This is a genomic window from Methylocystis sp. (assembly GCF_021731785.1).
Taxonomy (GTDB): domain Bacteria; phylum Pseudomonadota; class Alphaproteobacteria; order Rhizobiales; family Beijerinckiaceae; genus Methylocystis.
Genome location: NZ_JAKFWS010000050.1, coordinates 1 through 40,546, shown reverse-complemented (window position 1 = coordinate 40,546; position 40,546 = coordinate 1). Strand labels below are relative to the sequence as shown.

General features: G+C 62.9%; 37 protein-coding genes, 1 tRNA gene and 3 pseudogenes. 27 read left to right on the top strand and 14 right to left on the bottom strand.

Translation table 11 applies throughout. The features are described from left to right. Positions 1-635 (bottom strand): annotated as a pseudogene (locus QZ964_RS10370) (hypothetical protein); the annotation flags it as partial. Positions 636-1,095: 460 nt separating this feature from the next. On the opposite strand from QZ964_RS10370, the gene gltB reads away from it, so the two are divergent. The 4 genes from gltB to QZ964_RS10350 all read left to right on the top strand — a co-directional run bounded on the left by gltB (position 1,096) and on the right by QZ964_RS10350 (position 9,111). After that, on the top strand, positions 1,096-5,790 hold the full coding sequence (gene gltB, locus QZ964_RS10365) for a glutamate synthase large subunit (RefSeq protein WP_292531464.1): 4,695 nt from the start codon (positions 1,096-1,098) through the stop codon (positions 5,788-5,790). Between the two features lie 301 nt (positions 5,791-6,091). Then, on the top strand, positions 6,092-7,297 hold the full coding sequence (locus QZ964_RS10360; protein ID WP_292531463.1) for a diguanylate cyclase: 1,206 nt from the start codon (positions 6,092-6,094) through the stop codon (positions 7,295-7,297). Between the two features lie 180 nt (positions 7,298-7,477). Continuing rightward, positions 7,478-8,896: a glutamate synthase subunit beta gene (locus QZ964_RS10355; protein ID WP_292531465.1), complete on the top strand. Its 1,419-nt coding sequence runs from the start codon at positions 7,478-7,480 to the stop codon at positions 8,894-8,896. 5 nt (positions 8,897-8,901) lie between these two features. After that, positions 8,902-9,111, top strand: coding sequence for a hypothetical protein (locus tag QZ964_RS10350; protein WP_292531461.1), 210 nt, complete (start codon positions 8,902-8,904; stop codon positions 9,109-9,111). Positions 9,112-9,165: 54 nt separating this feature from the next. On the opposite strand, the gene QZ964_RS10345 is transcribed toward QZ964_RS10350, so the two are convergent. Both QZ964_RS10345 and QZ964_RS10340 read right to left on the bottom strand, forming a co-directional pair. Beyond that, positions 9,166-9,942: a L,D-transpeptidase gene (locus QZ964_RS10345; RefSeq protein WP_292531459.1), complete on the bottom strand. Its 777-nt coding sequence runs from the start codon at positions 9,940-9,942 to the stop codon at positions 9,166-9,168. Positions 9,943-10,024: 82 nt separating this feature from the next. Continuing rightward, positions 10,025-11,350: a DUF459 domain-containing protein gene (locus QZ964_RS10340; protein WP_292531457.1), complete on the bottom strand. Its 1,326-nt coding sequence runs from the start codon at positions 11,348-11,350 to the stop codon at positions 10,025-10,027. A 150-nt stretch (positions 11,351-11,500) separates the two neighbouring features. On the opposite strand from QZ964_RS10340, the gene QZ964_RS10335 reads away from it, so the two are divergent. From QZ964_RS10335 to QZ964_RS10320, 4 genes are all read left to right on the top strand, one after another. Next, entirely contained in the window at positions 11,501-11,974 is a 474-nt protein-coding gene (locus tag QZ964_RS10335; RefSeq protein ID WP_292531456.1) for a hypothetical protein, read from the top strand. Between the two features lie 27 nt (positions 11,975-12,001). Continuing rightward, on the top strand, positions 12,002-12,712 hold the full coding sequence (locus tag QZ964_RS10330; RefSeq protein WP_292531455.1) for a ribonuclease T2: 711 nt from the start codon (positions 12,002-12,004) through the stop codon (positions 12,710-12,712). A gap of 119 nt (positions 12,713-12,831) precedes the next feature. Further along, on the top strand, positions 12,832-13,677 hold the full coding sequence (locus QZ964_RS10325) for a 23S rRNA (adenine(2030)-N(6))-methyltransferase RlmJ (protein WP_292531454.1): 846 nt from the start codon (positions 12,832-12,834) through the stop codon (positions 13,675-13,677). Positions 13,678-13,749: 72 nt separating this feature from the next. Beyond that, complete coding sequence (locus tag QZ964_RS10320) at positions 13,750-14,346, top strand: glutathione S-transferase (RefSeq protein ID WP_292531453.1); 597 nt, start codon at positions 13,750-13,752, stop codon at positions 14,344-14,346. Between the two features lie 64 nt (positions 14,347-14,410). On the opposite strand, the pseudogene QZ964_RS10315 reads toward QZ964_RS10320, so the two are convergent. Then, a pseudogene (locus tag QZ964_RS10315) lies at positions 14,411-14,638 on the bottom strand (LysM peptidoglycan-binding domain-containing protein); the annotation flags it as partial. A 342-nt stretch (positions 14,639-14,980) separates the two neighbouring features. On the opposite strand from QZ964_RS10315, the gene coaD reads away from it, so the two are divergent. The 8 genes from coaD to QZ964_RS10275 all read left to right on the top strand — a co-directional run bounded on the left by coaD (position 14,981) and on the right by QZ964_RS10275 (position 20,846). After that, complete coding sequence (gene coaD / locus QZ964_RS10310; RefSeq protein ID WP_292531452.1) at positions 14,981-15,505, top strand: pantetheine-phosphate adenylyltransferase; 525 nt, start codon at positions 14,981-14,983, stop codon at positions 15,503-15,505. Positions 15,506-15,514: 9 nt separating this feature from the next. Then, on the top strand, positions 15,515-16,066 hold the full coding sequence (locus tag QZ964_RS10305; RefSeq protein WP_292531450.1) for a peptidylprolyl isomerase: 552 nt from the start codon (positions 15,515-15,517) through the stop codon (positions 16,064-16,066). 44 nt (positions 16,067-16,110) lie between these two features. Next, positions 16,111-16,566, top strand: coding sequence for a peptidylprolyl isomerase (locus tag QZ964_RS10300; protein ID WP_292531449.1), 456 nt, complete (start codon positions 16,111-16,113; stop codon positions 16,564-16,566). 66 nt (positions 16,567-16,632) lie between these two features. Next, complete coding sequence (gene queA, locus QZ964_RS10295) at positions 16,633-17,694, top strand: tRNA preQ1(34) S-adenosylmethionine ribosyltransferase-isomerase QueA (protein ID WP_292531448.1); 1,062 nt, start codon at positions 16,633-16,635, stop codon at positions 17,692-17,694. Beyond that, positions 17,691-18,023, top strand: coding sequence for a hypothetical protein (locus QZ964_RS10290; protein WP_292531447.1), 333 nt, complete (start codon positions 17,691-17,693; stop codon positions 18,021-18,023). Before queA ends, QZ964_RS10290 begins: the two co-directional genes overlap by 4 nt. After that, complete coding sequence (gene tgt, locus QZ964_RS10285; RefSeq protein WP_292531445.1) at positions 18,020-19,144, top strand: tRNA guanosine(34) transglycosylase Tgt; 1,125 nt, start codon at positions 18,020-18,022, stop codon at positions 19,142-19,144. Before QZ964_RS10290 ends, tgt begins: the two co-directional genes overlap by 4 nt. A gap of 217 nt (positions 19,145-19,361) precedes the next feature. Then, positions 19,362-19,646, top strand: a complete 285-nt coding sequence (locus QZ964_RS10280) for a HigA family addiction module antitoxin (RefSeq protein WP_292531444.1) — start codon at positions 19,362-19,364, stop codon at positions 19,644-19,646. 3 nt (positions 19,647-19,649) lie between these two features. Further along, positions 19,650-20,846, top strand: coding sequence for a DNA methyltransferase (locus tag QZ964_RS10275; protein WP_292531443.1), 1,197 nt, complete (start codon positions 19,650-19,652; stop codon positions 20,844-20,846). Between the two features lie 14 nt (positions 20,847-20,860). Here QZ964_RS10275 and recG read toward each other — a convergent pair whose 3' ends face one another. After that, entirely contained in the window at positions 20,861-22,963 is a 2,103-nt protein-coding gene (gene recG / locus QZ964_RS10270) for an ATP-dependent DNA helicase RecG (RefSeq protein ID WP_292531442.1), read from the bottom strand. Between the two features lie 34 nt (positions 22,964-22,997). Beyond that, a complete protein-coding gene (locus QZ964_RS10265; protein WP_292531441.1) occupies positions 22,998-23,642 on the bottom strand; it encodes a M15 family metallopeptidase in 645 nt (214 codons plus the stop codon). Positions 23,643-23,723: 81 nt separating this feature from the next. Between QZ964_RS10265 and QZ964_RS10260 the strand changes: the two genes are divergently transcribed. After that, positions 23,724-24,017 (top strand): peptide-binding protein, encoded by a 294-nt coding sequence (locus QZ964_RS10260; protein ID WP_292531440.1) that lies wholly within the window; start codon positions 23,724-23,726, stop codon positions 24,015-24,017. Positions 24,018-24,031: 14 nt separating this feature from the next. On the opposite strand, the gene QZ964_RS10255 is transcribed toward QZ964_RS10260, so the two are convergent. Together QZ964_RS10255 and QZ964_RS10250 are read right to left on the bottom strand one after the other, a co-directional pair. Then, positions 24,032-24,715, bottom strand: coding sequence for an orotate phosphoribosyltransferase (locus QZ964_RS10255; protein WP_292531439.1), 684 nt, complete (start codon positions 24,713-24,715; stop codon positions 24,032-24,034). 44 nt (positions 24,716-24,759) lie between these two features. Further along, positions 24,760-25,464: a glutathione binding-like protein gene (locus QZ964_RS10250; RefSeq protein WP_292531438.1), complete on the bottom strand. Its 705-nt coding sequence runs from the start codon at positions 25,462-25,464 to the stop codon at positions 24,760-24,762. A gap of 99 nt (positions 25,465-25,563) precedes the next feature. Here QZ964_RS10250 and QZ964_RS10245 point away from each other — a divergent pair, with 99 nt between their 5' ends. Continuing rightward, entirely contained in the window at positions 25,564-26,046 is a 483-nt protein-coding gene (locus QZ964_RS10245) for a DUF2165 family protein (protein WP_292531437.1), read from the top strand. 4 nt (positions 26,047-26,050) lie between these two features. Here the strand turns inward: QZ964_RS10245 and QZ964_RS10240 are convergent, their stop codons facing one another. After that, positions 26,051-26,218, bottom strand: coding sequence for a hypothetical protein (locus tag QZ964_RS10240; RefSeq protein WP_292531436.1), 168 nt, complete (start codon positions 26,216-26,218; stop codon positions 26,051-26,053). Between the two features lie 123 nt (positions 26,219-26,341). Beyond that, positions 26,342-27,310, bottom strand: a complete 969-nt coding sequence (locus QZ964_RS10235; protein ID WP_292531434.1) for a transglycosylase SLT domain-containing protein — start codon at positions 27,308-27,310, stop codon at positions 26,342-26,344. Positions 27,311-27,662: 352 nt separating this feature from the next. Between QZ964_RS10235 and QZ964_RS10230 the strand changes: the two genes are divergently transcribed. Both QZ964_RS10230 and QZ964_RS10225 read left to right on the top strand, forming a co-directional pair. Continuing rightward, positions 27,663-28,400 carry a hypothetical protein gene (locus QZ964_RS10230; protein ID WP_292531433.1) on the top strand — a complete coding sequence of 246 codons (738 nt, stop codon included), beginning with the start codon at positions 27,663-27,665 and terminating at the stop codon, positions 28,398-28,400. Between the two features lie 246 nt (positions 28,401-28,646). Next, the gene (locus tag QZ964_RS10225) at positions 28,647-31,004 is read left to right on the top strand and encodes a patatin-like phospholipase family protein (protein ID WP_292531432.1); all 2,358 of its coding nucleotides are present in this window, start codon (positions 28,647-28,649) and stop codon (positions 31,002-31,004) included. Positions 31,005-31,161: 157 nt separating this feature from the next. Here QZ964_RS10225 and QZ964_RS10220 read toward each other — a convergent pair. Next, positions 31,162-31,246: transfer RNA gene (locus QZ964_RS10220), tRNA-Leu, on the bottom strand. Positions 31,247-31,378: 132 nt separating this feature from the next. Here QZ964_RS10220 and QZ964_RS10215 point away from each other — a divergent pair. Both QZ964_RS10215 and QZ964_RS10210 read left to right on the top strand, forming a co-directional pair. Next, positions 31,379-31,957 (top strand): YqaA family protein, encoded by a 579-nt coding sequence (locus QZ964_RS10215; RefSeq protein WP_292531431.1) that lies wholly within the window; start codon positions 31,379-31,381, stop codon positions 31,955-31,957. A gap of 35 nt (positions 31,958-31,992) precedes the next feature. Further along, complete coding sequence (locus QZ964_RS10210; protein WP_292531430.1) at positions 31,993-32,487, top strand: disulfide bond formation protein B; 495 nt, start codon at positions 31,993-31,995, stop codon at positions 32,485-32,487. A gap of 26 nt (positions 32,488-32,513) precedes the next feature. Here QZ964_RS10210 and rlmN read toward each other — a convergent pair whose 3' ends face one another. Next, the gene (gene rlmN, locus QZ964_RS10205) at positions 32,514-33,695 is read right to left on the bottom strand and encodes a 23S rRNA (adenine(2503)-C(2))-methyltransferase RlmN (protein ID WP_292531428.1); all 1,182 of its coding nucleotides are present in this window, start codon (positions 33,693-33,695) and stop codon (positions 32,514-32,516) included. A gap of 264 nt (positions 33,696-33,959) precedes the next feature. Between rlmN and QZ964_RS10200 the strand changes: the two genes are divergently transcribed. The 5 genes from QZ964_RS10200 to QZ964_RS10180 all read left to right on the top strand — a co-directional run bounded on the left by QZ964_RS10200 (position 33,960) and on the right by QZ964_RS10180 (position 38,214). Beyond that, positions 33,960-34,448 carry a DUF2948 family protein gene (locus QZ964_RS10200; RefSeq protein ID WP_292531427.1) on the top strand — a complete coding sequence of 163 codons (489 nt, stop codon included), beginning with the start codon at positions 33,960-33,962 and terminating at the stop codon, positions 34,446-34,448. 27 nt (positions 34,449-34,475) lie between these two features. Next, positions 34,476-35,777, top strand: a complete 1,302-nt coding sequence (hisD, locus tag QZ964_RS10195) for a histidinol dehydrogenase (protein ID WP_292531426.1) — start codon at positions 34,476-34,478, stop codon at positions 35,775-35,777. 3 nt (positions 35,778-35,780) lie between these two features. Beyond that, positions 35,781-36,260 carry a UPF0262 family protein gene (locus tag QZ964_RS10190; RefSeq protein WP_292531425.1) on the top strand — a complete coding sequence of 160 codons (480 nt, stop codon included), beginning with the start codon at positions 35,781-35,783 and terminating at the stop codon, positions 36,258-36,260. 73 nt (positions 36,261-36,333) lie between these two features. Next, a complete protein-coding gene (locus tag QZ964_RS10185; RefSeq protein ID WP_292531424.1) occupies positions 36,334-37,758 on the top strand; it encodes a hypothetical protein in 1,425 nt (474 codons plus the stop codon). A gap of 15 nt (positions 37,759-37,773) precedes the next feature. Further along, positions 37,774-38,214, top strand: a complete 441-nt coding sequence (locus tag QZ964_RS10180) for a low molecular weight phosphatase family protein (protein ID WP_292531422.1) — start codon at positions 37,774-37,776, stop codon at positions 38,212-38,214. A gap of 135 nt (positions 38,215-38,349) precedes the next feature. Here QZ964_RS10180 and QZ964_RS10175 read toward each other — a convergent pair whose 3' ends face one another. Then, entirely contained in the window at positions 38,350-39,525 is a 1,176-nt protein-coding gene (locus QZ964_RS10175) for an amidase (protein ID WP_292531420.1), read from the bottom strand. Between the two features lie 844 nt (positions 39,526-40,369). After that, positions 40,370-40,546: pseudogene (locus QZ964_RS10170) on the bottom strand (IS630 family transposase); the annotation flags it as partial.

The window sequence follows — 40,546 nt, the reverse complement described above, 5'->3', positions numbered from 1 at the left end:
GGGGAGGCGGCGGCTGTGGGTTTCGCCGTCGACGTGATCGCGCGCGCATTCTCGCCGGACCCGGCGCCTTTTTGAGCCGATCGTGCGCGCTGCTGCGCGGATTTGTTCGCCGCGCCGCCTTCCGGACCTGCGCCGGGCGCCAGGCGCCCTTGTTCCGCATCCGGGTAGCGCTCATGGCCAAGATCGCGGCCGGCGGGGCCGGGACCGACCGGCCCGGGGCCGCCGGCTGCGGGAGGCGCATAAGGATCGCCGCCGGGCGGCCCGTAATTTCCGCCGTAGCGCGGCCCCCGGTCATTCATCGGCGGCGGTCCGAGCCGAACCGCGCGCAGGATGCGCCCCTCGTAGGGATCAATTATGAAGCGCATCGCGCCGTCATGGCCATTGACGCCGGTCGCGACGATCTGATCGCCCCGACGACCAAGCGGCCCGGCCAATTGATAGCCCGTGCGCCCGAGGATGGCGGCGACGGCGCGACGGGATGCGAAGGCCGGGGGGCCTTCTTCGGGGATTGGGCGGCGGAAGCTATTCGCGAAGGGATGGAAGAAAAATTGGGCGAAGGCGTGCTGCGGAACCGCCGTGCTCGCGGCCAAAGCCAAGGCGAACGGCAGGCCCACTTTCCAATCCAATGACCGCATTGATTCTTCCCTGTTCGTGCGTCTCGACCGCGCCGAGAGGCTCCGACAACATTGCGGCGAGCATTGGACCGCGGAAGGCGCCCAAAGCTCATGCGATTGCTTGTCACTTCGGCCCAAATCTGGCAGTAAGTTACCCCCGCAAATATGTCAGCGATGCTGACCTTAAAGCGGGGCTCGCCTTTGGAAACCGTTGTTTCATCTAAGGGGTCGGCGCTCGACAGAACGCCGGCGCCAACGAGGAACGAGAGGGCTTGCAGGGGTGGCGCGTCCCTTGCCTCGCGCGGAACGGCGCGACGAGGACGCGAGGATTCGCAATCGCCATTGCGGAACCTGCGTTTACGGCGAAGCGCATGACTCGGGCAGTGACGATTTCGGTCACGCCTGCGACAATTTTATGGTTCGATGACCGGGAGGGAGCGGCGCACGAAGAGGCGCGCGGTCCCGTCGAGGAGACGCCGAGATGACGAAAGCCGCCGAGCATGTCGCTGAAGCCGGAGCGCAGCCGCTCGGCCGCGATCCCGCTCTCCCGCCGGCGCAGGGACTATACGACCCCGCCAAGGAGCACGACTCCTGCGGCGTCGGCTTCGTCGCGAATATGCGCAACGAAAAGTCGCACGCGATTGTCGAAATGGGGTTGCGCATCCTGCTCAATCTCGACCATCGCGGCGCCGTCGGCGCCGATCCCAAGCTCGGCGACGGCTGCGGCATCCTCGTGCAAATCCCGCATGAATTCTTCAAGGCGGAATGCGCAAAGCTCGGCATCGAGCTTCCCTCCGCCGGCGACTATGCGATCGGCCAGTTTTTTCTGCCGCGCGATCCGGACACGCGCGCGCGGGCGCGCGGCATCATCGAAAAGTCGGTTGAAGCAGAAGGCCTCGTCGTCCTGGGCTGGCGCGATCTTCCGGTCAATTCGAGCGATCTCGGCGAGGCGGTGAAGGCCGTTGAGCCGCACCATGCGCAAATCTTCATCGGTCGGGGCTCCAACGTCGCCGACGCCGACGTTTTCGAACGGCGCATTTATCTTGCGCGCAAGGCGGCCTCGAACGAAATCTATACGCTCGGCAATGGCGGGCGCGAGTTCTATGCGGTGTCGGTTTCCTCGCGCACCATCGTCTACAAGGGCATGGTGCTCGTCTCGCAGCTCGGAGAATATTTCCTCGATCTCAAGGACGCGCGTTTCGTCTCGTCGCTGGCGCTGGTGCATCAGCGTTTCGCGACCAACACTTTTCCGTCCTGGCGGCTCGCGCATCCTTACCGCTTCGTCGCGCACAACGGCGAGATCAACACGCTGCGCGGCAATCTCAACTGGATGGCGGCGCGACAAGCGTCGGTCTCTTCGCCGCTCTTCGGCGACGGGATCAGCAAGCTGTGGCCGATCTCCTATGAGGGCCAGTCCGACACCGCCTGTTTCGACAATGCGCTCGAATTCCTGGTGCGCGGCGGCTATTCGCTCGCGCATGCGGTGATGATGCTGATTCCCGAGGCCTGGGCCGGCAATCCGTTGATGGACGCCGACCGCAAGGCGTTCTACGAGCATCACGCCGCGCTCATGGAGCCATGGGACGGTCCCGCCGCCATGGCCTTCACCGATGGCATGCAGATCGGCGCGACGCTCGACCGCAACGGCCTGCGGCCGGCGCGCTATCTCGTCACCGACGACGGTCTTGTCGTCATGGCGTCAGAAATGGGCGTGTTGCCGATTCCTGAAGAGAAGATCGTCGCCAAATGGCGCCTCCAGCCCGGCAAAATGCTGCTTGTCGATCTCGAGCAGGGGCGCATCATCTCCGACGATGAAATCAAGAAGGATCTGTCGAACTCTCACCCCTACAAGGAGTGGCTGGCGCGCACGCAAATTCAGCTTGAGGATTTGAAGCCCGTCGATACGCGTCCCGCGCGCTGGGACGTGTCGATGCTCGATCGCCAGCAGGCCTTCGGCTACACGCAGGAGGACCTCGACCTGCTGCTGTTCCCCATGGCCGTCACAGGCCAGGAGGCGGTCGGCTCGATGGGCACGGACACGCCAGTGTCGGCGCTCTCCGATAAGGAAAAGCTGCTCTACACCTATTTCAAGCAGAACTTCGCGCAGGTCACCAATCCGCCGATCGATCCGATCCGCGAAGAGCTGGTGATGAGCCTCGTGTCCTTCATCGGTCCGCGGCCCAACATCCTCGACCACGAAGGCTCGGCGAATAAGAAGCGCCTTGAAGTGCGCCAACCGATCCTGACGAGCGAAGACCTCGAAAAAATCCGCTGGATCGGCACCATCGAGGACAGTTTCGACACCAAGACGATTGACGTCACCTACGACGCCGCGAAAGGCGCCGAGGGCATGCACGCCGCGATCAAGCGGCTGTGTCAACGCGCCGAGGAGGCGGTCAGCGGCCGCTACAACATCATCATCCTCTCCGATCGCATGGTCGGGCCTGATCGCATCCCGATCCCGGCGCTGCTCGCGACCGCCGCCGTGCACCATCATCTGATCCGCAGAGGACTGCGGACGTCCGTCGGCCTCGTCGTCGAAACCGGCGAGGCGCGCGAGGTGCACCATTTCTGCTGTCTTGCGGGCTACGGCGCCGAAGCGATCAATCCTTACCTTGCGTTTGAGACGCTTATCGCTTCGGCGGCGGAGTTTCCCTCAGACGTCGATGGTCCGACGGCCGTCAAGCGCTTCATCAAGGCGATCGACAAGGGACTTCTCAAGGTGATGTCCAAGATGGGCATCTCCACCTATCAGTCCTATTGCGGCGCGCAGATCTTTGACGCCGTCGGTCTTGCGCAAAGCTTCGTCGACGAATTCTTCACCGGGACGACGACGCGCATTGAAGGCGTCGGCCTTGATGAAATTGCGCGCGAGACCGTGCGCCGCCATCGTCTCGCCTTCAGCGACGCGCCCGTCTACAAGGAGGCGCTCGACGTCGGCGGCGATTACGCCTTCCGCATCAGAGGCGAAGCGCACAGCTGGACGCCGCAGACCGTGTCGCTCCTGCAGCATGCGGTGCGCGGCAATGCGCATGACAAATATCGCGCCTTCGCCAAGCTCCTCAATGAACAGGACGAAAGGCTTCTCAATCTTCGCGGCCTCTTCCGGATAAAGGACGCCGAAGAGGACGGCCGCAAGCCAGTTCCGCTCGATGAGGTCGAGCCGGCAAGCGAAATCGTCAAGCGCTTCTCGACCGGCGCCATGTCGTTTGGTTCGATCTCGCGCGAGGCGCATACGACGCTCGCCATCGCCATGAATCGCATCGGCGGCAAGTCGAACACCGGCGAGGGCGGCGAAGAGTCGGACCGATTCAAGCCGCTGCCGAACGGCGACTCGATGCGCAGCGCCATCAAGCAGGTCGCCTCGGGGCGGTTCGGCGTGACGACCGAATATCTCGTCAACGCCGACATGATCCAGATCAAGATGGCGCAGGGCGCGAAGCCCGGCGAAGGCGGACAATTGCCGGGTGACAAGGTCGACGCGGTCATCGCTAAAGTGCGTCACTCGACGCCCGGCGTCGGGCTGATCTCGCCGCCGCCGCACCACGACATTTATTCGATCGAGGATTTGGCGCAGCTGATCTTCGATCTCAAGAACGCCAATCCGCGCGCCGCCGTGTCGGTGAAGCTCGTCTCGGAGGTGGGCGTCGGCACCGTCGCCGCGGGCGTCTCCAAGGGCCGCGCCGATCATGTGACGATCTCCGGCTTTGAGGGCGGCACCGGCGCATCGCCGCTGACGTCTATCAAGCACGCGGGTTCGCCGTGGGAGATCGGTCTCGCCGAAACCCATCAGACGCTGGTGCTGAACAATCTGCGTTCACGCATCGCCGTGCAGGTCGACGGCGGCTTGCGTACCGGCCGCGACGTGGTGATCGGAGCGTTGCTTGGCGCGGATGAATTCGGTTTCGCGACGGCGCCGCTGATTGCGGCGGGCTGCATCATGATGCGCAAGTGTCATCTCAACACTTGCCCTGTCGGCGTGGCGACTCAGGACCCTGTCTTGCGCAAGCGTTTCGTCGGCTTGCCGGAACATGTCATCAATTACTTCTTCTTCGTCGCCCAAGAAGCGCGCGAACTCATGGCCGCCATGGGCTATCGCAGCTTCGCCGAGATGACCGGGCAAATGCAAATGCTCGACAAGGACAAGGCGATCGCGCATTGGAAGGCGCGCGGGCTAGATTTCTCCAAGCTGTTCCTTAAGCCACGAGGAGAAGGCGCTGCAATTCGGCACAGCGCCGCGCAGGATCACGGACTGGATAAGGTCCTCGACAACACGCTCATCGCCCAGGCGCGCGCGGCGCTTGATCGCGGCGCGAAGGTCTCGATCGATACGTCGATCCGTAACGTCGATCGTGCCACGGGCGCGATGCTTTCCGGCGAAGTCGCCCGAATCTATGGCCATGCGGGACTGCCCGAGGACACGATCGACATTCGCGCCACTGGGACGGCGGGCCAGAGCTTTGGCGCGTTTCTCGCGCGCGGCGTGACGTTGCGCCTCGAAGGCGAAGCCAACGATTATGTGGGCAAGGGCCTCTCGGGCGGAAAACTTATCGTCCATCCGTCGCGCGCGGCCAAGCAGATCGACCCGGCGAACTCGATCATTGTCGGCAATACGGTGCTCTATGGCGCGGTCGCCGGCGAATGTTATTTCCGCGGCGTCGCCGGCGAACGCTTCGCCGTGCGCAACTCGGGCGCGATCGCGGTCGTTGAAGGCGTCGGCGATCACGGCTGCGAATATATGACGGGCGGCGTCGTGGTGGTCCTGGGCCAGACTGGCCGAAACTTCGCCGCTGGCATGTCGGGCGGCATCGCCTACGTCCTGGACGAGGAGGATGCTTTCTCGACGCGCTGCAACCTCGCGATGGTCGACCTTGAGCCGGTGCGGGACGAGGAGGCGGTCATGACCGAGACCTATCATCAGTCCGGCGACCTGGAAGGCCATGGCCGCGTCGACGTGATGAGCGACATGACGCGATTCGACGCCGAGCGTCTTCGCCAGCTCATCGCAAATCACCTGCGATATACCGGCTCCACTCGGGCTCGGGAAATTTTGGAAGATTGGCCAAGCTTCATGGTCAAGTTCCGGAAGGTCATGCCGGTCGAATATCGCCGCGCGCTCAACGAGTTGAGCGCGCGGAGGGGGAGGGCGCCACAGCTGAAGGCTGCGGGTGAGTGACTTCGGCGCAGTAATACGAACAGCGGTTGATGCGTTCGACGTGCCATCATACCCGGCAGGCCGAAGGCCTGACCGGGAATTTAGAGCCGATCATCCAGAAGCGCTGAGTTTGCGCTGGGTCTCCGGTCGCGCGCCGCACGCGTTTCGGGAGTGACGCGAGCGGCTCAGACGAAAATCGTATGAGACCGGCAGGACGGCACGCGACCGCCGCCTTGCGTTTGTCGGCAAGGATTGTAAAACAGGAGTTAAGCTAAGTTCGTTTAAACTCGGCGGTTTTCCCTAACGGCGGCTAGGAAGCCTGATGCGAGACGACTTAATAGTTTACAGCATGCCGCGCTGGGCGGCGATGCGCTGGCTTGTCAGCCCGACTCCGGGCGCGCCCGGCGATATCCAGCTGAAGTTGATCGGCGGTCTCTTCGGAACTCTTCCTGTGTTCGCCGCTGGCGTCATCAATACGATCGCAGTGGCGGCCGTGGTCGTTATTCGCCAGCCCTCGCTGCCGTTCATCATTTGGCTCATCCTCGAGGTCGTGATTTGTGGATTGCGACTGGCGCAGTTGCTGATCGCGCGCCGGGCCGCTTCGGAGCGGCGCGAGACACACACCGATCTCTATCTCTCGCTAGGCCTGTTGTGGAGCGCCAGCATCGGCTATGGCGGCTTTGTCAGCCTGACCAGCGGCGACTGGGTCGTCGCCACAGTCGCCTGTTCGTCGGCGACGGCGATGGTCGGCGGCGTCTGCTTCCGGACCTTCGGCGCACCGCGTCTTGCGACCGCGATGATGCTGCTCAGCCTCGGCCCATTTGCGCCGGCGGTCATCATCGCGGGCGAGCCACTGCTTTATGTGGTCTTGCTGCAAGTGCCGCTTTATCTCGCTGCAATGAGCGCCGCAGCCTTCACGCTCAACAAGATGTTGGTGGCGACGATGCGCGGCGAGTGGGAGAACGGACATCGCGCCGAGCACGACGCGCTCACCGGCCTGTCGAATCGCGTCGGACTTGCCGTCGCCGTCGAGGCTAGCCTTAAAAGCGCGCCCCCGCTCGGCGGCGATCTCGCGATCCTTTTTCTCGATCTCGACAACTTCAAGGCGGTCAATGACACCTACGGACACGCCGCAGGAGACAGCCTGCTCAAACTGGTTGCGGAGCGCCTCCGCCATTCCTTGCGCGCCACCGACATAGCTGCGCGGATTGGCGGAGACGAATTCGTCGTTCTCGCCAAAGGGTTGACCAGCGAGCAGGCGGCGGAACTGAGCGACCGCCTGACGAGCGCAATATCGGCGTCCTACGACCTCGGCGACGGCGTGTGCGCGACGATCGGCGTAAGCGTCGGCGTCGCCCTTGTTCCGGAACATGGGTCGGACGCCGAGGCTCTTCTCGCGGTCGCCGACGAAGCGCTTTACGAAGCGAAGGCTCAGCGGCAGGTGAAATTGCTGCATACACTTGTTAGGGAGGATTCGCTTCGCCGCGTTGCTCCCGCAGCTGGCGGTATGAGCCCCAGGACCCAATAGTTTGCGCGGCGGCGGTCGCGGCTTGACGGCGACCCCTCGAACGCGTTTAGAAAACATCCAAGATTGCGGCAGCTCAGGGCGCTTAGGCCAGAAAGCGATTTCGCTTTCGGGCAGAAGACTGCCGCGCCGATGAGAAATGCCGTTGCCTCCGCGGTCGAGGCGCGAAAGGTGCGCGAGAAGATGGGTAAGGTGACCGGGTTTCTGGAGATCGACCGGCATGACCGCAAATACAAGCCGGCGGCCGACCGCATTCGCCACTATCGCGAATTCGTCATTCCGTTGTCAGACGAAACGACGCGCAGCCAAGCGTCGCGCTGCATGGATTGCGGCATTCCGTTTTGTCACAACGGATGCCCGGTCAACAATCAGATTCCCGACTGGAACGACCTCGTCTACCACGGCGAGTGGCGGCGCGCGCTGGTCAATCTGCATTCGACGAACAACTTCCCTGAGTTCACCGGCCGCGTCTGCCCTGCGCCCTGCGAGGCGTCCTGCACGCTGAATCTCCAGGATCAACCGGTCACAATCAAGACCATCGAATGCGCAATCGTCGACCGCGGATTTGAGCAGGGCTGGGTCATTCCCGAACCGCCCAAGCGCAAGACAGGCAAGAAGATCGCAATCGTCGGCTCCGGGCCTGCGGGTCTCGCCGCGGCGCAGCAGCTCGCCCGCGCCGGCCATGACGCGCATGTTTACGAAAAGCATGCAAAGCCCGGCGGGCTGCTGCGATACGGCATTCCCGACTTCAAGATGGAAAAGCATCTCATCGAGCGCCGCGTTCAGCAGATGGAGGCGGAAGGCGTCACGTTTCGCTGCGGCGTTCATGTCGGCGTCGATCTGTCCGCCGACGATCTAGTCGCCGGCCATGACGCGGTGATCCTCGCCGGGGGCGCCGAACAGCCGCGCGACTTGTCGATCCCCGGCCGCGAATTGCGCGGCGTCCACTTCGCGATGGATTTTCTGCCGCAGCAGAACCGTCGAGTCTCGGGCGAGCCGCTCTCGACCAACGAGCCGATCCTCGCCACAGGCAAGCATGTCATCGTCATCGGCGGCGGCGACACCGGTTCCGACTGCATCGGCACATCAGTACGCCAGGGCGCGCTTTCGGTCACTCAGCTCGAAATCATGCCGCGCCCGCCGGAGAAGGAGCACAAGCTGCTGACCTGGCCCGACTGGCCGTTGAAGTTGCGCACCTCCTCTTCCCATGACGAGGGTTCGGCGCGCGAATTTTCGGTGCTGACGCGCGAATTCGAAGGCAAAGACGGCGCGGTGAAGGCGCTGCGCTGCGTGCGCGTCGACGGCAAAATGCAGGAGGAGCCGGGGAGCGACTTCAGGCTCAGGGCCGATCTCGTGCTGCTCGCGATGGGTTTTGTGTCGCCGGTGCGCGAAGGCCTGCTAGAAGGGCTCGGAATCGTTTTCGACTCCCGTGGCAATGTCGCGGCGGACACCCGCGCATACCAAGCGTCTCGCGAGAAAATCTTCGCTTGCGGCGACATGCGGCGCGGACAATCGCTCGTCGTTTGGGCTATTCGCGAAGGTCGCCAGTGCGCCCACTCGGTGGACGAATTCCTCATGGGTGAAACCAATCTGCCAAGGTGAGAGTAATGGTTAGCGAGAAACTGAATCTCTGGTATTGCGACACATTCGTCAGCACCCCCTGGCAGTTCTTCTTCCTTATCCTGCCGCTTTTTGGCGCATTTCTTCATGGGCGCGAGAAATACAAGCTCGCTTGGTCGTTGATCGGCATCTGGGTATTCGTCCAAGTGACCTTCTCGGCGCTCACAAACTTCGTGTTCAATTGCTCGCTCGAATAGGGCGCGCAAAAAAGGCCCCGCGAAACGGGGCCTTTCTCCCGACGTTGGGTTCGCCTACAGCACGACGACCGAAGCGCCTACCTTTACGCGGCTGAACAGATCGGTCACGTCGGCGTTCAGCATGCGGATGCAGCCCGAGGACACCGCTTGACCGATCGTCCAAGGCTCGTTGGAGCCGTGGATGCGGAACATCGTGTCGCGACCGCCCGAGTAGAGATACATCGCGCGCGCGCCCAGCGGATTGTCCTCGCCGCCGGACATGTGGCGGGGCAGATCAGGCCGGCGCTTCAACATTGCCGTCGGAGGCGTCCAGCCGGGCCACGCTTCCTTGCGGCCGATATGCGTCCGGCCTTTCCAGGTGAAGCCCTCGCGGCCGACGCCGACGCCGTAGCGCACGGCCTGTCCGTTCGGCAGCGACAAATAGAGATAGCGATTCTTGGTGTCGACGGTGATGGTGCCCGGACGCTCATTGGTCGGGTCCGGCACGATCTCGCGCGTCGTGGTCGGATATTCGCGAGCAAGCCGTGCGTCTTCCTGGCCGCCATAATAGGCCTGCGGGTCCTGCGAACCGGAATAGGCTTGCGGGTCCTGGGAGGCGTAATATGACCGCGGGTCCTGCCCGCCATCATAGTTCTGCTGACCTCGGCCGTAATCGGCCTGCTGCTCGCGCGCGTCATAATAGGCGGCGGCGTCCTGCGCGCCGTCCGCCTGACCGAACAGCGCCATGAAGGAGCGTTCCTGGGCGTGGGCGGCGGTCGACGAAAGTCCCGCAACGGCGGCGACGGCGGCGACCTTCAAGAAGCGGCGGGCAGCGAACTCACGGTGGGACATAACGGGGGCTCCACAATTTCCCTGTTGTGCAGAGACAATGCAGAACCACCGAAAAGCGTTCCGTGCGCGAACGCACAAATCGTTAGCGCGGCTCAGAAACGGGGTTCGTTGGTGGACGCCAGCTATAGTCGTCAGCGCGATTGTTGCGCGGACTTTGGTCGCCGCCCTCCACGAAAACATGTCGAGCGAGCGCCTGCTCGGGCGCGTCAGCCGCTTTGCCGGCGGTAGTTTTCCTGGCGAGCTCAGTCGCCGTTCCCCCACCAGTCAGCTGTTGACTGGGGCCGACCGCTGGCCGCTCAGGCAACGTCGGGGCCGTCGAAGGGCCGCCGACGGGAGAGCGGAATATGATCGGCTGGCCGTTCGCCGGAGCCGACGCCACCGGTTGCTGGGGCGCAGTCGCGGCCTTCGACGCCTCCGATGGCGACGCGGCCGGAGCGCCGGCGACCGGGGCTTGTTGCTGGCGCCGATAGGCGTCGTAATATTTCTTGATTTCCCCTTCGACGAAATGCGCGACGCTGCGCGCGCCAGCCTCGGTGAAATGCACGCCGTCGGCCGAGCGCAGCTTGACGATCTGGCCGTTGATGTCAGGCCCGAACGCGCTGTATTGCCCGTGTTCGTCGGTCAGCGCATCCCAGAGATCGACGTAGGGCACATCGGCGCGGGCCGCGCGGGCTTTGAAAATTTCGTTGAGCTGCGCCATGTCGGCCGACAGCCGCTCGTTTTTCATGACTGGCAGACCGACCCAAATGACCGGGATGTTCTTTTCCTTGAAGGCCGCGATCACCGCATCGACGCGCGCCGCGTAGATTTCTCGCCAGCGGGGCGACAGCGGCTCATATGATTCTTGACCTTGCTGAATCGCTTGACGGTCGTTGCTGCCGAGCATGACCACGGCGACATCGATCTTTTGCGCGTCGGCGGCGATCTCCTTCGCCGCCTTCGGCCAATCGAAGAAGTCATCGCGCACAAGTCCGCTGCTTTCCCGGCCCTTTCTCAGGATGGCCACGTCGGGGCGATCTGAAAATCCCTCCTTCAGGCCGTCGGCGAGAAGCAGGCCCAGCGTATCGCCCATCGTCAAGACGAAGAACGCGGGCTGGGTGACGGCGGCGCTCTGCGACTGGTCCGGCGTCGCGCCGTCGGTATGTTTCGCCGCGCGGCGCGGATTGTCGGTCTGGCCGTGCCAATAGGTCGGCGCGCGATTTTCTCGGTGCGGCATGATCCGCCGGACCCGCGGCTCGCCGCGATGCCCGGATGACCTATGCGGCGGGCCGCCAAAGAGTCCGCCGAAAAATTCGGTAAAGGGGTCCTGCGCAAAGGACGCGTCGGGCGCCGCAATCGTCATCAATGCGCCAACAAAGAGCGGAATGACGCGGCGCAGGGACTGCACGCTCATAGACATGGAGGGCATTATAGCGCGTCTTGAACGCCTTGACATCCTCGTCGCAATCCTTCGGTTAATTGCGAGGTTCACAACCTTGACTGACTGGCTGACAGCCTTGACGTCCGCCACGGTTTTGGCGTCAATCGTCAGTAATTGGCGGGACTGAGGAGAAGCGAGATGCGGCGCGGCAACCCTGGCTTGGGCGAGGTTTGGACGCGCGCCGCCAGCGCGCTTCTCGCGCTTGGCGCGGCGACAGCGGTCGCCCAGCCCGCGCGTGAAGAAAATCCGCCGGCGGAATACAGGATTTTGCCATACTCAGGGCTCGCGCCCGTTTGCGCCGATCCGATCATCCTTGCCCGAATTGTCTCGGATTTTGCTGCCAGAGAAGCTTGGTATTGGAATTCGCCGCTCGCCATCGTTTTTTTTGAAGGCGTCGGAGAGATGGGCGTCCGCAACAACGGACTAAGTTATATTCCCCGTCGCTATTGTCGCGGTCACGCGCTTTTCAACGATGGCGTCAGTCGCGAGGTCGTTTACAATATTGGAGAGGGCTTGGGCTTTATCGGCGCTGGACCTGGCGTAACATGGTGCGTCGTCGGGCTTGACCGCAATCACGCCTTCAGCCCCAATTGCCGAGCCGCAGGGCCGTAGGCGTCCATATTTGCAGAGTCGTTTGATATGAGAAGAGTTTTCGTTGGTTTCGCGATCGCCTTTCTTATCGCGGCGGCTTCTTCCGCCGGACTGGTTGGCGCAGACGCAAAGGATGGCGACTGCGCGGCGGAGGATTGCGGGAATCGCGGCGCGTCGACGACGAGCGCCGGCGCCCGCGACTTCGACTTTTACATTCTGGCGCTTAGCTGGTCGCCGGGCTTCTGCGAAAGCGTCGAAGGCGCGCGCGACCAATGCGAACCGGGAAGAGGGTTGGGGTTCGTCGTCCATGGACTCTGGCCGCAATTCGAGCGGGGAGCCTCTCCGAACGAATGTCCGGGCGCGCGCTCGCCATCGCGCGTGGCGCTGGAAAAGGCGGCAGGGCTATTTCCCGACGAACGGCTCGCGCGCTATGAGTGGCGAAAACACGGAACCTGCACCGGCAAAAGTCCAAGCGACTATTTTGCCGACGTGGCGCGCGCGAACGCCGCGGTGACCATCCCGCCACTCTTCGTCAAACCCGGACGCGACCAGACAGTTACGCCGATTGACGTGGAGCGCGCATTTTACGAAGCCAATCCGAGGTTGCGGCCAGGCATGATGGCGGTGTCGTGCCGTCGGGGGATCATGGACGGCGTGCGCGTCTGCCTGACCAAGGACCTGCGCGAATTTCGCGCCTGTCCGGAAGTCGCGCAGCGTGGCTGCCACATTCATGAAATCAGCGCGCCCGCGCCGCTCTAGAGCGCGCCGCGAAAAAGTGGAACCCGGTTTTTCGCATAAAGCGCGCTCTAAACTTCTGAGATCGATCACGTTATCTGCGTTTGGGCGAATCCGCCCAAACGCAGCGTGATCGAGCGCATATGAACTATCGCCACGGGTTTCACGCCGGCAATTTCGCCGACGTCTTCAAGCACGCGCTGCTCGTGCGCCTGCTGATTTACCTGAGGCGCAAGGAAACGCCCTTTCGCGTGATCGACACGCACGCAGGAGAGGGCGCCTATGACCTTTTTGCAGATGAAGCGCAACGCACCGGCGAGTGGCTCGGCGGCGTTGGCCGTCTCGCGGATCTCTCCGATGCGAGCGCCGAGGTTCGCGCGCTGCTCGCGCCCTATCTCGATTGTCTGGGGCCGCTTGGCGGAGCGGGGAGGCCCGCGTACTATCCTGGTTCGCCGGCGATCGCACAGAAATTGCTGCGTTCGCAGGACCGCGCGATTTTCTGCGAGTTGAGGCCTGACGCTTTCGCCGCGCTCCGCCGCCGGTTTGCGCGCGACACGCGCATCAGGTCGATTCAAATCGACGGCTATATGGGGCTTGGCGCTTATGCGCCGCCCAAGGAGCGGCGCGGTCTCATTCTGATCGATCCGCCGTTCGAGCGCGAGGACGAGTTCGACGCCGCTTTTGACGCCTTCACGCGAGCCTATGCGAAATGGAGCTCCGGCGTTTATGCGCTATGGCATCCCTCGAAGAGCGATCATGACGTTCGTAGATTTTACGATCGGTTGAGAAGGAGTGGCATACGGCGAATCCTCCGTCTTTCCTTGGGAGTCGGGGGAGACGGACCCGGTTTGCGCATGTGCGGGATGGTCGTCGTCAACCCGCCCTTCGTCTTTGAGCTGGAGGCAAAGACAATGCTGGCGTATATCGCGGAGCGGCTGGCTCAGGGCGAGGGCGCCGGCTACGAGGTTGCATGGCTGGTCGGCGAGTAAAGCCTTTGCCAGTTTGGAGCCGAACCTGGGACGAGCGTTGTTGGTCGCGAATGCGAATGGTAGGAACGGCCGATGCTCATCCTGCGTTATTCGCCCGCCTCGCCCTACGCCAGAAAGATCAGAATCGCTGCCGACCTGCTCGGCCTTGCGGAAAAGATTGAAATCGTCGCCGCCGATGCGGCCGATCCCGCTGACAGCCTGCGTCGTCAAAATCCGCTCGGCAAAATCCCGACTTTGATTTTGGAGGACGGCTCCGCGCTCTACGACAGCCGGGTCATCGCCGAGTATCTCGATCATCTCGCCGGCGGCGGTCGGATGATTCCGGCCGTTCCGTCGGCCCGCTTCACGGCGCTGCGGCTGCAAGCGCTGGGCGACGGCATCAACGACGCCGCTCTGCTGATCCGCTATGAGTCTTTCAGCCGGCCCGAAGGCCTGCGCTACGACGAAGCGATCGCGCTTCAACAGGGCAAGATTGACCGTGCGCTCGGGGCGCTCGACGCCGGTCCTCCGGCCGGCGACGTCGACATCGGCCATATCGCCGTCGCCTGCGCGCTTGGCTATATTGATTTGCGTTTCGCGGGCGCATGGCGCGGCAAGCATCAGTGTCTGGTCGCCTGGCTTGAGAAATTTGCGCGCGACATCCCGGCCTTCGAGGCGACGAAGGCGTGATTGGCGGGCCTTGCGCGAACCCGCTCGGCCTGACGTTGTCTCTCTGTAGAGGCGAAACCGGCGGCTAGGTTTGCTTGCCGGCGATTTCGCTCGGGGGTTTCCACTCTCCGGCGGCCGATGCGCCGCTCGAGGCGGCGAGGATGCGCAGACGCTGGCCGGGCTGGATTTTGTCCGGGTCCGTCAGCAAAGGCCGATTGGCCTCAAAGATCTCCATATATCTGGCGCCCTTGCCGGCCCCATAGTGCGCTTCGGCGATCTTCCAAAGCGTGTCGCCCTCTTTCACGACGTAGAAGGTCTCTGTCGCGGACGACCCTGCGGCCGCGGGCTTCTCTTCGGCTTTAGGGGTCGCCTCGGCCGTTTTCTTGAGCGCGTCTGGGGCAGGCCCCGGTTTGCCTTTTCCGGTCAGAAAATCCAAAAGTCCCATCCTGGAGTCTCCTTCGTAAGCGTCCGGCCCTCTACGCCAGACGCGCCCAATCTATTGTAGCGCTCCGCCCGCAACTCGCGAGTGTAGGCGTCGGCGAAAAGTAGCGCTAGGGCGCGACGTCAGGGATATCGGGGCCGACGAGGAGCAGGATGTGGCGGCGAAGGCGCTCACCGTCTCGCGAAACCGCGCAAAATCCCCTATACCCCTGCCATGACCGCAGCCTCTGCCGCGACCGCGCGGACCGCGCTTTACGCCGGCACTTTCGACCCGCTGACCTTTGGCCATCTCGACGTGATGGCCCAGGGCGGCGCGCTTTTCGACAGGATCGTCGTCGCGATCGGCGTGCACCACGGCAAGGAGCCCTGGCTGTCATTCGAGGAGCGCGTCGCCGTCATTCGCGACGCCTGCGCCGCGCTTGGCGCGTCTTGCGCCTTCGAGGTCGCGGGCTTTGAGGGTCTCGTCGTCGAGGCCGCGCGCCAACATGGTGCCTGCGCGATTTTGCGCGGTTTGCGCGACAGCGTCGATTTCGACTATGAAATGCAGATGGCGGGGATGAACGGGACGCTCGCGCCCGATATTCGCACGGTTTTCCTGCCGGCTTCGCCGGGGCTACGCCACGTTAGCGGAACCTTCGTGCGCCAGATCGCGGCGCTTGGCGGCGACGTGTCGGCCTTCGCGCCGGCCGCCTCCGTCGTTGCGCTCGAACGCGCCGTCAAAAGGCGCGCAAAAACATAGGGAGGCTTCATGAAACTTACGCGCCGTCTGCTTCTTGCCGCTGCGGCCGCCGCCGCGCTCAGCGCCGCGCCGGCCAGGGCGGCCGATGATCACACCCTGTATCTCGACACAAAGGACGGTCGCGTCACCATCAAGCTGCGGCCGGATCTCGCGCCCAAACATGTCGAGCGGATCGAAAAGCTCGCCAAGGAGCATTTCTACGACGGGATCGTCTTTCACCGCGTGATCGACGGTTTCATGGCGCAAGCCGGCGATCCAACCGGCACCGGAATGCAAGGTTCGCGCTATACGGATCTGAAGGCCGAGTTTACGGATACGCCGTTCAAGCGCGGCACAGTTGGAATGGCGCGCGAAGGCGGCGACGTCAATTCCGGAAATTCCCAGTTTTTCATCTGTTATGCCGACGCGCCGCAGCTCAACGGCAAATATACGGTCTTTGGGGAAGTCGTGTCAGGAATGGACATCGTCGATAAGATCAAGAAGGGCTCCCAGTCCAATAACGGCATGGTCGACAATCCCGACAAGATCATCAAGATGCGCGTCGCCGGCGACGAGAGCTGAGATTCAACAGCCGTCGCGCCCGAAAGAAATCAAAGGAAGCGCTAATGACCGAAGCCGCCGACACCATGACGCTCGAGACGACGAAAGGACCGGTCGTCATCAAATTCCGTCCGGACCTTGCGCCCAATCATGTGACGCACATCAAGAAGCTCGTCTCGGAAGGATTCTACGACGGAATCGTTTTTCACCGCGTGATCGACGGTTTCATGGCGCAGACCGGGTGCCCCCGCGGCACCGGCACAGGCGGCTCGCAATATCCGGACCTCAAGGCGGAGTTCAACAGCGCGCCCCATGTGCGCGGAACCTGCTCGATGGCCCGGGCGCAAAGCCCGGACAGCGCCAATTCGCAGTTCTTCATCTGCTTCGATGACGCCCGCTTCCTCGACAATAAATATACAGTCTGGGGCGAGGTGATCTCCGGAATGGAGAATGTCGACAAGATCAAGCGCGGCGAGCCCGTTCCCGATCCCGACAAGATCGTCAGGGCGACGTTGGGATAACGTCTCTGCTTTACGCGGACGCATGATATGGCCGGGCTTGTCCCGGCCATCTTTATATGAGCTTCCATGCGCGTCGATCTCTTCGATTTCGAACTTCCGGCGGAGCGCATCGCGTTGCGGCCTGCGAGCCCGCGCGACAGCGCGCGTATGCTGGTCGTGCCGGCGAAAGCTGGCTTCGAGGACCGGCGGGTGCGGGACTTGCCCAACTATTTGCGACCGGGAGATGCGCTGGTCGTCAACGATTCTCGGGTCATTCACGCGCGACTTTCCGGTCGGCGCCTGCGCGGCCAATTGAGCGCCAACGTCGAAGCGACGCTGATCGAACGGCTTGACGCCTCACATTGGCGCGCATTGATGCGCCCGGCGAAGAAACTCGCAATTGCAGATCGCATTCGGTTTGCTAACGATGACAGCGGGCTTGACGCGCACGTCGAAGCCAAGGGCGATGACGGCGAGATTACGCTTGCTTTCGATCTTGTCGGACCGGCGCTGGACGTTGCAATCGAGCAGGCGGGCGTCATGCCGTTGCCGCCCTATATCGCCGGCAGGCGCTCGGCCGACGCGCGCGACGAGACGGATTATCAGACGATTTTTGCGCACGAAGCGGGAGCGGTGGCCGCGCCGACGGCCGGCCTGCATTTCACCACGCAACTGCTGGCGGCGATCAAAGCGCGCGGCGTCGGCCTTCATCGCGTGACGCTGCATGTCGGCGCGGGCACGTTTCTTCCGGTGAAGGCGGAAAACACGGACTTGCACAAGATGCATGAAGAATTTGCGCGACTCGACGCGCAAACGGCTCAGGCGCTCAATGAGACGCGAGCGCAGGGCGGCCGCATCGTCGCCGTCGGCACGACGGCGCTGCGCGTGCTGGAAAGCGCGGCGGACGACGCCGGCAGGATTGCGCCTTATGCGAAGCGCACCGGAATTTTCATCACGCCGGGATATCGTTTCCGCGCCGTCGACATGCTGCTCACCAACTTCCATCTTCCCCGCTCGACGTTGTTCATGCTGGTCGCCGCATTCGTGGGCCTCGAGCGCATGAAGGCCGCCTATGCGCATGCGATCGAAAGCGGCTATCGCTTTTATTCCTATGGCGACGCCTGTCTGCTGCAGCGCTTTGAGACATGAGCGACGCTCGCGACATGCGCATTCTGGCGCTCTGGCGGGACGATCCAAGAGAAGCGCCGATGACCATCGACGCGCGGATCGAAGACATGCGCATCGCTTCGACATGGGAGCTCTTCGGCGCGTTCGCGCTCGACGGCGACTGCGTCCGTCCGTTCATCCTGCGCCGCGACGGGCGGATCGACTTTGGGCGAGGCGCGAGTTGGCGAACGGACCTGCGCGAGGCGACGATAAAGATCGGATCGGATTTCGTCGTATGGTTCAATGAGAGCGACAGCGGCGTTTACCGCATCGTGAAGATTGCCGCGCTCGGCGCAAAGGACCACAAGTGACGCAGGGTTTTTCGTTCTCCGTTCTTGCGACCGACGGATCGGCGCGGCAAGGCGAAATCCTGACGCCGCGTGGGACCATCCGCACGCCGGCGTTTATGCCGGTCGGCACGGCGGCGACGGTGAAGGCGATGTTCGCCGAGGACGTGCGCGGTGCCGGCGCCGACATTCTGCTCGGCAATGTCTATCATCTGATGCTGCGGCCGGGCGCAGAGCGGATCGCGCGGCTCGGCGGCCTGCATGAATTCATGCGCTGGCCCTATCCGATCCTCACCGATTCGGGCGGCTTTCAGGTGATGTCGCTTGCAAAGCTGCGCAAGCTCGATGAAAGCGGCGTCACCTTCCAGTCGCATATCGACGGGTCGCGACATCATCTTTCGCCCGAGCGCTCGATGGAGATTCAGGATCTCCTAGGTTCGGACATTCAGATGCAGCTTGACGAATGCGTGCGCCTGCCATGTTCCGAAGACGAGGCCGAACGCGCCATGCGCCTCTCGCTGCGCTGGGCCGAGCGCTCGCGCGAGGCTTTTCGGGCACGCGCGGGCAGGGCGGTGTTCGGCATTGTGCAAGGCGGCGAGTCGAAGCGGTTTCGGATCGAAAGCGCCAAAGCGCTCGCCGGCATGGATTTCCACGGGATCGCCGTCGGGGGTCTCGCCGTCGGCGAACCTCAGGACGTGATGCTCGACATGCTCGAGACCACCGCCCCGCATTTGCCCGAATCAAAGCCTCGTTATCTTATGGGCGTGGGATCGCCTGACGACATCGTCGAAGCTGTTTCGCGTGGAGTCGAGATGTTCGATTGTGTGATGCCGACTCGCGCAGGTAGACACGGCCTGGCCTATACCCGTCATGGACGGGTGACGCTGCGTAATGCGCGCCACGCCGATGACTCGCGGCCGCTCGACGAGCAGTCGTCCTGCCCCGCAGCGCGCGATTATTCGCGCGCCTATCTGCACCACCTCGTAAAAGCGGGGGAGATTCTTGGGATGATGCTGCTCACGCAAGCCAATGTCGCCTACTATCAGGAATTGATGTCGGGCCTGCGCGCGGCGATCGCCGCCGGTTGTCTCGCCGACTTCATCGCCGAAACGCGCGCGAAATGGATCGAGGGCGAAAGCGCATAGTGACCTCAGCCGAGTTTGCGGACCAGATAATATGGTTTACGAAAACGATATTCGGCGGGGGCGGGGCATGGGCCGCTACCATGAAGAGCTCACCAGACGGTTCTTGAGCGGCGTTCGGGGCGGAGCGCCCGCGAATGCGCGCCGTCCACCACGGCTGCGACGCGCGGGCGTTCGCCCGCGTTCGGCAAAACGCAAACTGGCGTCGATGGAGAATGGGATGTCGCACCCCGGCGAAATTCTCGCCCGTCATTTGCAGGACCTTGGACTGACGGCGTCGGACCTGGCGCGAGATATCGACGTGCCGGTCAATCGGGTCACCGCCATCATCAACGGGCAGCGCGGGGTCACCGCCGATACGGCGTTGCGGCTCGGGCATTGGTTTGGGGTCGAACCCGAAGATTGGCTCGAGTTGCAGACTCAATATGAACTTTCGCTCGCGCGCCGCGCGGCCGGAGCGAGGATCAAGTCGTTGCCGAGTCTCGCCGATCGTCGGCGCGATTGAGGCATGAGCGCCGCCCTAAAGTTCACGGACTCGGGATTTTTTCAGGAATTGCGGCGGTCGGAGTTCGGCGCGCCGACCAGCGTCGTCATCGCCGAAGGCGTTGCCTATTACGTCAACGCCTTCTGGACCGCCGGACAACGGCGCGCGCATCCGCTCCATGAGATCAGCTATCGCGCCTGTTTCAAGCCGCAGCTCCCGGCGTTCTTCATCGATCGGCTGACGCAGCCGGGCGATGTCCTGTGCGATCCATTCATGGGGCGCGGCACCAGCGTTCTGCAAGCGGCGTTCATGGGACGAAAGCCGATCGGGTCCGACGCCAATCCGCTGTCGCTGCTCTTGACGCGACCGCGGCTGCGTCCTCCAACGCTTGGCGAGATCGAGGCGCGGCTGGCGGCGGCGCCGTGGGGGCGCGGCGAAATCGAACGCGACGATCTTCTCGCCTTCTATCATTTTGAGACGCTGCGGCAGATTTGCGCGCTGCGCCATTATCTGCTCGTGCGCGAGAACGACGGCGTCCTTGACGCCGTCGACGACTGGCTTCGGATGGTGGCGCTCAATCGATTGACTGGCCACTCGCCCGGATTCTTTTCGGTCTATACGATGCCGCCGAACCAGGCCGTGTCGATCAAGGCGCAACTGAAGATCAACGCGCGTCGCGCGCAAACGCCGCCGCGGCGCGACATCGGCGAGCTGATTCTCAAGAAATCGCGCGCGCTGCTCGCAGAAGGCGCGCCGCTCGCTTGCGACGCTGAGCTCGCCGTGGCCGACGCGGCGCGCTTGACGCACATCGGTGACGCAACGGTCGATCTCGTCGTCACCTCGCCACCGTTTCTGGATGTCGTCGATTATCGCGGAGACAATTGGCTGCGCAACTGGTTTGCGGGAATCGACGCCGGGGGCATCAGCCTCTCGCAACTTCGCGCGCCGCGAGACTGGAGCGCGATGACACGTGCGGTTTTTACCGAACTGGCCCGAGTGGTGAAGCCCGGCGGCCACGTCGCTTATGAGGTCGGCGAAGTGAGGGGCGGCGCGCTTCCTTTGGAGCAACTGGTCTGGCGCGCGCTCGACGAGCTTCCGTTCGAGCGGCTCGGCGTGCTGGTCAATGCGCAGAGCTTCACCAAAACTAGCAACTGTTGGGGCGTCGCCAACAATGTGAAGGGCGTCAACAGCAACCGAGTCGTGATCGCGCGTCGCGTCTGACGTGGGACATCGCGTCAGCCGGCGCGCAGCAGGCGGACGGCCTCGTCGCGTTCGAACAGATAGAGCAGGGCGCGCAACGCCTGGCCTCGCTCACTCGTCAGTTCTGGATCGCGGCGCAATATCAATTCCGCGTCGTCGCGCGCGATGGCGAGGAGCCGTGCATGGGCGGCGAGATCGGCGAGGCGAAAGCTGGGCAAACCAGCCTGCCGCACGCCGAGAATTTCGCCCTCGCCGCGCAGCCGGAGATCTTCCTCAGCAATTCGAAATCCGTCTTCCGTCTGCCTTATGATCATCAGGCGCGCCTTGGCGGCGTCGCTCAGCGGACCTTTGTAAAGCAGCAGGCATGAAGATTCCGCCGCGCCGCGTCCTACGCGACCGCGCAGCTGGTGCAGTTGCGCAAGACCGAAGCGCTCGGCGTGTTCGATGACCATGATGGTCGCCTCCGCAACGTCGACGCCGACTTCGATCACCGTGGTCGCGACCAGAATTTTGACGTCGCCGCGCTGGAACCCGTCCATCACGGCGTCCTTTTCAGCCGACTTCATGCGTCCATGAACAAGGCCGACCGCCGCTCCAAAGAGTTTGGCGAGATCGGCGCGGCGTTGCTGCGCCGCTGCGAGGTCGAGCTCCTCATTCTCCTCGACGAGCGGGCAGACCCAATAGGCGCGCGCGCCCTGCGCTAGGGCGCGCCGCAGCCCGGCGATCACCTCTTCGATCCGTTCGGCCGGAAGCACCCGCGTCGAGACCGGCGTGCGGCCGGGCGGCTTTTCGTCGAGCGCGGAGCAGTCCATATCGCCAAACGCGGTCAGCGCCAGCGTGCGCGGAATTGGCGTCGCCGTCATTACCAGCACGTCGACGGCGTCGCCCTTGGCGCCCAGCGCCAGCCGCTGCTCGACGCCGAAGCGATGCTGCTCGTCAACGACGGCGAGGCCGAGGTCGCAAAAGGCGAGATCGCCTTGCACCAGGGCATGGGTGCCGATGACGATGTCAATCTCTCCAGCCTTGATTGCGGCGTGGAGCGCCGTCCGCTCGCTCGGCTTGGCCCGGCCGGTCAACAATGCAACGCGTAATCCTGCAGCTACGAGTAATGGCGCAAGACGCTCGTAGTGTTGGCGCGCAAGAATTTCGGTCGGCGCCATCAGGGCGCATTGACGGCCGGTCTCCGTCACGCTCGCCATGGCCAGCGCCGCGACGATCGTCTTGCCGGACCCGACGTCGCCTTGCACAAGCCGCAGCATGCGTTTGTCCGACGCAAGGTCGGCGCGAATCTCTTCGAGCGTGCGCTGTTGCGCGCGCGTCAGTCGAAACGGCAAGCCGGATTCGATTGCGCCGGCCAAGCGGCCGTCGCCCTTGTGCGCGCGACCTCTTGGTCGCCGCATCTTGGCGCGAATGAGCCGCAGCGCCAGCTGGCTTGCGAGCAGCTCATCGAGCGCAAGACGCTGACGCGCCGGGTGCTGCGGAGAGAGCGCATCGGCGCCTGCGGGCCGGTGCGCCGCGCGCAGCGCCTCGGCAAATGCCGGAAACTTGTTGGCGTAAAGAACGCTGGCATCCTGCCATTCGGCAAGGCTCGGCAGGCGCGCCAGCGCCTCTTCGCTCGCGCGTGAGACATAGCGCGCCTGCAAGCCCTCGGTGAGTCCATAGACAGGTTCGAACGCTGGGAGTTTTGCAAATCCGGCGTCGTCAAGGACGCGGTCGGGATGCACGATCTGGCGGCGGCCGTCGTAAAGCTCGATGCGACCCGATATCCAGCGCGTCGCGCCGATCGGCAGGCTGCGCTCGATCCAGTCCTGATTGGCCAGAAAGAACACGAGCTCGACATCGCCGGTGTCGTCTTCAACGAGCACGCGATAGGGAGATTTCGAATAGCGGCCCTGCGGCCGGCGATGTTCGGTGACGCACGCCTTCAAGACGACCATCGTATCGAGCGGCGCGGCGGCGATCGTGGGCCGCGCGCTCCGGTCGATGACGTTGGACGGAAGATAGAAAAGTAGATCGACGAGGCGCGCTTCGCTTCCCGGCCTGGCGAGCAGCCGGTCGAACAGCTTGGCGGTTTTCGGTCCGACGCCAGGCAGCGCGGCGATGCGACCGAAGAAGGGATCGAGCAAAGACGGACGCATGAGGCTTCAGTTCAATCGCGCGGCGCGAACCGACTCACTTGATCTCGGCATCATAACTCGGCGCGCCGTCAGCGCCCTTGTATGTGAAATGCCACCATTCGCGCGGATAATTATCAAAGCCGTGGCGGCGCATCAGCGCGACAAGCGCGTCGCGATGCGCCCGCGCCGTCTTTGAGGTTTTGCCTTTCGTCCATGAGCGAGGGTCGAAAAAGTCGAAAGGCGTGCCGAAGTTCCAGCCTTTGACCCCAATATCGACGGCAAGTCCGGTCGAATGGGTCGAATGTTCGGCGATATAGCCTTCCGGAAACAGCGCGCTCTTGTCGATGCGCGGATAATGCGCCGCCTTTGTCCGCTGGTCGGCGTTGCGTGACCAATCGACGAAGGCCGAAACGGCGCGCAGCGGGCGATAACAATCGTAGACGACGAGCGAAACGCCGCGCGCCCGCGCGTCCTTCTGCGCGGCGGCCAGCGCTTTGGCGGCCTCGGTGCGCAGCCAGCATTGCGGCGCGCGATAGCCGGGCACGGGCTCGCCGGTGAAATTATCGGCGCCAGCATAGCGCATCTCCTGAATGACGTCGGGCGCCACGTCGGCGAGACGCGCGAAGCCCGGCGGCGGTTCGTCGGCGCGGGCGTAAGATGCGGAAAGCGCTCCGATAAGCAAGAACATCAATCTGCGCATGCCGGCTCCATGTGCGCTGGCGCAATCCGCGACCTCCAAACCTTGACTATAGGTCCTTTCAATTCAATCGGGAGGTCTTTCATGACCCAAAAGCTTGCGCCATTCGCCGGCCTGACCCTTGCCGCGCTCGCGGCGGCGATCGCCTGGGGCGCGACGGCGCTCGCCGGCGACCGTTGCGTCGCGAGCGACGTCATGGGCGTCTCGATCGTCATCCACGATCAGCGCAAGAATGTCATCGGTGCCATTGAAGACGGGAACGCCATTATCGTGCAGCGCTACGGCGAGGACGATCACGGCAAGCCCTGGGCCTATGTGACGAGCGCCGGCGGCAAGCGACTCGGCTGGGTCTATCGCGAATTCATCAGCTGCGGCTAATAACGCCCGCCCGACTAGCCCTTCGCCCTGGCGAGGCCGCCATGCGCCGCCGACCAGGCGACGGGATCGGCGATGAAGGCTTCGACTTCGTTCAGCGCGTCGTCGGGAAAATAGTTGTGCGCGCGAGCGACAGCAAGCACGTCGCGCCATGTCGCCAGCGCGTGCAGCGTAATGCCCATCGCCGCGAGCTCCTCGCGGGCGCCGGCAAAAATATCGTAGAAGAAGAACACGAAAACATGGTCGCAGCGCTGGCCGGACTCGCGCAGCGCCTGCACGAAGTCCTTCTTCGAGCCGCCGTCGGTCGCGAGGTCCTCGACGAGCAGGGCGCGGCCGCCCGCCACAACGTCGCCTTCGATGCGGGCGTTGCGGCCGAAGCCCTTGGGCTTCTTGCGCACATATTGCATCGGCAGCATCAGGCTGTCGGCGATCCACGCGGCGAAAGGAATGCCGGCGGTCTCGCCGCCCGCGACGATATCGAGCGATTCATAGCCGATGTCGCGTTCGATCGTCCGCGTCGCGAATTCGACGAGGCGGCGACGCAACCGCGGGAAGGCGATGATCTTGCGCATGTCGATATAGACCGGCGACGCCCAGCCTGCGGTGGTGATGAAGGGCTTGTCGACATTGACCAGCGCCGCCTGCACTTCGATCAGCGCCTTGGCGGTCTCCTGCGCGGCGATTTGGCGATCATTCGACATGGTATGCGGCTTGTCCTGTTTGAAAAAGGCCGCGCAGCCATAGCCTATTTTGCGTCGTCGCGCTCGGTCGTGTGGCCGAAAAGTATTTCGCGCTCCAGCGCCGTAAAATCGAGACGCCGCCGCTCAAAAGGCGCGCCGACCGCATAGGCGCGGATCACCGCCGGCCGCGACCGAATCGACTCGAACCAGCGCTTGAGGTGCGGGAAGTCGTGGAGATCCTGGCCCTGGTCTTCATGCGGGACGACCCATGGATAGCAGGCGATGTCGGCGATGGAATATTCGCCGGCGAGGAAAGGCGTTTTGGCGAGCTGGCGGTCCATGACGCCATAGAGACGACCGGTCTCGTTGCGGTAGCGCTCGATCGCATAAGGAATTTTCGCCGGCGCGTATTTGGCGAAATGGTGGTTCTGACCGGCCATCGGGCCAAGCCCGCCCACCTGCCAGAACAGCCACTGCAGCGTTCGGGCGCGGCCGTGAAGGTCGGCGGGGAGAAGCCTTCCGGTCTTCTCCGCGAGATAGACCAGGATCGCGCCAGATTCGAACAGCGCCACGGGAGCGCCGCCATCGGCCGGCGCGCGATCGACGACGGCCGGCATGCGGCTATTGGCGGAAATCGCGACAAACTCAGCTTTGAACTGATCCCCCTTACTGATGTCGACCGGCTTGATCTGATACGCGAGCCCCGTTTCTTCGAGAAAAATCGTAATCTTGTGGCCGTTGGGCGTCGGCCAATAGTGAAGATCGATCATGGACGCTTGTCCGAAGGGAGACCAGACTGTGTTGTAAGCCCTCGCGCCCCAAGATCAATCGATCAGGTCATGCTAGGCTGCGGTTGGGAGTGGCTCTCCATGCTGATCAGATTTTCGAAAATCTTGCTGACCGCGGCGCTCGGCGCCCTGATTCTGCTTGTCGCGATCAATAATGTGACCGACTACGAGACGAATTACCAGATCGTCAGCCGTGTAATGTCGATGGATCAGGTGCCGGCCGGAAGCCCGCTGGAGTGGCGCGCCGTCACCAATCCAACGCTCCATCGAATGCTTTACGCTTTCATTATCGCGGTCGAGTTCGCGGCCGCCGCGCTCATCCTCGCGGGGGCGTGGCGACTGTTGCTGACGCGCAAGGCGGAAGGGACGCGTTTCAACGCCGCCAAGGGCGTCGCGATCGCAGGGATTGCGCTCGCGGTCGGCCTTTATCTGTTCGGCTTCATGGCCGTCGGCGGAGAATGGTTCCAGATGTGGCGGGTCGGGCCTGATCTGCAGCAGGCCGCGTTCCGCTTCATCGGCTCCGCGGCGCTGGCGCTGCTCTTTTTGGGTCAGCCCGACGCCTGACGCGTCACAGCCGCTTCAGCATATTGTAGCCGAGGAGTCCGCCAAGCCCGGCGCCCACGACCGCGACGAGTGCGCCGCCGATCGCAACGCCGGTCAGGCCGCCCAGAACGGCGCCGACGCCGGCGAAGAGATATTTGTTCTTTTGAACTGTGGGGTTTTCATCGTCAGCCATTGGATTTTCCTCGTCCGAGAGCGAGCCGCAATGGCGAATTAAGCAGAGCGGCGCTGAAATCAAGAGCGGCGGCGCGTCGCGGCGAGGCTAAAGCGACCCGCACGGCACTCGCGGATCGCCCGGCTAATTCTCCAGCGCCGGCGGCGCGGCAGGCTCCAGGTTGATCCCCTGCATCTTGAGATGGGCCCAGTTCTTGAGGTCTTTCACGGTGAAGCCTTTCAAGAATGGATTTCCGTTGACGATTTTTTCGCGGGTTCTGGCGGGCTGTCCATCGACGCTGGCGATCACCGTCGCCGCGTCTACTTCTTCGGGCGCGGACAGGATCGCCGCCGCGCCGCCCGGTCCGGCGAAATGCGCCAGATAGAGCGATCCAGGCGTGACCGGCAGACCCTTCTTCATCAAGATTGAGGTGTTTTGCTCGACATAGCGCGCCGTCATTTCTCGGGACAGCTCGGGGTCTTTGCGCAAGTCGAGAATCTCCTTGTCGCTCATGGCGCCGGCGAGGTCGGGCCGGTGTTTCTTGATCAGCGCCATCCATGTGGCGTTGATGAATTGTCCCAATCCGGCCGCGGAAGAAAATTTGTTTCGTGCATCCGGGTTTCCCTGTGACTCGGACATGACAATCCTGTCGACCAAGCCCTTGATCGACGAGCCGGCCTGATCGGGAAAAACTGGAAAATGGATGTCATGGAAGTGCAGCTTCAACCCAAATCCGACAGCGAAAATCACAATGAGCGCGATCGGAGAAATGCGTAAGCCTTGTTCGTCGCCGGCCCGCTTCCGGGCAGAGGCGAAACCCTCATCCTTAAAGGGCGCCGTCAGGCTGATATATTCTGATGTTTGGGGCTGCAATCGATCGCCGTTTTTGAGAGATGACAAAAAGCCTTGCAGCGACTGGTCGTCGAATCCGAGCTTGATCCTGATCTCGACCTTTCTCGAGGGATCGGACGTGTCGCTGACGGAGACCAGCGCCGCAGGCTCGCAAGCGGAGACCTGAATCGCGGGCTCCAAAGCGGATGGCGCTGCGTTCTGCTCGCTCGTTTGCGTAAGAGCTTCGGCGGACGTCTCGTTTGGCGCGCCTACCTCGTCCATAGGATTGCTCCTCGCATCGCGACGAATATCGATTGGCGAACGAGGGGAACAGCATCCTGTTATCAAATTGTAAACGATGGCTTACGGGCGCGCGCTTGCGCGGCGACGTGAGAAGAAGCGTTCTCGGGGCTGGAAGACGATGGCTTTCGAATTCGCGAGGGGAAGACCAGCGCCTCCATGTTGGCGGTCATTTTCGCGAAAAACCCGCGATTTCGTTTGGAAACGACTCTATTTTTTCAATCATGGCGTTTGAACTCCTGGCGGCCTCGGGGCGCCGTCCGCATAGAATGTTAATCCAATTTCAAACAATCGGCGCGACGCTCGAAAACTTGCGTTCTCTCAATCTTGCGCCATGACCGACCAAACGGGAATAGCCGCCCTCGACTTCAGCCCGGCCGCAGCTCTCGCGGCCGACGGTCCGGAGTTGAGTGGAGCCCGTTCGGACGCGACGCTGGCGAGGAATATCTCGGATGCTCCCGAGACGAATGTCGCGTCACGGCCGCTCGCGGCGTTCAAGGGCGCGGTTATCCGCGGCGCGCGGCTTCTGTGGGCCGGGCTGCTCTATGGCGCCGTCGGTCTCGCCGGCTGGTTGATCGCCGAAGCCGCTTGGCCGACGCTCGCCGCAATGCCCGACTTCCTCCGGACCATGGCGACGCAGGAAAGTGCGGATCGCGCCGCGTTTCTGCGCACCACGCAGAAGATGGAAGAGGAGATCCGGGCGCTGCGCGCCGAGATGGAGGCGATGCGATCTTCGATGCAGGCGGCGACGCCCGTCGCCGATGCTGTCGAAAGTCTTGGCAAGCGCATGGACGCAATGAAGACGGAGACAGGCGCTGCGATCGGCGCGCTTTCCAGTCAGGTCGAGGGCCTTCAACGCGACGCCGCCAAGCCGGCGCAAACCGGCGAGCGATCGGATCGAACCGAGCGCGCCGTCGTCGAATCGAGCGCGCCGCGAACGACCGTCTCCGCGACGGTCAGGGTCGGCGAGGGATTGCGGCGGCCTAAAGTCCGGCGCGGCGACGCTTTCGAGCCGTCGAAATATCCGAACGCGCCCGGCGCGCCGCGATCGCTCGGCGCCTACCCGCGGTAGGTTAGACGAGCCCCCCGGCGAGACGCCGCACGATGTTTCGCGCGCGCCCGTGCGCCGAGCTGTCACGCGACTGCCGCGTTGCAGGAAAGTTTGACCCTACGCGCGATTCAGAAAGATATCACGCGTCAGCTTGTCCAGCCGCAGCATTTTGATCTAAATCTAAACACGGCGGTCGCAACTGCGATGCGGACGGCTGCTGATAATTGCGATGAAATGCGATGTTTTCGCTGATTTTCGGAGACGCACATGAACGCCGATGCGCCAAGGGATTTTCCCTACGTTTTTGCAAATGAGATTAAAGTTATCAATGAGCGCCGGCGGAAATTGGAACGACCGGAGATTCCGACCGCCGACGTTAAGCCTACAACGGACCACGAACTCGTCGGCCTGGCGCTTTCCGGCGGCGGCGTCAGATGCGCCGCCTTCTGTATGGGCGCGCTGCAGGGTCTCGACAGCGCCCGACTGATCAATCGGCTGGATTATCTTTCAACCGTTTCAGGCGGAGGCTACATCGGCTCGGCGATGACGCTCGCCATGTCAAAAGACAAAGGCAAGTTTCCGTTCGATCCGGCGAACAGCTATGACGGCGAAACGCGCCACACCAAGCATATTCGGGATAATTCGCGCTATCTCGTGCCCAATGGACTGCGATCGGTTCCCGTTTTCGCGGCGATTTATTTGAGAGGGCTGCTCACTGGCGCGCTCATTGCTCTCCCGATCCTGCTTGCGCTGGCGGCGCTCACCATCTTCTTTATCCCGACCTATAGCGACCTCGATTCCAGAAGCTTCCTTGGCGGCAGATTAGCCGGGCTCCTGGGCGACAACCCGTTTCCGATTACGACCGCCGTGACCTTGTTCATTGCGGTCCTGCTAATCGGATATGCCTTGGCGGCTCATGGGCCGCCGAGAGACATCCGTCGGCCGATCGCTGCAGGTTTCGGCGTTTTCGTCACTTTCATTCTGGTGGCGCTTATTGTCGAAATACAGCCGATATTTATCCTTGCCCAGTTCGGGGAGGGCGGCGCGAGCGGCGCCGTCGCCGACGGCATTCTCAAACTATCAAAATATTATTCGATGGTTGCGGCGGTGGCGAGCCCGATCGTCGTGCCCTTTATGAATCTCATCGCAAAGTCAGCGGTCGACAAGAAACAGGACAGCCTAGCCCAAAAGGCGGTCAAACTCGCGAGCAAGCTCGTGATCTATGTTGTCGCGCTCTTTATCCCGTTGGGTATATGGGTGGTCTATATTCTGCTTTCATACTGGGGAATTTCGGCGTCAGTCTCCGAATTGAACTATCGGCACGCTCCCGAATTTCTTCAGTCGCTCTTCGGCTTTGCTCAATGGGCCGCTTGGGATTCGATCGAGCCCGGCTTCTGGCGCGCGCACCTGACGCCGCCGGTCATCGTCTATCTTGGAACGGCGCTCCCGATTTTCCTTTTCGTTTGGTATTTTATCGACGTCAACGCGAACTCCTTGCATCAATTCTACCGGGATCGGCTGGTCGACGCCTTTCTCCTCGATCCAACGAAAAAGTGGGATGAAATAAACAAGAACAGGAAAATCGCCGCGAATGATTTCCCACTCACCGATATTTCAAACGTCTACACGCCTTATCACCTCATCAACACCACCCTCAATGTGCCCGGGTCGCCAATAGCTAACCGCCGCGGCCGCAATGGAGACTTCTTCCTGCTGAGCCGCAATTTTGTCGGCAGCGAGGTCACCGGCTATGTCGAAACCGCGGCTCTGAAGGACTTTTGGTCCGGGGACATCGGCACCGCCATGGCGATTTCGGGGGCGGCGGCGGCGCCCAATATGGGCATCGCGTCCTTGCGGCCGCTCGCCTTCACGCTGGCGCTGCTCAACGTGCGTCTCGGGCGATGGTTCCCGAACCCGCAGCAGCTGAGCAAATTCGGCAAACATCTCACCTGGCCCCGGCCGCGCTATTTTCTCGCGGAGGCTTTTTTTCGCACCCGCGAAAGCTTCAGATACGTTTTCCTCAGCGACGGCGGCCACATCGACAATCTCGGCGTCTACGAATTGCTGCGCCGGCGCGCCGCGGTCATCATCGTCGTCGACGGCGAAGCCGACGGGAGCATGGACTTTCCCGCGCTCGTCCAGCTTCAGCGTCTCGCCCGCATCGACCTCGGCGTTCGTATCCGCCTGCCCTGGGGCGAGATCAAACGTCACACCAGAGAGACCAGCGCTGAAATCGTCGCGGAAAAGAAGCGAACGATGAATCCCGGCCCGCATGCGGCGATCGGGATTATCGAATATCCCGGCGAAACGGCTGCTGAAGCGGAAGCGGGCGTATTGATCTACCTGAAAGCCTCATTGACGGGCGATGAAAACGACTACGTGACGGATTACAAAAAGCGCAATCCCGACTTCCCGCATGAAACTACGCTGAACCAATTCTTCAGCGAGGAACAGTTCGAAGTCTATCGCGCATTGGGATTTCATATTGCCAATCGGCTGCTCACCGGGAAAGACTGCGCCACGGTCGAATCTGATCTGAATGCCAAGGAGGAACAGTCGTTCAAAAGGGCCGAACAGCTCTTGAACGTCACCTTCAAGAAATGTCGGCCCATGCCATCCGCGTAATTCTGCCACCTGTGACGAATGCGGATCAAGCGACGACGCGACAGGAGCGGGGCCCTGTCGCGGGAATGGCGGCGATCGGTCGGCTGAGTCCGCGGAACGCTCGATCCGAACGTCATGTTCGACAACCGCCGAAACCCGACTTTTTAAAGAGTTTGGGTGGTGCCCCTGGCCGGAGTCGAACCAGCACGCCTTGCGGCACTCGATTTTGAGTCGAGCGCGTCTACCAATTCCGCCACAGGGGCTTCTCGTCGGCAGGGAAGCCAGCGAAGCGGCGCGGATATTAGCCGCGGCGCGGCGCCCGTCAACCCGCGAAACTTCTTTCTCCATAAGATACGTGCTATGCGCGGGGCGCGCCTCCCCAACCTCGGAAACGGATGAAAAAGCTTTACGACTGGACCATGTCGCTCGCGGCAAGCCGGCACGCGCCCTTGGCGCTCGGCGCGATCGCTTTTGCCGAGAGTTCCTTCTTCCCGGTGCCGCCCGACGTGATCCTGGTCCCGATGACGCTCGCCGAGCCGAAAAAGGCCTGGTATTTCGCGGGAATCTGCACGCTCGCCTCGGTTACGGGCGGAGCGCTCGGCTACGCCTTCGGCGCGCTCTTCTACGATACGATCGGCCAGTGGCTGATCAATCTCTATGGCTACGGCGAGAAGATGGAGGCGCTGCGCGCCTTTTACGCCCAATGGGGCGCGATCTTCATTCTGGTGAAGGGCTTGACGCCCATTCCCTACAAGCTCGTCACCATCGTCTCGGGGCTGATGGCCTATAATTTCCCGCTGTTCATCGTGCTGTCGCTCATTACGCGCGGCGCGCGGTTCTTCATCCTGGCGGCGGCGATCAACCGCTTCGGCGATCCGATCCGCTCAAGGCTCGAAAGCCATTTCGGACTGTTCATGGCGTCGCTGGCGGTGATTGTCGTCGCCGGCTTCGCGCTTGCGGCGAAGATGTTTTGAACGGGCGGTTTGGACGATTGGGATGGCGCGGCGTCATGGACTGCGCGCTGGAGTCCCGCAACGCGTCGCTCCTCATTCTCGCCGCGGCCGTCGCGGCGATCGGCGGCGCCTGGATCTATGAGTCGCTCGGCTATCTGCCCTGCGAGCTGTGCTACAAGGAGCGCATTCCCTATTACGCGGCCTTCGCGCTCGCGCCGCTCGCCGCTTTTACCGCCCAGATGGGCAGAGAGCGACTGGCGCGCGCGGCCTTCCTGCTGATGGCGCTGATCTTCGCCGGCAACGCCATTCTTTCCCTCTATCATTCGGGCGTCGAGTGGAAAGTCTTCGCGGGGCCGTCCGACTGTTCGGGGCCGCTGTCGACGGCGTCGTCGGTCGCCGAATTCATGAAGCAGCTTCAAACGACGAAGGTCGTGCGCTGCGACGAGCCGAACTTATGGATATTCGGCCTGACGCTGGCGAATTGGAATGTCGCCATTTCAGCGGCGCTGGCGGCGCTGGCTGGTTACGCCGGTTGGGCTCGCCGGCCCTAACGCCAAAGAGCATGATGCGGCGGTGCTTAACCCGCCGCCATCCGCGCGCTCGCCCGAAGCTTCTCGGTCTCGCTTTTCAGCTGCCCGCAGGCGGCAAGGATGTCGCGGCCGCGCGGGGTGCGCACCGGGCTCGCGTAGCCGGCGTTGAAGACGATGTCGGAAAAGCGCTCGATCGTCTCCCAGTCCGAACATTCGTAGGGCGCGCCAGGCCAGGGATTGAACGGGATCAGATTGATCTTGGCCGGCAGGCCTTTAAGGAGCCGCACCAGCTCCTTGGCGTCGGCGGGCGAATCATTCACCCCTTTCAACATCACATATTCGAAGGTGATGCGCCTCGCGTTCGACGCGCCGGGATAATCGCGGCAGGCCTGCAGCAGCGCATGAATCGGATATTTCTTGTTGAGCGGCACGAGTTCGTTGCGCAGATCGTCGCGCACCGCGTGAAGCGAGATCGCCAGCGCCGGTCCGCATTCGGCGCCCAGACGTTCAATCTGCGGCACGACGCCAGAGGTCGAGACGGTGATCCGGCGCTTGGAAACCGCCAGCCCGTCGCCGTCAGCCATGACGTCGACCGCCGCCATGACATTGTCGAGATTATAGAGCGGTTCGCCCATGCCCATGAAGACGATGTTGGAGACCGCGCGCACGCCCTCGCCAGATGGCACGAGACCGTCGGTCGGCCGTTCGCGATCGGGAAAATCGCCGAGGCGCTGCCTTGCGACGAGCAATTGCCCGACGATCTCGGCGGTCGTTAGATTGCGCACGAGCCGCTGCGTGCCCGTGTGGCAGAAGCTGCAATTTAACGTGCAGCCGACCTGCGAGGAGACGCAGAGCGTGCCGCGGTCGCTCTCCGGGATATAGACGCATTCGACTTCCGCGCCCTTGTCGAAGGCGTCGACCGGCTGGAGCCGCAGCAGCCATTTGCGCGTGCCGTCGACCGAGAGCTGCTCCTCGACGATGTCCGGCAGGCGCAGTGCGAAGGCGTCGGCAAGCTGCGCCCGCAACGCCTTCGAGACGTTCAGCATCTCGCCAAAATCTCGCGCGCCGCGAAAATACATCCAGTGCCAGATCTGCGAGACGCGCATCCGGATTTCGCGCTCGGGCAGGCCGAACCCGCGCAACGCTTCGGCGATCTCCGCGCGGGTCAGGCCGGCGAGCGAAGACTTAAGCGTTAGAACCGGCGCTTCGGAAGTTTCGGACAGACTCATGAACTCCTCGGGAAACGCCCTTATATCATGTCTCCGCGAGAATTTTTGAGAGACCGCCGTTGACGCGCAGCCCATCAATTCTCCCGCGCCCTTTGGGCGCGTTTTGGCGAGGGCGGCCTGAGACGCCTCGGCCCCGTCACTCGAGTGAGATTGCGCCCCTCGCCAAGGCTCCTCACTCCTCAAGGCGAGGGTGAGATCACTCGGCGCTGCGTGGCCTTGCGTCGACCCGCGTCCTTCGCCATATCGGGCGAAGGAGGAGAGGACATGGAACCGCCCAGCCGGCCTTGTGCGCATGCGTTGCGCCTGCATGCGCTCGACAGCGAAGATCTTTCGCTCTTGTCGGCGCATCTGCAGGATGCCCTGGTGCGCGTCGGCGACATCGCCTTTCTTCCCGACAAGCGCCGGTTCGCCCTCATCGGATCGCGCTTTGACTGGGCCGCCGAGCTTGACGGGCGTCTGGAGCGCTGCCGCTGCGGCCTGCATTTCGAAGGCGTGCAGCGCGTGCGCTGCCAGGGGGTGTCGCGCGACCGGCCGGACGCCATTCTTGAGCTGCTGGCAGTCACTTTCGAGCCGGGCGCCGAGCCGCCCTCCGGCGTCGTTCGGCTCTATTTCGCCGGCGGGGCGTCAATCGCGCTCGACGTCGAATGCGTCGAGGCGCAGCTTTGCGACGTGGGCCCGCGCTGGAAGGTGGGCGCCCGGCCGGCCCATGATCTCAGCGACGAACTTGACGAGGGCGCTCCCCGAGGGCCATGACAGCCGGACTTCCGGCTGGAGAGGATCATGACCCTGCGTTTGGACGCCGCGGCGCCCGATTTCGAACAGCGTTTCGCGTCGCTGCTCGCCATGAAGCGCGAGGCGTCGCAGGATGTCGACGACACCGTGCGCGGGATCATCGAGGATGTCGTCGCCCGGGGCGACGCGGCGCTTGTCGACTATTCCAAGCGCTTTGACCGCATCGACCTCAACGAGACCGGCATCGCCGTATCGCGCGAGGAGGTCGCCGCGGCGGAAGCCAAATGTTCTCCCGAGCAGCTCGCGGCGCTCGATCTTGCGCTCGAGCGCATCAGCGCCTTTCACGAGCGGCAGAGGCCGCAGGACTTACGCTTTCGCGACGCCGCTGGCGTCGAACTCGGCTGGCGCTGGACGTCGCTCGACTCGGTGGGGCTTTATGTGCCCGGCGGCACCGCCGCCTATCCGTCTTCGGTTCTCATGAATGTCGTGCCGGCGAAGGTCGCCGGCGTGAAGCGTATCGTCATGGTCGTTCCGACGCCCGGCGGCCATGTCGAGCCGCTGGTGCTCGCGGCCGCGAAGCGCTCGGGGATTGACGAGATTTACCGCGTCGGCGGCGCGCAGGCGGTGGCGGCGCTGGCCTATGGCACGAAGACGATCGCGCCCGTGGCCAAAATCGTCGGTCCGGGCAACGCTTGGGTGGCGGCGGCCAAGCGCCGGGTTTTCGGACAGGTCGGCATCGACATGATCGCCGGGCCGTCGGAAGTGCTGATTCTCGCCGACGCCTCCGCCAATCCCGATTGGATCGCCGCTGATCTCCTCGCGCAGGCGGAGCATGACGAATCCGCGCAGTCGATCCTCATCACCGACGATTCGGCGCTTGCCGACGCGGTCGTCGCCGCGGTGGAGCGGCATCTCTCGACGCTGTCGCGCAAGGAAATCGCCGGCGCCTCATGGCGCGACTATGGCGCGACAATCGTGGTGAAGTCGCTTTCCGACGCCATTCCGCTCGCCGACCGCATCGCCGCCGAACATCTCGAAATCATCAGCGAAGACGCCGAGGACCTCGCCGCGCGCGTGTCGAACGCCGGCGCGATTTTCATCGGCGCCTACACGCCCGAGGCCGTCGGCGATTATATCGGTGGATCGAACCATGTGCTGCCGACCGCGCGTTCGGCGCGGTTCTCATCGGGCCTCAGCGTGCTCGACTTCGTCAAGCGCACCTCGATCCTGAAATGCGACGCCGACTCGCTGCGCGCCATCGGCGCTGCCGCCGTGACGCTCGGCGAGGCCGAAGGCTTGCAGGCGCATGCCCGTTCGGTGTCGATCCGCCTCAATCAGCTTGGGGCGTGAGGCGTGGAGTCAAGCGAGTCGAAGCGCCTGATTTCCGTCACCCTCGACGAAAATTCGATCGGCCGCGGCTCCGCAGATCAGGAGCACGAGCGCGCCATCGCGATTTACGATCTGATCGAGGAAAACAGCTTCTCGCTGGTCGGCCATGACGGCGGGCCTTACGCGCTGCTCATTTCGCTCGCCGACGCGAAGCTCGTTTTTAGAATTTGCGACGCGGAAGGCGCCTGTCTCATCACCCATATACTTTCGCTGACGCCTTTCAGACGCATTCTGAAAGATTATTTCATGATCTGCGAAAACTATTATGCGGCGATCCGCCATGCGACGCCGAGCAGGATCGAAGCGATCGACATGGGCCGCCGCGGTCTCCATAACGAAGGCGCGCAGCTTCTCCTCGAACGCCTGAAAGGCAAGATCGACACGGATCAGGACACGGCGCGCCGCATCTTCACGCTGATCACCGCGTTGCACTGGAAAGGTTGAAGGCGACGCTTGGCGCCAATGCTGCAGCGTCACGCGTCGCGGCGCTCGATTGTGTTGCACTGGAATTCTTCGCATGGAAAAAAATCATTCGGATCGCTTCGCCGAGTTGCGGCTGTCGATGGACGCGGAAGGCGGCGAACTTCTTCGCGCCTTCGTGCGCGAGGCGTCGCTTGTCGAGGGGGTTCCGACGTTGGCTGCGAGCTTGATCGCCGCTGACGCCGAGGAAATCTGGCGCATTCTCTGCCAGTCGAACACAGGCCCGGAACGCGCTTCAGTGCTTCTGTCGTCATCCAAACGCGAAGTGCGCGCGCGGATATTGCTTAACGGCCATTCCCGATTTTCCGCCATCCTTCCGTCGCTCGGCGCGCATCTGCGGCCGGACGCCGGCGTTTCCTACCGGGAGCGGGGCGTCGACGGCTGGGAGATCGCGCTCCATCGCAGCATCGAGACCTCTCGCGAGGCGACGAGCGTAGAGGCACCGGTCGCCGAAGCCGCGGCACCGACGGAAGCGGTTGAGATCGACGCCCCTCGGCAGAGCGACTCGGCGGCGATCGCGCGCTGCTTCCTCGTTGTCTACGGACACAATTACGTTCATCGCGAGGTCTTCTCGCCGCATCGCTATTGGCGGAAGGTCGAGAGCGGCGAGCTGATCCCGGTGGTGAGCCGAGACGTGCGTGGCGAGGTGATCGGACATGTGGCGCTGGAGCGCGAGCCCGGCGCAGCGATCGCTGAACGCGGCGAAGCGGTCGTGCTGCCCTCGTATCGCGGACGCCATCTTCTGGAGCGGATGACCGAGCGGCTGACCGATGAGGCTCAACGACTCGGGCTCGTCGGAATCTACGCCGAACCCGTTACGACTCACACATTCTCGCAGCGCAACGACGAGCGCGCCGGCATGCCGACGACCGCCATTCTGCTCGGCGCGGCGCCCGAGACGCTGCATTCGAAGGACCTGCCTGTGCCGACGGCAGGTCAGCGTCAGAGCTTTCTGCTGACGTTCCGCTATCTGCAGCCGTCGCGCGTATGCGAGATCGTCGCGCCGCGCGAATATCTGGACGTCATTTCGGCGACTTACGATCGTCTCGGCGTCGGCGTTTCTAGGCGCGACAGCAAGACGCCGGCGGAGACGCGATCAATGACCAGCTTCGCGGTCAACGCTGGCGGCTACGGCAGGATTCGCTTCGAGACGATTGGATCGAACGTCGCCATCGAACTCGCTCAAGCGATCAGCGACGTCGACAGCCTGGGCGGTCGCGCCGTGCAGCTTTCCGCGCATATCGGCGATCCAGGCCTGCCGCTTCTCGTGGAATCCGCTCGCGCACTGGGATTTTTCTTTTGCGGCCTGGCCCCGGCCTTCGCTGAAGGAGGGGACCTGCTGTTGATGCAGCGCCTGAGCGAGCCGCTCGACATCAACGAGCTGCAGTTGTTCACGGATCAGACGAAGGAGCTTGCGGCGTTTATTGAACGGGACCGGCAGTCGGCGCCGAGCCGTCGATGAAAGTGCGTTAGCGACGTGACGCGACCCCAGTCGATCCTCTTCGCCTGCACGCTGAACACTGTTCGATCACCCATGGCCGAAGCGATCGCGAGGCACTATTTCGGCCGCGAAATCTATTTCGCTTCGGCGGGACTGAAACGCGGCGCGCCGGACCCTTTCGCCATCGCGGCGATGGAGGAGATTGGCGTCGACATTTCGGCCCACAAGCCGCACATGTTCGAAGATCTCGAAGATTCCAACTTCGATCTGATCGTGACGCTGTCTCCCGAGGCGCATCACAAGGCGCTGGAGTTCACCCGCACCATGGCCGTCGACGTCGTCTATTGGCCAACGCCGGACGCGACCGCCGCCCAGGGATCGCGTGAAGCCATACTCGACGCCTATCGCGACGTGCGCGAGCGGCTGACGGTGCGGATCAAGAATCTGTTGGGCCACGGGCCGCAGCCGAGCGGTTGAGCAAGCGCCCTTGTCGAATTCGTCATTGCGAGCCGCAGGCGAAGCAATCCAGAATGCGCCCGCGACTTCTGGATTGCTTCGTCGCTTCGCTCCTCGCAATGACGACCGATAGTAAGCGCGAGCGTAAAACCGAATTTAGCGCGATTGCTTCATCTGCGCGCAGAAGCGCTGGGCGAAGGCGATCAATGCGCGATCAGCGCCATGCCGGCCGACGAAGGAAAGCGCAACCGGCGCGTCGCTCGTCGCAAGCGGAATGCTGATCTGCGGCAGCCCGAAAAAGCTGGCGATGAGAAAGAGGCGCATCATCTGATAGCGCTTGGCGTCGAGCGCCTCTTCGCTTTCGGTCAGCAGCGGCGCGCGAAACGGCGTCGTGGGCATGACGACGACGCCGCGCGCGCCAAGCATCGCGTCAATCCTTGGCCGCTCTTTGTCGCGGAACGCTTGGGCGGCTGCCTTTTGGTCGGCGGTGACCTTGGCCGCGAAGGCAAAACGCTCTTCGACGCCTTTGCCGAAGGCGGGGCTGTTCGCGGTGATCCAGGCGCCATCTGCGGCCCAGGCCTCGAACGCCTGCATGTTGCGGAAATGCCCGAGCGCCGACTTGAAGAAATCTTCGCCGAGCGTCGCTTCGCGCCAGGGGCCGAACGCCTTCAAGGCGTCGATCGGCTGCGCCGCCGCCGAGGCGAAATCCATTTCGACTCCTAAGAAGGCGTCGGTGAGCAGCACGGCTTCTCCGACGTCCTCGTCCTTTGCGGCTACCGGCAACAATGCTTCGCCGACCGACGCCAAGGCGCCGATGTCGCGGGCGAACCAGCCGATGGCGTCGAAGGACGGCGCAAGCGGAATGATACCCTCCATCGACACAGCGCCGTGTGAAGCGCGAAAGCCGAAGATTCCGCAAAAGGCGGCCGGCGCGCGGCAGGAGCCGGCGGTGTCGGTGCCGATGGCGAAATTCACGAGTCCCGCGGCCACGGCGACCGCAGAGCCTGAAGACGAGCCGCCTGGATGCCGATCTTGCGTAGCCGGATTGATCGGCGTGCCGTAATGCGGATTGGCGCCGAGCAGACTATAGGCCATCTCGTCCATATTGGTCTTACCGACGAGGTGCGCGCCTGCGCCAAGCAGACGATCGACGACAGGCGCATTGCGCTCGGCGGCGGCATGCGTTTGCGCCCATTTCGGATGGCCGTTGGTCGAAACGTGCGCTGCGACGTCAATGTTCTCCTTGACGACGAAGGTCGCGCCGGACAGCGGGCCGGAAGTTTCCGTGCTCTGGTTGAGAACGACGGAGAGCGCGCCGAGATCAAGTTTCATCGCGGCATCCTTCCTAAGGCGGCTAGATCGTCGGCGCGGCGGGAATAGAATTGCGCTCAAGCACCAATATACTCAAGATTGTGGCGAGACGAAATGAGGCGCGAACGCCGCTGTTGCGCGGTCGGTAGGCTTCCGCCAGAGTGCGCGACGCGGCGTGACTATCGGAGAAGCGAGATGGATGAATTCGGCGGCGGCTTTCTGCGCAATATGATGATCGGCTTTGCGCTGGCTTTGGCCTTTTCCATCATCTACGTCTGGTATACCCGATAGGGCGCGCGTTACGTCATAATCGCTCGCATTTAGAATGTCTGAGGCTTGGCGATCTTCAGCCAGTTTTACCGTTCGTCGACGATCGACAGAGATACAACGTTCAGGGCCATCACCAACCAGACTTTCAACATCCTCCCAGCGGCTCCATCCTGAGCCGCGGCGCGAGGATGGAGCCGTGGATTAGATAAACGAACGAGAAATGTGCGCGGCGACAAGCGCGACTTTTCTGTCGAAAGCGATGCCGACGCCGATGTGTCTGGCTATCGCAGCATCCGGTAGATGACGCCATAAAGGGCGGCGTTGACCGTCGCCAAAATCAGGACGATCAGCAACGTTTCAGCGATCCGACCAAAATCTCGCTGGGGCGACATTCGACGCCTCACGCATTCAGCCCGCCCAGCGACATGCCATTTAGAGCAGCCGCGCCGCGCGGCAATTCGCCTTTCTTCGTGTCGTCGCTCGCCGAGGGCCGAGGTCCCGGTCGAAACGCCGAACGACTGCCATGCGCTTTCTCAGCGCCGCTCCAGCCCTTTCGCCCTCGCGACCAAGCGCTAGTTATACCAACCTGTGCTGATCAGAACCGATGCGCCCAGTCGCGCAAACCGATGGACATGATGCGCCAGGGTTGTTCGATGAGTTTGTTCCAGGCGTCGCAGCAATGGTCGACGATGTCGTCGTATGATTTGAACACGCGATTGGAGAGCCAGTTGTCGCGCATGAACTGCCAGAGGTTCTCGACCGGGTTGAGTTC

Bases quoted from the DNA above. Each gene is read 5' to 3' on its own strand.
- gltB (WP_292531464.1), top strand. From the start codon at position 1,096: ATGACGAAAGCCGCCGAGCATGTCGCTGAAGCCGGAGCGCAGCCGCTC.
- QZ964_RS10360 (WP_292531463.1), top strand. From the start codon at position 6,092: ATGCGAGACGACTTAATAGTTTACAGCATGCCGCGCTGGGCGGCGATG.
- QZ964_RS10355 (WP_292531465.1), top strand. From the start codon at position 7,478: ATGGGTAAGGTGACCGGGTTTCTGGAGATCGACCGGCATGACCGCAAA.
- QZ964_RS10350 (WP_292531461.1), top strand. From the start codon at position 8,902: ATGGTTAGCGAGAAACTGAATCTCTGGTATTGCGACACATTCGTCAGC.
- QZ964_RS10345 (WP_292531459.1), bottom strand. From the start codon at position 9,942: ATGTCCCACCGTGAGTTCGCTGCCCGCCGCTTCTTGAAGGTCGCCGCC.
- QZ964_RS10340 (WP_292531457.1), bottom strand. From the start codon at position 11,350: ATGCCCTCCATGTCTATGAGCGTGCAGTCCCTGCGCCGCGTCATTCCG.
- QZ964_RS10335 (WP_292531456.1), top strand. From the start codon at position 11,501: ATGCGGCGCGGCAACCCTGGCTTGGGCGAGGTTTGGACGCGCGCCGCC.
- QZ964_RS10330 (WP_292531455.1), top strand. From the start codon at position 12,002: ATGAGAAGAGTTTTCGTTGGTTTCGCGATCGCCTTTCTTATCGCGGCG.
- QZ964_RS10325 (WP_292531454.1), top strand. From the start codon at position 12,832: ATGAACTATCGCCACGGGTTTCACGCCGGCAATTTCGCCGACGTCTTC.
- QZ964_RS10320 (WP_292531453.1), top strand. From the start codon at position 13,750: ATGCTCATCCTGCGTTATTCGCCCGCCTCGCCCTACGCCAGAAAGATC.
- coaD (WP_292531452.1), top strand. From the start codon at position 14,981: ATGACCGCAGCCTCTGCCGCGACCGCGCGGACCGCGCTTTACGCCGGC.
- QZ964_RS10305 (WP_292531450.1), top strand. From the start codon at position 15,515: ATGAAACTTACGCGCCGTCTGCTTCTTGCCGCTGCGGCCGCCGCCGCG.
- QZ964_RS10300 (WP_292531449.1), top strand. From the start codon at position 16,111: ATGACCGAAGCCGCCGACACCATGACGCTCGAGACGACGAAAGGACCG.
- queA (WP_292531448.1), top strand. From the start codon at position 16,633: ATGCGCGTCGATCTCTTCGATTTCGAACTTCCGGCGGAGCGCATCGCG.
- QZ964_RS10290 (WP_292531447.1), top strand. From the start codon at position 17,691: ATGAGCGACGCTCGCGACATGCGCATTCTGGCGCTCTGGCGGGACGAT.
- QZ964_RS10280 (WP_292531444.1), top strand. From the start codon at position 19,362: ATGTCGCACCCCGGCGAAATTCTCGCCCGTCATTTGCAGGACCTTGGA.
- QZ964_RS10275 (WP_292531443.1), top strand. From the start codon at position 19,650: ATGAGCGCCGCCCTAAAGTTCACGGACTCGGGATTTTTTCAGGAATTG.
- recG (WP_292531442.1), bottom strand. From the start codon at position 22,963: ATGCGTCCGTCTTTGCTCGATCCCTTCTTCGGTCGCATCGCCGCGCTG.
- QZ964_RS10265 (WP_292531441.1), bottom strand. From the start codon at position 23,642: ATGCGCAGATTGATGTTCTTGCTTATCGGAGCGCTTTCCGCATCTTAC.
- QZ964_RS10260 (WP_292531440.1), top strand. From the start codon at position 23,724: ATGACCCAAAAGCTTGCGCCATTCGCCGGCCTGACCCTTGCCGCGCTC.
- QZ964_RS10255 (WP_292531439.1), bottom strand. From the start codon at position 24,715: ATGTCGAATGATCGCCAAATCGCCGCGCAGGAGACCGCCAAGGCGCTG.
- QZ964_RS10250 (WP_292531438.1), bottom strand. From the start codon at position 25,464: ATGATCGATCTTCACTATTGGCCGACGCCCAACGGCCACAAGATTACG.
- QZ964_RS10245 (WP_292531437.1), top strand. From the start codon at position 25,564: ATGCTGATCAGATTTTCGAAAATCTTGCTGACCGCGGCGCTCGGCGCC.
- QZ964_RS10240 (WP_292531436.1), bottom strand. From the start codon at position 26,218: ATGGCTGACGATGAAAACCCCACAGTTCAAAAGAACAAATATCTCTTC.
- QZ964_RS10235 (WP_292531434.1), bottom strand. From the start codon at position 27,310: ATGGACGAGGTAGGCGCGCCAAACGAGACGTCCGCCGAAGCTCTTACG.
- QZ964_RS10230 (WP_292531433.1), top strand. From the start codon at position 27,663: ATGACCGACCAAACGGGAATAGCCGCCCTCGACTTCAGCCCGGCCGCA.
- QZ964_RS10225 (WP_292531432.1), top strand. From the start codon at position 28,647: ATGAACGCCGATGCGCCAAGGGATTTTCCCTACGTTTTTGCAAATGAG.
- QZ964_RS10215 (WP_292531431.1), top strand. From the start codon at position 31,379: ATGAAAAAGCTTTACGACTGGACCATGTCGCTCGCGGCAAGCCGGCAC.
- QZ964_RS10210 (WP_292531430.1), top strand. From the start codon at position 31,993: ATGGACTGCGCGCTGGAGTCCCGCAACGCGTCGCTCCTCATTCTCGCC.
- rlmN (WP_292531428.1), bottom strand. From the start codon at position 33,695: ATGAGTCTGTCCGAAACTTCCGAAGCGCCGGTTCTAACGCTTAAGTCT.
- QZ964_RS10200 (WP_292531427.1), top strand. From the start codon at position 33,960: ATGGAACCGCCCAGCCGGCCTTGTGCGCATGCGTTGCGCCTGCATGCG.
- hisD (WP_292531426.1), top strand. From the start codon at position 34,476: ATGACCCTGCGTTTGGACGCCGCGGCGCCCGATTTCGAACAGCGTTTC.
- QZ964_RS10185 (WP_292531424.1), top strand. From the start codon at position 36,334: ATGGAAAAAAATCATTCGGATCGCTTCGCCGAGTTGCGGCTGTCGATG.
- QZ964_RS10175 (WP_292531420.1), bottom strand. From the start codon at position 39,525: ATGAAACTTGATCTCGGCGCGCTCTCCGTCGTTCTCAACCAGAGCACG.